This is a genomic window from Bradyrhizobium macuxiense, from assembly GCF_007993935.1.
Taxonomy (GTDB): Bacteria; Pseudomonadota; Alphaproteobacteria; order Rhizobiales; family Xanthobacteraceae; genus Bradyrhizobium; species Bradyrhizobium macuxiense_A.
In genome coordinates this window covers 170,004-224,371 of record NZ_VITY01000012.1, presented here as the reverse complement: position 1 = coordinate 224,371, position 54,368 = coordinate 170,004, and the positions used below count along the sequence as shown (strand labels likewise).

General features: G+C 65.3%; 53 protein-coding genes and 1 other RNA gene (2 of these 54 cut by a window edge). 31 read left to right on the top strand and 23 right to left on the bottom strand.

The genetic code is table 11. The features are described 5' to 3' along the window. Window positions 1-652, bottom strand: partial view of a response regulator gene (locus FBZ93_RS29130; protein ID WP_021079973.1) — the 5' portion only. Its footprint begins 86 nt before the window's first position; only the first 652 of its 738 coding nucleotides appear in the window; its start codon is at window positions 650-652; its stop codon lies beyond the left edge, outside the window. 287 nt (window positions 653-939) lie between these two features. Here FBZ93_RS29130 and FBZ93_RS29125 point away from each other — a divergent pair, with 287 nt between their 5' ends. Together FBZ93_RS29125 and FBZ93_RS29120 are read left to right on the top strand one after the other, a co-directional pair. After that, entirely contained in the window at window positions 940-1,317 is a 378-nt protein-coding gene (locus FBZ93_RS29125; RefSeq protein WP_146990728.1) for a PRC-barrel domain-containing protein, read from the top strand. A gap of 340 nt (window positions 1,318-1,657) precedes the next feature. Next, window positions 1,658-2,209 carry a PRC-barrel domain-containing protein gene (locus FBZ93_RS29120; RefSeq protein ID WP_146990726.1) on the top strand — a complete coding sequence of 184 codons (552 nt, stop codon included), beginning with the start codon at window positions 1,658-1,660 and terminating at the stop codon, window positions 2,207-2,209. Between the two features lie 90 nt (window positions 2,210-2,299). Here the strand turns inward: FBZ93_RS29120 and FBZ93_RS29115 are convergent, their stop codons facing one another. After that, entirely contained in the window at window positions 2,300-3,697 is a 1,398-nt protein-coding gene (locus FBZ93_RS29115) for a glycerophosphodiester phosphodiesterase family protein (RefSeq protein ID WP_246667693.1), read from the bottom strand. A 383-nt stretch (window positions 3,698-4,080) separates the two neighbouring features. Between FBZ93_RS29115 and FBZ93_RS29110 the strand changes: the two genes are divergently transcribed. Both FBZ93_RS29110 and FBZ93_RS40805 read left to right on the top strand, forming a co-directional pair. Beyond that, window positions 4,081-4,353 (top strand): hypothetical protein, encoded by a 273-nt coding sequence (locus tag FBZ93_RS29110; RefSeq protein ID WP_146990724.1) that lies wholly within the window; start codon window positions 4,081-4,083, stop codon window positions 4,351-4,353. 123 nt (window positions 4,354-4,476) lie between these two features. Next, window positions 4,477-4,629 (top strand): hypothetical protein, encoded by a 153-nt coding sequence (locus FBZ93_RS40805; RefSeq protein WP_167529258.1) that lies wholly within the window; start codon window positions 4,477-4,479, stop codon window positions 4,627-4,629. Window positions 4,630-4,767: 138 nt separating this feature from the next. On the opposite strand, the gene FBZ93_RS29105 is transcribed toward FBZ93_RS40805, so the two are convergent. The 3 genes from FBZ93_RS29105 to FBZ93_RS29095 form a co-directional block, all read right to left on the bottom strand. Beyond that, a complete protein-coding gene (locus tag FBZ93_RS29105; protein WP_050629935.1) occupies window positions 4,768-5,982 on the bottom strand; it encodes an ABC transporter substrate-binding protein in 1,215 nt (404 codons plus the stop codon). A gap of 124 nt (window positions 5,983-6,106) precedes the next feature. Continuing rightward, window positions 6,107-7,675, bottom strand: coding sequence for a DUF4403 family protein (locus FBZ93_RS29100; protein WP_167529257.1), 1,569 nt, complete (start codon window positions 7,673-7,675; stop codon window positions 6,107-6,109). 182 nt (window positions 7,676-7,857) lie between these two features. Then, the gene (locus tag FBZ93_RS29095; RefSeq protein WP_146990720.1) at window positions 7,858-8,547 is read right to left on the bottom strand and encodes a L,D-transpeptidase; all 690 of its coding nucleotides are present in this window, start codon (window positions 8,545-8,547) and stop codon (window positions 7,858-7,860) included. Between the two features lie 248 nt (window positions 8,548-8,795). Between FBZ93_RS29095 and FBZ93_RS29090 the strand changes: the two genes are divergently transcribed. Beyond that, on the top strand, window positions 8,796-10,016 hold the full coding sequence (locus FBZ93_RS29090) for an acyltransferase family protein (protein WP_246667692.1): 1,221 nt from the start codon (window positions 8,796-8,798) through the stop codon (window positions 10,014-10,016). A 25-nt stretch (window positions 10,017-10,041) separates the two neighbouring features. Here the strand turns inward: FBZ93_RS29090 and FBZ93_RS29085 are convergent, their stop codons facing one another. Next, a complete protein-coding gene (locus tag FBZ93_RS29085) occupies window positions 10,042-10,824 on the bottom strand; it encodes a sulfite exporter TauE/SafE family protein (protein ID WP_146990903.1) in 783 nt (260 codons plus the stop codon). Between the two features lie 113 nt (window positions 10,825-10,937). Then, complete coding sequence (locus tag FBZ93_RS29080; RefSeq protein ID WP_146990719.1) at window positions 10,938-12,320, bottom strand: TAXI family TRAP transporter solute-binding subunit; 1,383 nt, start codon at window positions 12,318-12,320, stop codon at window positions 10,938-10,940. Window positions 12,321-12,458: 138 nt separating this feature from the next. Here FBZ93_RS29080 and FBZ93_RS29075 point away from each other — a divergent pair, with 138 nt between their 5' ends. From FBZ93_RS29075 to FBZ93_RS29065, 3 genes are all read left to right on the top strand, one after another. After that, the gene (locus FBZ93_RS29075) at window positions 12,459-13,514 is read left to right on the top strand and encodes a glycosyltransferase family 4 protein (RefSeq protein WP_146990717.1); all 1,056 of its coding nucleotides are present in this window, start codon (window positions 12,459-12,461) and stop codon (window positions 13,512-13,514) included. Window positions 13,515-13,548: 34 nt separating this feature from the next. Next, complete coding sequence (locus FBZ93_RS29070; protein WP_146990715.1) at window positions 13,549-14,238, top strand: class I SAM-dependent methyltransferase; 690 nt, start codon at window positions 13,549-13,551, stop codon at window positions 14,236-14,238. A gap of 240 nt (window positions 14,239-14,478) precedes the next feature. After that, window positions 14,479-15,096 (top strand): hypothetical protein, encoded by a 618-nt coding sequence (locus FBZ93_RS29065; RefSeq protein WP_146990714.1) that lies wholly within the window; start codon window positions 14,479-14,481, stop codon window positions 15,094-15,096. A 329-nt stretch (window positions 15,097-15,425) separates the two neighbouring features. Here FBZ93_RS29065 and FBZ93_RS29060 read toward each other — a convergent pair whose 3' ends face one another. After that, a complete protein-coding gene (locus FBZ93_RS29060; protein WP_146990712.1) occupies window positions 15,426-17,090 on the bottom strand; it encodes an aminotransferase class III-fold pyridoxal phosphate-dependent enzyme in 1,665 nt (554 codons plus the stop codon). A 34-nt stretch (window positions 17,091-17,124) separates the two neighbouring features. Here FBZ93_RS29060 and asd point away from each other — a divergent pair, with 34 nt between their 5' ends. Next, on the top strand, window positions 17,125-17,994 hold the full coding sequence (gene asd, locus FBZ93_RS29055) for an archaetidylserine decarboxylase (RefSeq protein ID WP_146990901.1): 870 nt from the start codon (window positions 17,125-17,127) through the stop codon (window positions 17,992-17,994). Window positions 17,995-18,127: 133 nt separating this feature from the next. Beyond that, window positions 18,128-19,015 carry an NUDIX hydrolase gene (locus tag FBZ93_RS41995; protein WP_146990710.1) on the top strand — a complete coding sequence of 296 codons (888 nt, stop codon included), beginning with the start codon at window positions 18,128-18,130 and terminating at the stop codon, window positions 19,013-19,015. On the opposite strand, the gene FBZ93_RS29045 is transcribed toward FBZ93_RS41995, so the two are convergent. After that, entirely contained in the window at window positions 19,016-20,827 is a 1,812-nt protein-coding gene (locus FBZ93_RS29045) for a winged helix-turn-helix domain-containing protein (RefSeq protein ID WP_146990708.1), read from the bottom strand. It abuts the gene before it with no gap. A gap of 155 nt (window positions 20,828-20,982) precedes the next feature. On the opposite strand from FBZ93_RS29045, the gene FBZ93_RS29040 reads away from it, so the two are divergent. The 3 genes from FBZ93_RS29040 to FBZ93_RS29030 all read left to right on the top strand — a co-directional run bounded on the left by FBZ93_RS29040 (window position 20,983) and on the right by FBZ93_RS29030 (window position 22,699). Then, window positions 20,983-21,288: a nickel-binding protein gene (locus FBZ93_RS29040; protein WP_050424385.1), complete on the top strand. Its 306-nt coding sequence runs from the start codon at window positions 20,983-20,985 to the stop codon at window positions 21,286-21,288. After that, window positions 21,285-21,773: a hypothetical protein gene (locus tag FBZ93_RS29035; protein ID WP_146990706.1), complete on the top strand. Its 489-nt coding sequence runs from the start codon at window positions 21,285-21,287 to the stop codon at window positions 21,771-21,773. The genes FBZ93_RS29040 and FBZ93_RS29035 overlap by 4 nt, the downstream gene beginning before the upstream one ends. 98 nt (window positions 21,774-21,871) lie before the next feature. After that, the gene (locus FBZ93_RS29030) at window positions 21,872-22,699 is read left to right on the top strand and encodes a class I SAM-dependent methyltransferase (RefSeq protein WP_146990704.1); all 828 of its coding nucleotides are present in this window, start codon (window positions 21,872-21,874) and stop codon (window positions 22,697-22,699) included. Window positions 22,700-22,792: 93 nt separating this feature from the next. Here the strand turns inward: FBZ93_RS29030 and FBZ93_RS29025 are convergent, their stop codons facing one another. The 5 genes from FBZ93_RS29025 to FBZ93_RS29005 form a co-directional block, all read right to left on the bottom strand. Continuing rightward, window positions 22,793-24,358 (bottom strand): FecR domain-containing protein, encoded by a 1,566-nt coding sequence (locus FBZ93_RS29025; RefSeq protein WP_146990899.1) that lies wholly within the window; start codon window positions 24,356-24,358, stop codon window positions 22,793-22,795. Window positions 24,359-24,514: 156 nt separating this feature from the next. Continuing rightward, window positions 24,515-24,841, bottom strand: a complete 327-nt coding sequence (locus tag FBZ93_RS29020) for a hypothetical protein (RefSeq protein ID WP_246667691.1) — start codon at window positions 24,839-24,841, stop codon at window positions 24,515-24,517. Window positions 24,842-24,965: 124 nt separating this feature from the next. Next, a complete protein-coding gene (locus tag FBZ93_RS29015; protein WP_146990700.1) occupies window positions 24,966-25,613 on the bottom strand; it encodes an inner membrane-spanning protein YciB in 648 nt (215 codons plus the stop codon). Window positions 25,614-25,743: 130 nt separating this feature from the next. Next, window positions 25,744-26,844, bottom strand: a complete 1,101-nt coding sequence (locus FBZ93_RS29010) for an AraC family transcriptional regulator (protein ID WP_146990698.1) — start codon at window positions 26,842-26,844, stop codon at window positions 25,744-25,746. 185 nt (window positions 26,845-27,029) lie between these two features. Beyond that, window positions 27,030-27,788, bottom strand: coding sequence for a DUF2147 domain-containing protein (locus FBZ93_RS29005; protein ID WP_146990696.1), 759 nt, complete (start codon window positions 27,786-27,788; stop codon window positions 27,030-27,032). A 195-nt stretch (window positions 27,789-27,983) separates the two neighbouring features. Between FBZ93_RS29005 and FBZ93_RS29000 the strand changes: the two genes are divergently transcribed. The 5 genes from FBZ93_RS29000 to FBZ93_RS28980 all read left to right on the top strand — a co-directional run bounded on the left by FBZ93_RS29000 (window position 27,984) and on the right by FBZ93_RS28980 (window position 32,480). Then, window positions 27,984-28,790: a DUF2147 domain-containing protein gene (locus FBZ93_RS29000; RefSeq protein ID WP_146990694.1), complete on the top strand. Its 807-nt coding sequence runs from the start codon at window positions 27,984-27,986 to the stop codon at window positions 28,788-28,790. Between the two features lie 103 nt (window positions 28,791-28,893). After that, window positions 28,894-29,235, top strand: a complete 342-nt coding sequence (locus tag FBZ93_RS28995) for a hypothetical protein (protein WP_146990692.1) — start codon at window positions 28,894-28,896, stop codon at window positions 29,233-29,235. A gap of 811 nt (window positions 29,236-30,046) precedes the next feature. Beyond that, window positions 30,047-31,261, top strand: coding sequence for an extensin-like domain-containing protein (locus FBZ93_RS28990; protein WP_146990690.1), 1,215 nt, complete (start codon window positions 30,047-30,049; stop codon window positions 31,259-31,261). Window positions 31,262-31,376: 115 nt separating this feature from the next. Next, window positions 31,377-31,760: a response regulator gene (locus FBZ93_RS28985; RefSeq protein WP_146990688.1), complete on the top strand. Its 384-nt coding sequence runs from the start codon at window positions 31,377-31,379 to the stop codon at window positions 31,758-31,760. Window positions 31,761-31,781: 21 nt separating this feature from the next. Beyond that, window positions 31,782-32,480: an ABC transporter permease gene (locus tag FBZ93_RS28980; RefSeq protein ID WP_146990686.1), complete on the top strand. Its 699-nt coding sequence runs from the start codon at window positions 31,782-31,784 to the stop codon at window positions 32,478-32,480. Here the strand turns inward: FBZ93_RS28980 and FBZ93_RS28975 are convergent. Both FBZ93_RS28975 and FBZ93_RS28970 read right to left on the bottom strand, forming a co-directional pair. Next, window positions 32,454-33,272 carry an extracellular solute-binding protein gene (locus FBZ93_RS28975; protein ID WP_146990684.1) on the bottom strand — a complete coding sequence of 273 codons (819 nt, stop codon included), beginning with the start codon at window positions 33,270-33,272 and terminating at the stop codon, window positions 32,454-32,456. The genes FBZ93_RS28980 and FBZ93_RS28975 overlap by 27 nt on opposite strands. A 194-nt stretch (window positions 33,273-33,466) precedes the next feature. Beyond that, the gene (locus FBZ93_RS28970; protein WP_146990682.1) at window positions 33,467-34,057 is read right to left on the bottom strand and encodes a TetR/AcrR family transcriptional regulator; all 591 of its coding nucleotides are present in this window, start codon (window positions 34,055-34,057) and stop codon (window positions 33,467-33,469) included. A 120-nt stretch (window positions 34,058-34,177) separates the two neighbouring features. Here FBZ93_RS28970 and FBZ93_RS28965 point away from each other — a divergent pair, with 120 nt between their 5' ends. From FBZ93_RS28965 to FBZ93_RS28950, 4 genes are all read left to right on the top strand, one after another. Then, window positions 34,178-34,558, top strand: coding sequence for a DUF4267 domain-containing protein (locus tag FBZ93_RS28965; protein ID WP_146990680.1), 381 nt, complete (start codon window positions 34,178-34,180; stop codon window positions 34,556-34,558). 1 nt (window position 34,559) lies between these two features. After that, window positions 34,560-34,880 carry a DoxX family protein gene (locus FBZ93_RS28960; RefSeq protein WP_146990679.1) on the top strand — a complete coding sequence of 107 codons (321 nt, stop codon included), beginning with the start codon at window positions 34,560-34,562 and terminating at the stop codon, window positions 34,878-34,880. A gap of 141 nt (window positions 34,881-35,021) precedes the next feature. Then, window positions 35,022-35,726 (top strand): SDR family oxidoreductase, encoded by a 705-nt coding sequence (locus tag FBZ93_RS28955; protein WP_146990677.1) that lies wholly within the window; start codon window positions 35,022-35,024, stop codon window positions 35,724-35,726. 285 nt (window positions 35,727-36,011) lie between these two features. Continuing rightward, a complete protein-coding gene (locus tag FBZ93_RS28950) occupies window positions 36,012-38,684 on the top strand; it encodes a flavin-containing monooxygenase (protein ID WP_146990675.1) in 2,673 nt (890 codons plus the stop codon). 4 nt (window positions 38,685-38,688) lie between these two features. Here FBZ93_RS28950 and FBZ93_RS28945 read toward each other — a convergent pair whose 3' ends face one another. Both FBZ93_RS28945 and FBZ93_RS28940 read right to left on the bottom strand, forming a co-directional pair. Further along, window positions 38,689-39,531 carry a GNAT family N-acetyltransferase gene (locus FBZ93_RS28945; RefSeq protein WP_146990673.1) on the bottom strand — a complete coding sequence of 281 codons (843 nt, stop codon included), beginning with the start codon at window positions 39,529-39,531 and terminating at the stop codon, window positions 38,689-38,691. 186 nt (window positions 39,532-39,717) lie between these two features. Further along, window positions 39,718-40,362, bottom strand: a complete 645-nt coding sequence (locus FBZ93_RS28940) for a TetR/AcrR family transcriptional regulator (RefSeq protein WP_146990671.1) — start codon at window positions 40,360-40,362, stop codon at window positions 39,718-39,720. A 191-nt stretch (window positions 40,363-40,553) separates the two neighbouring features. On the opposite strand from FBZ93_RS28940, the gene FBZ93_RS28935 reads away from it, so the two are divergent. The 4 genes from FBZ93_RS28935 (at window position 40,554) to FBZ93_RS28920 (ending at window position 47,159) form a co-directional block, all read left to right on the top strand. Next, complete coding sequence (locus tag FBZ93_RS28935; RefSeq protein WP_167529256.1) at window positions 40,554-41,897, top strand: HlyD family secretion protein; 1,344 nt, start codon at window positions 40,554-40,556, stop codon at window positions 41,895-41,897. Between the two features lie 48 nt (window positions 41,898-41,945). After that, the gene (locus FBZ93_RS28930; RefSeq protein ID WP_146990669.1) at window positions 41,946-43,535 is read left to right on the top strand and encodes a DHA2 family efflux MFS transporter permease subunit; all 1,590 of its coding nucleotides are present in this window, start codon (window positions 41,946-41,948) and stop codon (window positions 43,533-43,535) included. Between the two features lie 351 nt (window positions 43,536-43,886). Further along, window positions 43,887-45,689: an ABC transporter ATP-binding protein gene (locus FBZ93_RS28925; RefSeq protein ID WP_146990667.1), complete on the top strand. Its 1,803-nt coding sequence runs from the start codon at window positions 43,887-43,889 to the stop codon at window positions 45,687-45,689. Between the two features lie 84 nt (window positions 45,690-45,773). Next, window positions 45,774-47,159 (top strand): MATE family efflux transporter, encoded by a 1,386-nt coding sequence (locus tag FBZ93_RS28920; RefSeq protein WP_146990666.1) that lies wholly within the window; start codon window positions 45,774-45,776, stop codon window positions 47,157-47,159. A gap of 30 nt (window positions 47,160-47,189) precedes the next feature. On the opposite strand, the gene FBZ93_RS28915 is transcribed toward FBZ93_RS28920, so the two are convergent. Next, entirely contained in the window at window positions 47,190-47,933 is a 744-nt protein-coding gene (locus tag FBZ93_RS28915; protein WP_146990664.1) for a sulfite exporter TauE/SafE family protein, read from the bottom strand. 109 nt (window positions 47,934-48,042) lie between these two features. Between FBZ93_RS28915 and FBZ93_RS28910 the strand changes: the two genes are divergently transcribed. Further along, complete coding sequence (locus tag FBZ93_RS28910) at window positions 48,043-48,756, top strand: alpha/beta fold hydrolase (protein WP_167529266.1); 714 nt, start codon at window positions 48,043-48,045, stop codon at window positions 48,754-48,756. A gap of 20 nt (window positions 48,757-48,776) precedes the next feature. Here the strand turns inward: FBZ93_RS28910 and FBZ93_RS28905 are convergent, their stop codons facing one another. Both FBZ93_RS28905 and rnpB read right to left on the bottom strand, forming a co-directional pair. Beyond that, window positions 48,777-48,956 (bottom strand): hypothetical protein, encoded by a 180-nt coding sequence (locus FBZ93_RS28905; RefSeq protein ID WP_146990660.1) that lies wholly within the window; start codon window positions 48,954-48,956, stop codon window positions 48,777-48,779. 103 nt (window positions 48,957-49,059) lie between these two features. Continuing rightward, window positions 49,060-49,472, bottom strand: an RNA gene (gene rnpB / locus FBZ93_RS28900) — RNase P RNA component class A. Window positions 49,473-49,619: 147 nt separating this feature from the next. Here rnpB and FBZ93_RS28895 point away from each other — a divergent pair. Both FBZ93_RS28895 and FBZ93_RS28890 read left to right on the top strand, forming a co-directional pair. Next, the gene (locus FBZ93_RS28895) at window positions 49,620-49,976 is read left to right on the top strand and encodes a YciI family protein (protein WP_146990658.1); all 357 of its coding nucleotides are present in this window, start codon (window positions 49,620-49,622) and stop codon (window positions 49,974-49,976) included. Window positions 49,977-50,043: 67 nt separating this feature from the next. Further along, a complete protein-coding gene (locus tag FBZ93_RS28890; RefSeq protein WP_146990656.1) occupies window positions 50,044-51,279 on the top strand; it encodes an RNA polymerase sigma factor in 1,236 nt (411 codons plus the stop codon). 86 nt (window positions 51,280-51,365) lie between these two features. Here FBZ93_RS28890 and FBZ93_RS28885 read toward each other — a convergent pair whose 3' ends face one another. Further along, window positions 51,366-51,587 carry a hypothetical protein gene (locus tag FBZ93_RS28885; RefSeq protein WP_146990654.1) on the bottom strand — a complete coding sequence of 74 codons (222 nt, stop codon included), beginning with the start codon at window positions 51,585-51,587 and terminating at the stop codon, window positions 51,366-51,368. A gap of 96 nt (window positions 51,588-51,683) precedes the next feature. After that, window positions 51,684-52,556 carry an N-acetylmuramoyl-L-alanine amidase gene (locus tag FBZ93_RS28880; RefSeq protein ID WP_167529255.1) on the bottom strand — a complete coding sequence of 291 codons (873 nt, stop codon included), beginning with the start codon at window positions 52,554-52,556 and terminating at the stop codon, window positions 51,684-51,686. A gap of 594 nt (window positions 52,557-53,150) precedes the next feature. On the opposite strand from FBZ93_RS28880, the gene rsmH reads away from it, so the two are divergent. Both rsmH and ftsL read left to right on the top strand, forming a co-directional pair. Continuing rightward, a complete protein-coding gene (gene rsmH / locus FBZ93_RS28870) occupies window positions 53,151-54,146 on the top strand; it encodes a 16S rRNA (cytosine(1402)-N(4))-methyltransferase RsmH (RefSeq protein ID WP_146990650.1) in 996 nt (331 codons plus the stop codon). A 2-nt stretch (window positions 54,147-54,148) separates the two neighbouring features. Beyond that, window positions 54,149-54,368, top strand: the start of a protein-coding gene (gene ftsL / locus FBZ93_RS28865) for a cell division protein FtsL (protein ID WP_074131547.1). 230 nt of this gene lie beyond the right edge of the window; the window shows 220 of its 450 coding nt (coding positions 1-220); its start codon is at window positions 54,149-54,151; its stop codon lies beyond the right edge, outside the window.

Here is a 54,368-nt window from a genome sequence, read left to right as displayed (position 1 = left end):
GCGGATCGGGCTCGATCTTGCGACGGATGCGGCTGACCAGCACGTCGATCGAACGCTCGAACGAGCCGGCGCTGCGACCCTGCGTCAGGTCGAGCAGGCTGTCGCGCGACAGCACCCGGCCGGGCCGCTCGCAGAAGGTGCGCAGCAGGTCGAACTCGGCGCTGGTCATGGCGACGCGCGCGCCTTCGGGGTTGCGCAGCTCGCGCAGGCGGATGTCGATGCGCCAGCCGAGGAAGGTCAGCGTGGTCGCCCCCTCGATCGCGCTGGCATTGCGCGCGGCGGCCTGCCGGCGCAGCACGGCGTTGATCCGGGCCAAGAGCTCGCGCGGGTTGAACGGCTTGGCGAGGTAGTCGTCGGCGCCCATCTCGAGGCCGAGGATGCGGTCGACGTCCTCGCCGCGCGCGGTCAGCATGATGATCGGCGTCTGCGACTCCGCGCGCACCTTGCGGCACAGGCTGAGGCCGTCCTCACCGGGCAGCATGACGTCGAGCACCAGGAGATCGACCCGGTGGTCGGTCATGGCCTTGGCCATTTCGCGACCGTCGGAGGCGGTCGTGACATGACAGGAATTGGTGCGGAGATACTTTGCGATGAGGGATCGCGTTTCGCGGTCGTCCTCGACGACGAGGATATTGGGCGCAGCCTGGGTCATACCGATCTTTTGTCCGTGATTCGGGGAAAGCGGCTCAGGAATTTTGTTTCAGTGTATGTCTGAAATCTTGCCCGGCAGAACGAGTTAACAGGTCGGCGGTGCGGAGAAAAGTTAGCGTTCTGTCATCAGGCCTAATGCGTTGAAATACGGTTGAAACTCTCCTGGGCCGGGCTCTGCCCCGGGTCGCGGTGCCAGCCCGGGAAAGGGAAGGGCGGCTGTCATATCGGGGGGCCGGAACCCGTTCCCCCAGCGACGCGTTGTTTCCCTTTCAGGTCAGGGAGGGTGAGATGACTGTCGAGGTCAGGACAAGGCCGCATCAACTCATTGCAAGCGATCGCGTCGAGGGGACGGCGGTGCGCCGGGCCAATGGCGACATGATCGGCCATATCGAGCGGCTGATGATCGACAAGATCTCCGGCAAGGTGTCGTACGCAGTGCTGAGCTTCGGGGGCTTCCTCGGGATCGGAACCAATCTGCTTCCGCTGCCGTGGGGCCGGCTGCACTACAACCCCAAGTTTGAAGCCTATGAGCTCGACATCGAGGATGACGAATTGAAGCGCGCGCCGTCGTTCCGCGCCGACAAGGATTTCGATTGGGGCGATCGCTCGCAGGAAGTCGAGCTGCATCGCTTCTACGGCGTGCCGCCTTACTGGGGCGGCTTCTGAGCGCGCGGTCAGATGTGCGCATGATCGACGCATGTCGATCAATGATGCGGCTGCCGGGGCGCGTGTGCGCTTGCGCAGCGCGGTTCGCCGGGACGACTTAGTGAGCCGAACATCGTCACTTCAGGGACTGCGCGTGCGGCGCAGTCGCGAGGCTCAACCGCGGCTTACTTGAGAGATCACGATCGCTTTCGTCAAGAACCCAACGTTCCAGACGTTGCCGCATCGCGCGCGTGGCGTTCCCTTGCATTGCAGCGGCCTTTCAGCGCAGGCGCGATAGGAACGGTCGCGGATATCACGGGTTTTCCTCACATCGATTTTGCGAACTGAGGAGAGCGCAACAATGTTGGTCAAATCCATCATCGCCGGCGTGGCCGGTTCCGCCCTGCTTGCAACCGTCGCGATTGCACAGACTCCCACCGACAAGAGCGACAAGACGTCTCCCGCGGCGTCGCCGGCTCCTGCGGCATCGACGTCTGCCACGTCGCCAACCGAGTTCAAAGGCAACTGGCGCGCGTCGAAGGTCGTCGGCCTGAGCGTGTACAACGACAAGAACGAGAGCGTCGGCTCGATCAATGATCTGCTGATGGAGAAGGGCGGCACCATCAAGGCCGTCGTGATCGGTGTCGGCGGCTTCCTTGGCGTCGGCGAGCATCTGGTCGCCGTGCCGCTCGACAAGGTGAAGTTCTCAAGCGAGCCGATCGCCTATACCGGCGCCTCGAACACCGGCGCCGGCGCCGGCAGCACCAGCAAGACGACGACCACGGGCGCGGCGCCCGCAGCGCCCGCGGCGACGGCGTCAAAGCCCAATCCCTGGTATCCGGATCACGCGGTGTTCAACGCGTCCAAGGATGAGCTGAAGGCGATGCCGGAGTTCAAGTACACGACCGATTAACGCGGGTCGCATCCTGTGAAAGACAAACGCGCCCGGTGATGCCGGGCGCGTTTGTTGTTGTGCAGCAAGCCTGCACTCGGTTGCCGGGCCTCACCAGCCGAGTTCGCGCAAGTAAGCCGCGCGGGCGGCAACGCCGGTGTGGGTGAAATCCGTGAACACCCCGTCGACGCCGAGGCGGAAGAACTTTAGATATTCGAGGCTTGGATCGCCCCGATAGTCGGCGGCCAGGTATTTCTTCTCGTTCCGGAACGTGAAGACATGCACGAACAGGCCGAGCTTATGCGCGTCGGCAATCACGCTGGTCGCGTCCTGCGTCGAGGCCTCCGCCGTCGATCCCTTGTAGGGTTTGCCGTCGGCGCCAGCGTCCTTCCAGGGCGAGATCTTGTACGGCACGATATAGGCCTTCCACGGACCGATGCCGTCGGCATAGGTTTTGATCTCCGCGAGGCCTTCCGGCGTCAGCATCGCATCGAAGGTGCGCGAGTCACCCGCAACCGTCCAGTCGTAGGGACGGGAATTGGCGATGTTGTTGAGCAGCACCTTGCCGGTCTTGAAGTCGACGCCGTTGCCGTCGATCAGCTGGACCTGCCGCGTCTCGATACCGTGACTGCGCATGTATTTCAGGCTGCCGGGCTCGAAGCTCTGCACGATGATCGGCGCGTCCTTCGAATTGAGGCCGTTGTCCTTGATGATCTTGATCAGGGCATCCTCGAGCGGATGGCTGCCGGGCGCGCCGCAACCATTGGCGATCGCCTGGGCGTTGTTCCAGGTCGGATTCTTGGTTTCCGGATAGACCGAGATCGGACGTCCCGTCGCCTTGCTCTTGGCCTTGGCGATGTCGATGATGTCCTGGAAGCTGATGATCGGGAATTTGCCGTTGAACAGTTTCGGCCGTTCGTTGGCCGCATCATAGGTCGTGCCGGCGATCCACTGCCTCAGCTCGGCCATGGTGAAATCGGTGATCGACCAGTCATTGGTGTGGTCGTCACCATCGACGATCAGCGCTTTCAGCACCGATTTGGGATCGGCCGGATCGATCAGATCGGTGGGGTATTCGGCCGGCCCGCTGGTCGGCGTCTGCGCCCACTTCACCTTGACGGGAACGCCCGGCGCCGTGCGCTTGCGGGCCGCAACTTCGGCGTTGGTCTTCGCCACCTCGGCGACGTCAGTGTTGTCGCCGAGCCATGGATTGTGCCGCGCCACCAGCACGCAATCCTTGGTCAGATGCAGGTCCTCCTCGAGCGAGTCCGTTCCGAGGTCGGCGGCGAGCTCATACGATGCTTCGGTCTCCTCGGGCACCAGGCCCGGCACGCCGCGATGTCCGATCACGAGCGGCTGCTTGCCGTCGACGGTGAGGAAGGGTTTGGCGCCTGATGGTGCCGAGCCGGTCTGCGCCGACGCCATCGCCGGCAGCAGCATCGCCAAAGCCGCCGCACCGAGCAGCATCGCTCCAATGTGTAGTTTCCGTCCTGAACGAATCTGCTTCACGGGCTCGCCTCCATCTCTTTCCGGCATCGGCCGATGCCACAGTGCCGAGCCGAACGCGGCCGACGCAGTCGTCTTCTTGTCTCAGTCTCCTGACAGTCGGATGACTGCCACGGTCGCGCACGCGTGTATCGCTCGAGCGTTTGTCGCCGGTCGGTCCTTCGCAGTCCAGCGGAAGCATTTCCGAAAGTGCGGGCGGCGTGAACCGGGCGAACAGACCGGCCTTGCCGGCTGCGCATAGCCCCGCCGATCACACGGATAGTTGAACCCCGCGCCCGAATAAATCGCATCCGATTAAATCGGGATACTTGAAGGCCGGCCGCGCCATGCCTTTATCAGGCGCAAGCGAATTAATCGTATGCGATGTAAATCGCGGGAGCGTTACCATGACCATCAGGATTTCGTTCAAGACCATCGCGCTGGCTGCGGCGCTGTCGGCCATTACGGCGACGGCGGCCTCGGCCCAGGCTGCGATTTCCGAGCCGGCTGCCTTCCAGGCGCTCTATCCGTACCGCGACGTGCTCAACAACGGCGCGCCGACGCCCGCGGCCAAACTCGTGCTGGAGCCGCCGGCGGTGCTGCAGAGGCTTCAGGCGGAGCAGAGCGGCATCGGCGTCGTTCGCCTGCCGCGCCACAGTTCGCATCGTGCCGGGCGCTGAAGCAGCCGCGCATCGGATGCGGATCGCGCGTCTGTGATTGAATGATATGCGTCATTCTATTGACGTTGGGTGCGCGCCGACTATGTCGAAATACAGGACTTTCCCTTATGACGGAGACGTTCCATGACCAAGCAGATCGACGACCTCTCAAGGTTCTATCGCTTTGAGCTCGTGCACGGCGACCATGCCGATTTCATCGCCTATCAACGCAATCTGGGCGATGGCGTCTGGCAGACCTATTCGACCTGGATGATCCCGGGCGTGAACGGCGACTAAGCGCGATCGCGGCCGACGAGGCGGTGATCGAAGCCTGTTGCGCAAAGAAAAACGCGCCCGGTGTGACCGGGCGCGTTTTCTTGTTCGCTGTCATCGGGCGCGGGCTCGGGCGAGTGGATCGCCCGCAGCGGCGCGTCGTCAGTTCGACTTCACCAGTGGGCAGCCGCCCTTGTCGAGCGGGCGGAAGGCTTCGTCGCCGGGCACGGTGGCGATCAGCTTGTAGAGGTCCCACTCGTTCTTGGATTCCTCGGGCTTCTTGGTCTCGAACAGGTACATGTCGTGCACCATGCGGCCGTCGATGCGGATATGGCCGTTCTTGGCGAAGAAGTCGTTGATCGGCGTCTTGCGCATCTGCTCCATCACCTTCGGCGCCTCGTCGGTGCCGATGGCCTCGATCGCCTTCAGGTAATGCATGGTCGCCGAGTAGAGGCCGGCCTGGATCATGGTCGGCATGTGGCCGACCTTCTCGTTGAAGCGCTTCGAGAAGGCGCGGGTCTCGTCGTTCATGTCCCAGTAGAAGGCGTCGGTGACGATCAGGCCCTGCGTCGCCTTCAGGCCCAGCGCATGGGTGTCGGTGATCTCCATCAGCAGCGCGATCAGCTTCTGGCCGCCCTGGGTCAGGCCGAACTCGGCGGCCTGCTTCAGCGCGGTGGTGGTGTCGCCGCCGGCATTGGCCAGCGCCACGACCTTGGCCTTGGACGCCTGCGCCTGCAGCAAAAACGACGAGAAGTCCGACGAGTTGAGCGGATGGCGCACGTCGCCCAGCACCTTGCCGCCGGTTTCCTTGACGACGTTGGCGGCGTCGCGCTCCAGCGCCATGCCGAAGGCGTAGTCGGCGGTGACGAAGAACCAGGTGTCCTCGCCGCGCTTGACCATCGCCTTGCCGGCGACGTTCGACAGCGCGTAGGTGTCGTAGGTCCAGTGCACGGTGTTGGGCGAGCAGGCGGTGCCGGTGATGTCGGAGGAGCCACCGCCGGAATTGATGTGGATCTTGTTCTTCTCGCGCGTCAGCGCCGAGATCGGCAGCGCGACCGACGAGGTCGGCACGTCGAGGATCGCATCGACCTTGTCGTTGTCGTACCAGTTGCGCGCGATGCTGACGCCGACGTCAGGTTTGTTCTGGTGGTCGGCCACGACGACCTGGATCGGCTTGCCCTTCACCTTGCCGCCGTAATCGGCGACCGCCATCTCGACCGCGGCGACCGAGCCCTTGCCGGTGGCATCCGCGTAGAGGCTCGACATGTCGGTGAGCACGCCGAGCTTGACGACGTCGTCGGAGATCTGGGCGTTGGCCGCGGTGCCGGAGGCCGCAAGCGCGAGGCTGGCCGCCGCTGCGGCCAAGAGCGATTTCATCGTGTTTCTCTCCCTGGTTTTTCGTCGCAGATTGCTTCTACGGGGCACCTTCTATCCGCTGCGGCAACCTGTCGCAAAGACGACTTTTTGGGCATGCGGTGGATGGAACGGGGGATCTGCGTCCCTACAGCGCCGGTAGCGCGGTGACGGCGGCCTTGATGGTGCCGTCGGTTTCCACGACCACCCGGAGCGTCTTCGAATCGAACGCGATGCCGGCAAGGCGGATGCTGTTGACGTCGGCGTCGACCCGGATGCCTTCCTCGTTCTTCTGCAGATCGGCGATGGCGGCGGCGATCTTGCGCTGCGCGTTGCTCGCGAATGGCTTTAGGTCGACCACCAGGCGGTCGGCGAGCGCCTGCTGCATGTGCGGGATCGCCGCGCGCGCGGCGGCGCCGAGCAGGCCGAACGCGGCCTCCGACTCGACCGCCAGCTCGACGTCGGCGAGCCGCAGCGTCTGCGCTGCCTGGTCGAGCCGCGGCCGGCCCCAGATGTGCACGGTCGCCTCGGCGCCGAAGCCGAAGAAGCTCTTCTTCTCCTTGGCGTGCACCAGCAGCGAGATCAGAAGCCGGTCGCCGGAGGCGGCGATGCTCGCGCTCTTGACGGTGACGTCGACCGGGCCGGAGCCGTCCTCGGGGAAGGTCTTGCCCTTCAGTTGCGCCTCGACGAGTTGCGTCAGCGTGGTGAAGGACATGTCGACCGGCAGGCCGACCGAGACCTGGCTCGGCATCGGCGGCACGATCGAGAGCTTGTCGGGGAACGGGCAGTTCGGCGTGGTCTGCGTCTCTGTGATCCGGGTCTCGGCCTCGATCCCCATGGTCAGGATCAGCGAGGACGCATCGACCTTCGGCTGCGCGGCGATCGCGCGGGTCGGCCGCAGTTCGAGCCACATCGGCGGCATCGACGCGGTGCCGCCGGTGCCCTGCAGCGGGATCGAGCGGCACGCCTTGGCCCATTGCGTGCGCGCGGTGTTCTGGAACAGCGGGTCGTTGTGCAACCGCGCCTCGACCACGGAGATCTGGTCGGCGACCGCCTTGTCGATAACAGGCTTGACCTGAGCCGGTACGCTGATGCGGACGCCGGCGGCCGACAGGCCGGTATCGCCGAGATTGACCTGCGCCTGCAGGTTCGGCTCGATCCGCCAGGACGCGCCGAGCTTTGGCCGCGCGGTCAGCGTGACGCTGCCCTTGATGTCGGCATTGGCGTTGACGTTCTTGATGTTCACGGCGCCGATCTGCTTGGCGACATTGCCGCCGAGCAGGTTGCCGAGCGCGTTGGTGACGGCGCCTGTCGCCTTGTCCGACAGCGAGCCGGTGACCTTGAGCGTGCCGTTGATCGGGGTCGTCAGCGTCAGCACGTCCTGCGCGCCGGTGGCGGCGATCGGCCCGCGCGACGCGGTCCAGCCGATGTCGGCATTTTGCAGGATTTGCTGGACCGGGTTGTCGGCCTTGCCGCCGAAGGTCTTCGGCGCGCCGCGTTCGGCGGCATCGCGGATCGCCGACAGCGCGACCGAGACCTGCGCCACGACCGTCGAGGAGCGCGGCGCCTGCGGCAGCGGCGGCAGTTGCACCAGCGGCGGCGTCTGCACGGTGACGCTAGGCGCGAGCCAGTCCATGGCCTTGAGGCTGATCGCGAACGAGACCAGTACCACCGTGAGCCCGAGCGCTATTGTCCTTGGATGCATCGGTAGACGCATCGTCCCCCCGGATGAAAATCAACTTGACGGGTTGTACAGGCCCCCCGACGAGGGCGCCAGTGTGGCGGGATCAAGCTGCTTCAGGGGCGGAAGCAGCGATCACCTGGACGTTAACGATTATGAACGCGACGACGGCCCCGGCATGATGCCGGAGCCGTTGTCGATGTCTGAATATGTCGGGTTTAGCGGACGGCCGAGCCGAGATCGGCGCGGCGGTCGGTCATCGGCAGCACGATTACCTTGGTGCCGACGCTGACCCGCGAATACAGGTCGGTGACGTCCTCATTGGTGAGGCGCAGGCAGCCGGACGAGACGTGGGTGCCGATCGTCTCCGGCGCGTTGGTGCCGTGGATGCGGTACACGGTGCCGCCGAGATACATGGCGCGGGCGCCGAGCGGGTTGCCGGGGCCGCCGGCCATGTGGCGCGGCAGATAGGGCTGGCGGGCGATCATTTCCGGCGGCGGGGTCCAATCCGGCCATTCCGCCTTCTTGGTGATGGTCTGGGTGCCGGACCAGGTGAAGCCGTCGCGGCCGACGCCGATGCCGTAGCGCATCGCCTGGCCGCCTCCGAGCACCAGATAGAGATAGGTGTGCGGGGTGTCGATGATGATGGTGCCGGGCGCCTCGCGGGTCGGATAGGCGACGACCTGGCGGCGCAGGCGGGCGGGCAATTCGACGGAACGGTCTTCTTCCTGCGCCTGCGGCATCGACTGCACCGGAGGCTGCACGGCCTCGGTCGGCGGCGTCAGGATGAAGGGGAAGATCGGCAGCGGAGCGGCCGCAGCGGAATTCGAGAAGGCAACGGTGCCAATCGCCAGCGCACCGAAGGCGGCGGCAGCGAGACGTGCGTTCAGCTTGATGGAATTGAACATTGTCGACCCCTGTTGTTTGCGCCCTGCGCGCCAGTTCCGGCGCGTCGTTGGGTCAAACCAGTACAGGTGAGGCGTTTCAGGACGTTTGCACGAAATCGCCAAAATGGTTTCGTGCCGTTAGGGGTTTGTTTCGTCCGTGTTTCGTCGAACGGTTAAGGGCGGGTTGCCGGGAGGTGTCCCGTCCCAAGACATTTTTCCTGGCACGACCCTTGCTGTCCGAAGGCGTGGTTCGGAATGGAGTGGAAATCATGCCAGCGCCTTCGATCGGGAGCATGCTGGATCGGCAGAAAGGTTTTGGTCCCGGGTTCGATTTTCTCCGCGTTGCGCTCGCGATCTCGGTGGTCGCAGGGCATACGCCCTATGTTGCCACCGGTCGCGGCGATTCCGATCCGACGTGGATCCTCTGGTTTCCGCAATTTGCGATCCTCGTGATGTTCTTCGCACTGAGCGGATTTCTGATCGCCGCAAGCGGGCTGCGGCTCAGCGTTAAGGAATTCCTGATCAATCGCGGCCTGCGGATCATTCCGGCGCTTGCGGTCGAGATCGTGCTGTCGGCGTTGATCCTCGGACCGATCTTCACGACGCTGCCGCTCTGGGACTATTTCACCAGCGCCGCCACCTGGAAATATTTTACGAACGTCGTCGGCCTGGTGAATTACACGCTGCCGGGCGTGTTCAGCAGCAATCCCGCGCCGGAGGTCAACAGTTCGCTGTGGACCGTGCCGTTCGAATACGGCTGCTATGCGGTGATGGCATTCATCATGGCCCTGGGGCTGCTGCGCAAGCCGGTACTGATCGTGCTTGGCGTTGTCGTTCTGGTCGGCATCGGCTTTGCCGTGCAGATCACGGGGCATACCGCCAATCCGTCGCAACTCCCTCCCGGCGTTGCGGGCACGCTGTACGACAAGATCTTCAGCACGGCGCTGTTTCTCGGACGCGGTGCGAAATTGCCGGTCGCCTGTCTGCTCGCAATCGTGGTCTACCTCTACCGCGACCGCATTCCCTATGACGGGCGCATTCTCTCCGCCTGCTGCGCGCTCTGCCTCGGCGCCGCGCTGCTTGGGCCGGCGGCCTGGATGACCCAGCCCGTCCTCAATGCCGTCATCGCGCCGGCGCTGGTCTATATCACCGTGTTCCTCGGCGTCTCCAATCTGCCGCGGCTGCCGCTGTTCTCGAAGGGCGACTACTCCTACGGCATCTATCTCTATGGCTTTCCGATGCAGCAGGTGGTGAAAGTGTGGCTGCCGAATGCGTCGCTGATTGTCCAGTTCGGCGTCGCGCTGGTGCTGATCACGGCGTTCGCGGCGTTCTCCTGGCACTGCATCGAGAAGCCGGTCCTGAAGCTGCGCCGGCATTTCTCCTTCGTGGCGCGCCAGCGGCTCGAGCCGGACGAGAAGGTCAAACCGCTCGAGGGGATCGGACCGCTTGCGGTCAGCGTGAGTGGCAGCCGGAGCGCGCGATCTTCCTGACGGGAAGCGACAATGCCGGTGGCACTCAGAGGTGAATGTATCCGGCCAGTCCGTCCCACAGCAGCTTGGCCGCGGTGACGACGAGAATGGCGTAGCAGGCGCGGTACAGCGCGCGCTGGTCGAGGCGTTCGTGCAGCCGCCAGCCGGCCCAGACGCCGACCGGAACGGCCGGCACGCACAGCGCCATCAGCATCCACAGGCTGCGCGACGGCGTGGCGAGCACCAGCCAGGGACCTGCCTTCAGCAGGTTGCCGACCGTGAAGAACAGGCTGGTGGTGCCGGCGTAAAGCGCCTTCGACATGCCGAGCGGCAGCAGGTAGATCGCAAGCGGCGGTCCGCCGGAATGCGCGACCATCGTGGTGACGCCGGAGGAGAGTCCGGCGAAAGTGGCCTTGATCGTCGAGCGCGGACGCGGCTTGATCTCGCCGCCGCCGATGAACCACAGCGCGGCGAACACCAGCGTCACCATGCCCATCACGATCTCGACGGCATGCCGGTCGAGATCGCGCAGCACGAAATAACCAAGGCCGATGCCGACGACGAGCGCGGGCAGCAGCATCGTGAGGTCGACCCGCGACCATGTATTGGGACGCCAGAAACGCAGTGCCGTGATGTCCATCACGACGAACAGCGGCGCGAGCAGCGCGCCGGCCGCGATCGGATCCATCGCCAGCGAGAGCAGCGGAATGCCGACGATGGCAAAGCCGCCGCCGAACGCACCTTTCATGAACGCGATCAGGAAGACGCCGGCCAGCGCCACCGCGAGCACGAACGGCGCGGGCAGGTCAGCGATGATGGACGTGATCATGGTGTCGTGCGGAGCGTTGTGGCCGTGCTCATACATGGCCACGCGCGCATCCACGCGCAATCCAAACATTGCTCTCGGAGCACATTGCTCTCGGTGCAATCGGCGTGTGCGCGCTAGCCGGTGCGCATCCTCGGCACGCCCGGCCTGTCGCCGTTGATCACGGCACGGCGGTCGGAGACCGCATGATGGAATTGCTCGAGCGTCAGCCCGATCACCGACAGGTCGCCTTCCTCGATTGCGCCGTCGTCGTAGCAATCGAGCGCCTCGCGCAGCAATGCGTCGGCATCGCCCTGCATCGCCGCGAGCTGCTCCGGCGTCTCGGCGCTGCGTACCCGAGCGATCAGCGTCAGCAGATTGTCGCGATGGGTGATGTATTGCTCACGCTCGTCGCGCTTCACGTGGTGGCGCAGCCAGGCGCCAGCCGAGCCGAGGCCGGAGATCAGCAGGATGCCGCCCCAGATGTAGTCGGAGTATTTTTCGAGGAAGGTGCGCTCGGTGCCGTCGATATAGGCGGCAGCGCCCTGATGCGCCGGCAATGCCGCGTCCTTGTCGGTGTCCGGCTTCTCGATCTTGGCCGCCCCCGGCAGGTCGCGCGCGACCTGGACGCGCTGCGTAAACAATTGCCGGTCCAGCGCGCCGACGGTCGACTCGTGCAGGCTGTGCTGGGCGATGATCAGGTGATTGACGCTGACGGTCTCGACCTTGTCCACGGGGCGTGCCGGCGACGAAGAGAAGATGCTGCCGGCGATCTCTTCCGATTCGTAAAGCGGATGCTTCTGCGCGATCGCCTCCGAGACCTCGATGGGAATGAATTTCGGCTCGCCGCGCGCCGCAGCCGTCGCCGCGATCGCTTCCGCCGTCACCTTGCTGTCGAGCGGGCCGACGGCCATGTAGGCGTCGAGCGAAGGATCGCGCGCGAGGTCGGCGACCTTGTTGACGGCGAACTGGCTGATCGCGACCTTGTCGGGATTGACGCCGGACTCGGTCAGGATCACGCGCAGCAGCGTGACATTGGCCTGGGTGCTGCCGATCACGCCGACCTTGTGACCGGCAAGATCGTCGATGCTCTTGATCTTCGCAGACCGCTGCTTGCCCTTGCCGCCCGACGGTGCCCACAGCACGACGACATTCTTGCGCAGGATCGCAACCGACTCGGCGCTTGCCGGCAGGCTGAGATCGCCGCGCACCACCGCGAGATCGACCTTGTTGGCCGTGAACAGCGCGATGCTCTCGGCGGCGCCCTGCGTCGGGACCGGCTTCAATCGCACCGAACTTCCGTCGTGCGCAAACGCCTGCGCGAAGCCCTGGATGAGCCTGACGTCGTCGCTGCCGGTCGGGCCGACGGCGATCGTCAGCGTCACCGGACGCAGCGCATAGAACAGCGTGCCGGCGGCGGCGCCAAACACAAAGATGCCGACCGCAAGTATCAGGAGCGACGAGTTTCGCCGTCTGAGTCTGCGGCGTGTGGTGCCGGGATGTTCGCTCTGCTCTGACATCTCTCTGTCATGTTACACGAAAAACCGGCCGTTTGCCGTGAAAATCAACCTAACATTTCGATGACGTCATACGTTTGAAACATCCATGTCAGAACGTCGTGCGAGCAGAATCAAGATTAACGATTTGGGTCTCCTGCGATGCGCATACTCGTTGCGACCGATGCCTGGCATCCGCAAGTCAACGGCGTGGTCCGGACGCTGACGTCGCTCGCGCGCAGCGCCGAGACGCTTGGCGCCGAGATCGAATTCCTCACCCCCGACGGTTTCCGTTCGGTCGGCGTGCCGACCTATCCGGGGCTGCGGATGGCGCTGCCGAACCGCCGCGAGATCGCGCGCCGGATCGAGGAGGCCGCGCCCGAGGCGATCCACATCGCGACCGAAGGACCGATCGGTTGGGCGGTGCGCGGCTATTGCCAGCGCAACAAGCTCGCCTTCACCACGTCCTATACAACACGCTTCCCGGAATATGTTTCGGTGCGTACCGGAATTCCCGACAGCGTCGGCTACGCCGTGCTGCGCCACTTCCATGCCGCAGGCTCGATGACGATGGTCGCGACCGACTCGCTGCGGTCGGAGCTTGCCGAGCGCGGTTTCCGCAGGCTCGGCTTCTGGACCCGCGGCGTCGACACCAGGATCTTCAATCCGGATCAGCCGGCGGTGCTCGACCTGCCGCGGCCGATCTTCATGACGATGGGCCGCGTCGCGGTTGAGAAGAACCTCGATGCCTTCCTGTCGCTCGACCTGCCGGGCTCCAAGGTGGTGGTCGGCGACGGCCCGCAACGGGCCGCGCTGGAACAGAAATATCCCGACGCGATTTTCCTTGGCGAGAAGAAGGGCCAGGATTTGACCTCGCACCTCGCCGCCGCCGACGTCTTCGTGTTCCCGAGCCTGACCGACACATTCGGCGTCGTGCAACTCGAGGCGCTGGCCTGCGGCACGCCGGTCGCGGCGTTCCCGGTCACCGGCCCGAAGGACGTCATCGCGGATCATCCGATCGGCGCGATCGACAACGATTTGCGCGCCGCCTGCCTGCGCGCGCTGAACATGTCGCGCGCCGACTGCCGCAATTTCGCGTTGGAGCGTTCCTGGGAAAACAGTGCGCGTCAGTTCATCGGCAATCTGGCCACGTTGCAGCCGAGCCGCGCGCCGCGGCCCGCCCGTCGCGTCGCCGGCCGCAGTGCGGTTCCGAATTAACAGCTCAAATCGAACGAAAGACGAGAGACTATCTATGGCTGAAATCATCAAGCTGGGCGCTGACCGTTCCATGGACTTCGACCGCGAAACGGTCGAGCAGGCCTATGACCGCTGGGCGCCGATCTACGACCTCGTATTCGGCGGCGTGTTCAGCAAGGGCCGGCAGGCTGCGATCCAGGCCACCAACAAGATCGGCGGCCGCGTGCTCGAGGTCGGCGTCGGCACCGGCATCTCGCTGCCGCTCTATAGCCAGAACGTGCGCATCTTCGGCACCGACATTTCCGAGGCGATGCTCGAAAAGGCCAAGAAGCGGGTCACCGAGCAGGGCCTGAAGAATGTCGAGGGCCTCGCGGTGATGGACGCCGAGAAGCTCGAATTCCCCGACAATTCGTTCGACGTGGTGATGGCGCAGTACGTGCTCTCGGCGGTGCCGAACCCGGAAGCAGCCCTCGATGAATTCGCCCGCGTGGTGCGTCCGGGCGGCGAACTGATCATCCTGACCCGGGTCAGCGCCGATGCCGGCGTCCGCCGCTTTATCGAGCAGAAGCTGCAGCCGGTGGTGCGCCCGCTCGGGTTCCGCACCGCCGAATTCGCCTGGTCGCGCTACACCAAGTGGCTCTCCGGCGCGCGCGGCATGGAGCTCGCCGAGCGCCGCCTGATCCCGCCGCTGGGCCATTTCTCGCTGGTCCGCTTCCGCAAGGCGGATGTCGCCAAGGCTGCCTGAAGAGGCGGCCTGAGGCGGCCCAGCCCGCCGGTCCTCCCGGGTGAGGTGGCGCACAGCGCGCCGCGAACCGGGAGGCTACGATCTCCTCTGCCTCATCCCCGCAAATCTCCGGGATGAGGCGAGACCCTTCTCCAGTCGCGTCAAGGTGTCGCTCCGCATTGTCATATGTCATTATGATGATGTCACACGCGATACATCGAATCCCTGTAGATCCTGTCCCGAAAGATGTTGGGGGAACCAATGATCAAGAATTTTCTGCAAGAGCTGCGTACCCAGCGCTGGGATGACCATCGCTTCTACCATCACAGCCGGATCAACCAGAGCCTGCACTTCGTCAGCGCGCTGAGCTTTCTGTTTGCCTATGTGATGCTGTTCTTCGATCCGGTCGTGTCGGCGCTGGTCGGCTGGCTGGTCTCGATGACCTCGCGCCAGGCCGGTCACTTCTTCTTCGAGCCGAAGGGGTACGACCACGTCAACCAGGCGACTCACGAGCACAAGGAAGACATCAAGGTCGGCTACAATCTGCAGCGCAAGGTCGTGCTGATGGCGATCTGGGCGCTGTCGCCGATGGTGCTGTACTTCGACCCGACCCTGTTCGGCCTGTTCAAGCCCTGGGTCACGATGGGCGACTTCACCCGCCAGGTGGCCAAGATCTGGCTCGTGGTCGGCATCGGCGGCCTCTTGTTCCGCACCATCCATCTGTTCTTCATCCGCGACGTCGAAACCGGCCTCGTCTGGATGACCAAGATCGTCACCGATCCGTTCCACGACCTGAAGCTCTATCACAAGGCGCCGCTGTTCCTGATGAAGGGCGAGCTGATCGATCCGGGTCTCGAGAAGCACGTCAAGCACGCCTGATCGTTGCTCCCAGCGTCTTCCAACTGCGTGATGCCCGGGCTTGTCCCGGGCATCACCGTTCTTAGGCTACGGTGGATCATCAATTGTTGAGCGCTTCTGACCGCGCGCACACTTCACCTCGCCCCGCCTGCGGGGAGAGGCATAGGCCGCCTTTGGCGGCTGTCCGAAGTGACGCCGAAGCGAAGCTTCGGCTACGTCGCATCGCAGATGCGATCCGGGTGAGGGGGACTCTCCGCGAGTCCGTCTGTCAGCGAGATCGTGGAGAGTCTCCCTCACCCCGACCGTCTCCCCGCAAGCGGGGCGAGGGGGGGCGAGAGCTGTCCCGAATGTCAGCGCCCAAGCCTCACGGCGAGCATCTCTTTCAGGATCTGCCGCTTGATGTTCTTGTTGGTGAGACCTTCCTTGTGCCACCACCAGCCGTCGCGCTTCATGTTGTCGGACGCGGCGACGAAACGATCGGCCACCTCGGCGAAGTCGGCGTCGGTGTAGTTCAGCGTGAAGATCAGCCGGCCGGTGCCGACCCAGCTCAGCGCCAGCCCCTCGGCCCGCAGGTAGTATTGCAGCATCCAATTGTAGCGGGACGGCTCGGTGTAATAGACCGTCCAGATCGACGAGATGTTGCCGACACGAACCGGCAGGCCTGCGGCCATGAGCCGGTCGTTGAGCGCCTTGGCGCGGCCGTTCCAGGTCTCGTCCAGCCCGTTGTAGATCGAGCGGAAGTTCGGGCTGGCGAGCCGGCTCAGGAACTCGTCCATCGCCGTCATCACGTAAGGGTGCGAGTTGAACGTGCCGCGGGCGAAGCAGATGTCGGCGGGCCGGTCGTCGCGGAAGCGGCGCATCAGGTCCTTGCGGCCGCACACCACGCCGACCGGAAGCCCGCCGGCAAGGCTCTTGCCGTAGGTCGCCATATCGGCCTTGACGCCGAAATATTCCTGCGCGCCGCCGGCGGCGAGGCGGAAGCCGACGAATACCTCGTCGAAGATCAAGACGATGCCGCGCTCGGTGCAGACCTCGCGCAGCTTCTTCAGCCATTCGGTGTAGGCGGCGCGGTCGTACCGGGAGGAGCGCGAGGAATCGACCAGCGCGGAATCGCCGGGTGCGTTGCCGTTCGGATGCAGCGCCTGCAGCGGATTGACCAGCACGCAGGCGACGTCCTTGCGGGTGCGCAGCACGTGCAGGGTCTTCTCCGACATGTCGGCGAGCGTGTAGGTCTCGTGCGGCGACACCGGATTGCCGACACCCGGCTGCACCTCGCCCCACCAGCCGTGATAGGCGCCGGCGAAGCGGACGAGGTGCGTGCGCTTGGTGTGGTAGCGCGCGAGCCGCACCGCCTGCATCACCGCCTCGGTGCCGGACATGTGGAACGAGACCTCGTCGAGACCGGAGATCTCGCAGAGCCGCTTCACATTGTCGGCAATGATCGGGTGGTAGGGGCCGAGCACGGGGCCGAGCGCGTGCGCCCGCTTCTCACCCTCGGCGATGCACTCCTTGTAGAAGTCGTTGCCGAAGATGTTGACGCCGTAGGAGCCGGTCAGGTCGTAGGACACATTGCCGTCGAGGTCGGTGACGGTGACGCCGCGGGAGGCCTCGACGAAGGCCGAGGTGCCGAGATGCTCGCGCACCAGGCGGCTGTACTGGAACGGCACGCGGTAGCTTTCGGTGAACCGCAGATCAGAGATTCGCTCCGTCACCTCGGCGGTCAGCGCGCGGCCCTTGGGGTAGCGGTCCTGGTAGAGGCCGGCGAGGCGGAAGAAGCCGTCCTGGCGCTGCATCGCGATGTCCTTCGGCGCTCCGTCGGAGCAGAAGAACTGGTCGATGTCGAATTCGTAGTGCGGCACCATGCGCGCCACCATCTTGGACATCTTGGAATGTCCGGTCAGCGAGCGGTGCTTGGCGCGCGACAGCGCGATGCGGGCCTGAATTTTGGGGAAAGCTGCGGCGGCGCCGGCAAGCGCGGCGGCGGACAGCGAGAGAATCGGAAGGGATGTTTCCATGACAGAAGCGCTAGCCTCAGCACCTAACAAATTCATGACAGTCAAGGGCCTGATCTCGGCATTCACTCAGCAGGAAGACCTCAATTTCCTGCTAACCAACCGGATTCCGCGGGCCGCGCTGACCCGCTTCATGGGCTGGTTCTCCAAGGTCGAGAACCCCTTGGTGCGCGATGCCTCGATCGCCTGCTGGAAGCTGTTCTCCGACCTCGATCTGTCGGAAGCAAAGAAGACCGAGTTCAAGAGCTTGCACGATTGCTTTACCCGTGAGCTGAAGCCGGGTCTGCGCCCGGCGGCGGCCGATCCCGCCATCATCGCGAGCCCGTCGGATGCGATCATCGGCGCGCACGGCCGGATCGAGGACGGGCAATTGTTCCAGGTCAAGGGCGCGCCCTATTCGCTGCTCGATCTGGTCGGCGATCCCGCGCTGGTCGAGCAGCACCGCAACGGCCGCTTCGTCACGCTGCGGCTGACCTCGAGCATGTATCACCGCTTCCACGCGCCGTATGATCTTGCCATCGACAAGGTCACGTTCATTCATGGCGACGTCTGGAACGTCAATCCGATCGCGCTGAAGCGGATCGAGCGGTTGTTCTGCAAGAACGAGCGCGCGGTGCTGCGCGCCAAACTCCCGACCGGCGAGGCGCTGACGCTGGTTCCGGTCGCCGCGATCCTGGTCGCCAGCCTTCGCCTGCATTTCCTCGACATCACGCTGAACGCGCAGTCGCGGGGCCCGGTGGATTTCCCGTGTGACGCGCATGTGAAGAAGGGCGATGAACTCGGCTGGTTCGAGCACGGCTCGACCATTATCGTGCTCGCGCCCGACAATTTCGAGTTCTGCGACAATGTCGCCGAGGGAACGCGGATCAAATGCGGCGAACCCCTGTTGAAAAAGCCTGTGATTTGATCGCGCTTTTTCCGCGTGTCATTGTTTGAGCATGTTCTGCTTGGAAAAGCGGTTTCCACTTTTCCGGATCATGCTTTAGAATGGCTGCGATCGTCGTGCGACGATCCTAAATCGCAAACCTTTGGGATATGAGATGGCGCGGACGCCTGTTCTGGCGGCGGGAGGTATTGTGCTGCGGCGGGAGGCGCCGCCGCGCTTTGCCGTCGTGCGCCTGCGCAAGCGCAATGAATGGGTGCTGCCGAAGGGCAAGCTCGACGACGGTGAGACGGCGCGCGCCGCGGCCGAGCGCGAGGTGCTGGAAGAAACCGGGCACGACGTCGACGTGCACGAGTTCCTGGGCACGCTGGTCTATGATTCAGGCGGGCGCTCGAAGGTGGTGCATTACTGGCGCATGGATGCCGGCGGCAAGCCGGTGCGTGAATTGATGAGCGACGTCAGGGAAGTCGACTGGCTGCCGCTTGATGCGGCGTTGGAGCGGCTGTCACGCGGCTATGAACGCGCGTTCCTGGAGAATGTCGGCCCGATCGCGTTGCAGGCCGCGGCGAATGCCGAGCGCGAGCGGCGCGCGCGCTTGCGCGTTGCGGCCGCAGAGCGCCGGCGTGCGCGGCTTGCCGCGGAGGAGTTGGTCGCTGAAACGCCCGTCGACGCCGATATGGCTGCGGCCGCTGAAATGTCCGTGGTCGCTGAAGAGCACATAGTCACCGAAGTGCCCGCGGAGGCCGAGACGCCAATCGTCGTTGACGCACGGTCCCCGGTCGAGTCGCCGGTCATGGCGGAGGCGTCCGAACTCGCGGAGATGCCGGCGGTGGATGCCGGGCCGGACCGGCGCACCATCGCGCCGGAGCATAGCGCTGTGGATGGTCGCGAAGCGGCCGCAACCGAGCCTGTCGTGGAAGCGGCGGCATCCGACGCGTCGCGATCGGATGCGCGCGAGATCGAACCCGTTGCCGCGGCCGTTCAGCCGATCCCGCGCAAGAACCTGATCGAGCGCGTGCGCGACTGGCTGCGCCGCGCGGCGTGATCAACGGGACACTGCCTGCCGTCGCTCCGCCCGGGGCATGGCTGGCCGGGAAGCCTCGATTTGCTGCTGCAGGGCAACGCACTCGGCAACGCGCTTTGGCGAACCCAGCTCAGTTGCCAGCAGCCGTGCGGCATGAACTTCGGCCGTGGCGCCGCAAACGTCGCCGCGCTCGAGCTGGAGCCTGGAAATCTGCAGCCTCAAGCGCACGACCTGGACCCGCCCTTCGATGCTCGACCACAATTGGCGGGCGAGATGGAGATGCCGCATGGCTGCTTCATGATCCTGCCGCGCGAGGGCGAGGATCGCCTGCGCTTCGTTGGTGAGCGCGCGGATCGAGGGCATCGGCCAGCGAACCGGATTTCCCGAGAGTTCGCAGATCAATGCCTTTGCTTGGCCGCTCCGGCGCGTGTGTGCCGCAACCAGCGCCAGATGTGCGAGCAGGATTCCCCGCCGTTGCAATGTCCACCAGGTCTTGCCGATCAAGCTCCGTTCCAGGCCTGCATAGGCGGCTTCCGCTTCGCCTCTTGCGAGCAACAGCATGGCGCGGCCCGGCTCCGGGCACCAGCCCAGCGTGTAGGCCTTGTCGTAGGCGTCGAGCGCGGCGTCGTCATTGCCGGTCGCAGCCAGGATGTCGCCCAGCACCCGATTGGCATCGCCCATCGACCATGGTGCATCGCTCGTCAGCCGCGCCAGCGCGTCCTGGATGCGAGCCAGCGCTTCATCGAGCGAGCCCCTGATGCCGAGCACCTCCGAGCGATGCAGCTGGCATGAACCGGTCAATTCCATGCCGCTGCTCGAACAGAAATTCTGGTAGCTCCGTGTCCACTGGTCGGCCCGTGCCCAATCTCCGAACATCCGGGCGGCCCAGAGAATGTTGCAATAGAGGCTGCCGCCCATGATCGGGTCCAGATTGTTGCTGGACAGCGCGACCGCGGCGGCATGGTCCTGATCGGCCAGCCCGCCATGCGTATCGCCGAGGCACAGCCGATAGAAGCCGCGATAGGCCAGGCTCAGCGCTTCGACGTTGAGCGCATCCTTGTATCTGACGGACATGTAGGCGGCGTCGGCCAACGCGAGTGCCTGTTCGGGTTCGCCGTCGAACGCCGCCAGCTTCGACTTCATCCACAACAACAGGGCGGTCGTCGGAGGATCGTCGAGCTTTGAGGCCCAATCTTCCGCGCGCGCGAGCCAGCCCTTTCCGATCGCGGCCTGTCCGCTCTCGAAATGCAGACCCGAGAGCGCGATCGCATCGACCGCGGCTCCGGCGGCATCACCGGCCTCGCTGCGCACGGCGACCGCGCGAACCAGAATCGGAATCGCTGCCGCAGCTTTGCCCAGGCATTGCAGGGCGAGCGCCCAATCGTGCAGATCTCCGGCGCTCAGCTGACGGTCGTCCTTGGCACTCTCGAACAGGGTTGCGGCCTGCAGCCACAATTGCGCGGCCGCCGCGCGGCGGGCGAGTCCGAGGGTGGCGTCGGCCTGCTTTTCGGCGATCCGTTCCGGCTGCCTGATCTCGGAATCGACAAAGAAGCGATATCCCTTGCCCGGCAGGTTTCGAACCGCGCCGTCCATGCCGCCCTGGCGAAGCGCGGCGCGCAACGAACTCACCGCCCGCTGCAGCGAGTTGTCGGTGACCATGACGTCAGGCCAGACGGCTTCGAGGAGTTCTTCCTTGGAGATGACGCGCTCGCGGTGGCGGACGAGATAGACCAGCAAATCGAACACGCGCGGCTGCAATGGGATCTCTTGGCGCGCGCACAGCAGCACGCGTCCAGCTTCATCAAGCTCGAACAGTCCAAATGAGAATGCCATGTGTATAGGTCCGGGGTCGCCGGAAAAGGTTCAGGCAAAGATCAGACAATGATCAGCCCGCGGTAAGGACAGTTGGCGTCGACGGCGTCTATAGCTGACCATGGCCGCGATCACCGCAGCCCTGCGGTTCAACCGTCGCAACTCAGGAGATTTCGATGGAACTCTATGTCATTCGCCGTCCAAGCGCTTGGGCGAACATGGGCGAACTGGAACTCGCCGGCGCAACGTCCGCGCGGATCGGCGACGAGCAGATGCCCGACCGCGTCCGCTGGATCCGCAGCTATGTGGTGCATGAGGCGGATGGTCGCATTGGCACGTTCTGCATATACGAGGCGCGTGACGGTGACTCGATCCGCGAGCACGCGCGCTGCGTCGGCATGCCGGGCGAGGAATTCTACAAGGTCGCGGCAACCGTGGTGGTGCGCGGTGATCCCGTCGAACCGCCCATTGCAGCCGAATGACGCCTGGCGAGGCGTCGCATGGCGCATCCCGGCCAAACCAAGATCCGGGCCGCCATTTCTATTCGATCAAGGAAACGATTATGCCGATTTCATTCATGGAGTCCGTGTCAAGTTCGGTGCGAAGGCATTTTTCAATCCTGCTTTTGCGCATCCGCAGACTAGTCGATCAATCGGTCGCAGGCATGCTCGCGCACCGCGAGCGGCAAGCCAGTGGCTTGATGCCGCGCGGTGGGCGGCGGTCGAAGGCCGCCGGCATCCGTTGCTCCCGACCGATCATTCGAAGCGCAGTGCTCGGGCTGATGATCGCAGGGTTGTCCTCGCCCGTGTTCACGAGAGCGGAGGAGCCTGTCGTTCGCGAGCATCGCGCAGCCCTGGTCAAGCAAGCGGTCCGGACCCAGCATAGCGGGCATGGCTGCAGGCATCGCACCGATTGGAGCATCGTTGCCGCATCCACCATCCCGGCGCTTCTCGGCTATCGCACGTAGCACGCAGCACATTGAAGTCACTGCACCGCACGGTGCGGATTTCCGGCGAAGCCAGCCGCCTCGCCGCGAGCCGCGCTACTTTTTCAAAGGAGAAGCATATGAACGTTCAGACCGAAATCCCTGTCGTCGATCTCGCCGCCGTCAAGGCACGCCAGCAAGCCACCTGGAGTTCGGGTGACTACGCGATCGTCGGCACCACGCTTCAGATCGTCGGCGAAACGCTCTGCGAGGCCGTCGACCTGCGCAGCAATCAAATGGTGCTTGACGTCGCCGCCGGCAACGGCAATGCGACGCTCGCCGCCGCGCGGCGCTTTGCCGACGTGGTCTCGACCGATTACGTCGCGGCGTTGCTCGAACGTGGCCGCGAGCGGGCGGCCGCGGAGCATCTCGCCGTCACCTTCCAGGAAGCGGACGCGGAGAAGCTGCCGTTTGCCGATGCGAGCTTCGATGTGGTGCTGTCGACCTTCGGGGTCATGTTCACCGCCGATCAGCAGCAGGCGGCGAACGAACTGCGCCGCGTCTGCCGCATCGGCGGCAAGATCGGCTTGGCGAGCTGGACGCCGGAGGGCTTCATCGGCCAGCTGTTCAAGACCATCGGGAAATATGTGCCGCCGGCGCCGGGAGTGAAATCTCCCGCGCTGTGGGGCACCGAGGCGCATCTCGGCGCCTTGTTTGGCCCGCCGACGACGGTTGATGCCAAGCGCAGGCATTTCAATTTCCGCTACCGGTCGCGCGAGCATTTCCTCGAGATCTTCCGCACCTATTACGGTCCGGTGCTGAAGGCGTTCGGCTCGATCGATCCCGTCAAGCAGCAATTGCTCGCGACCGACATGCTGGGCCTGATGGACCAGTTCAATGTCGCCAAGGACGGCACGCTGGTCATCCCCAGCGAATATTTGGAGGCTGTGATCACCAGGCGGGGCTGAGCTCGCGCGGGCTATTCGTCGATCTCAGCGTGGCGCCGGCGTTCTCGCCGGCGCCATATTCGTTGGTTCAATCGCAGGAGCCCATGCGATCGCTCAGTTATGGCGCTTGTCCTTGGGCTGCGGCCTCGCCGCACGCGGCGGCGGTGCGCGCCGTTGCTGGAAGGCTGGGCGCGCCTGCTCGGCGGGCCGTTGCATGCCGGGGCGCACGCCTGGTACAGCCTGCTGAATGCCGGGCCGCGCCTGGCCGGGTGCCAGCGGTGCAGGCTGCGTCGCGCCTTGTCGCGGCACACCGGGTTGATGAGCCGGGTGAGTCGCTGGCTGTCCTGGCTGGCGCACGCCGCCCGGCGGCTGTGTGCGTCCGGGCTGCAGCCCGCCCTGACGTGCAGGCGGCTGTTGTCCGCCGGGCTGCGTCGCGCCGCCCTGACGTGCGGGCTGTTGTCCCGCAGGCTGCTGCTGTCCGGCCGGCGTCTGGACGCCGGGCGCGTGCGGCAGCGTGGTGCCGCCGGGCTGGCCGGGCAGCGCGTGCTGTGCGCCGCCTTGTTGCTGCGTGCCCGGCTGCTGCGAGCCTTGCCGTCCGGGTGTGCCGGGTTGCTGCGGCTGGCCGGGACGATTTTGCTGACCGGGCTGCTGCAACTGGCCCGGACGATTCTGCTGACCCGGCTGCTGCGGAGCGTTGCGGTTCTGGCCCGGCAGGCCGTTCTGACGCTGCGGGTTCGGCTGCACCGGCTGGCCGCGGTTCGGATAGGGCGCGGCAGGATTGGTCCGGCGGAAGTCCGGATTGGCTCTGCGGAAGTCGCGCTGCTCGGTCACGACCTGGCGGCCCAGCGTCTGCGCGGAATGCACCGCGCGCACGAAACCCTGGTCGCGCGTCATCTGCTGCGGCGAGATCGTCAGTGGCACGGCGGCAAAGCGGGTGCCGCCGCTGCCGGGACGAATCGCAAAGCCGCTCGCGCCGCGCGTCAGCACGCCGAGCGAGGCGCCTGCGCGGTCGTTGACCTCGATGCGGCCGACATGCCCATCGGCGTCGGGATAGAGCTTGATGCCGACATTGTTGCTGGTCGCGGTGGCGCCTTCGGGCACTTCGACAAGGCCGGTGGTGCCGCGGATGCCGAGGGTTGCGGTCGGCGTCGAGATCTTCATGTCGCCGGTCTTGGCGACGGCGGCGGCGACGAAGGCCGCCGTTCCCTTGGCGACGTTGAACAGCGCGGCGTTCTGCTGGCCGCCGTCCTCGTAGACGTAGTTGTCGATCGTGATCCTGGCATTGGCGCGCAGGTTGAAGGTGGTGCCGTCGTTGAAGGTGATGCCGAGCGAGGAGGTCGCCGATGTGGCGACGTCGTCATTGGCAAAGATGTCGTCGCGGATCTGCAGCGGCGTCGTGGTGTTGTTGCGCGTGACGGTCGCCGTTCCGGTTAGCGTCGCGACGTTGCCGATCGGCTCGGGCGCAGCGGGTTGCGCACTCGCAGCTGGCGGAGCTGCGGGCGCAGGTGTTGCGGGAGCAGGAGTAGCCGGCGTTGCGGTCGGCGCCGGGGTGGCCGAAGGCGCGGGCTGCGCTTGTGCGAGCTGCGTCAGGTCGGGCGCGGCATTGGCCGTTGCATGCCAACCCATGGCGACGCCGGCACCAAGCAGAAGCGCAAAGAGAAAGGTGCGGCGCATCACCATCGATTCCCGGGGAGGCATTGGGGATCGGCAATTGAGCCGCGTCAGGCTGAATGCCGAATGAACGGTCCTGCCTTGTTGTCATGGCGGACCGGAACGATCAAGCACCGCGCTCCCTGCGGGAGGCGGTGCTCATTCGTTGGTCGGGAAGGGGTTGGATCAGCCGCGCTTGTGCGGGGTGATGTTGAGCGGCTTCGCCGGCTTGGCTGCGGGCAAATAGCTTGCGGGCTGGGCGGCGGTGGCGGGCGGCACGTAGTGGAATACGGCCTTGCATCCGTCGCTGAGCAGCGCGCGCTGGCGGACCATGCAGGCGGTGACGCGATCGACATCGGGGATTTCCGAGCTGCACAGCCGCATCGCGTCGCCGGTGCACATCTGCTGCTGCTCGTCGGTGTAGGCATAGGACGCCGAGGTCAACAGACCGAGCGTGAACGCTGTTGCCGCCAGCAGTTTGCCGTGACGAAGCGCGGAAGCGGTGAAAGCCATGGTGTCCCCCTTGTGGTGATCGCGCCGATGCAGCGCGTCGTCGAGCGCATCACTAGGGAGGCTTGGTTTCAGCTTTTCTTCGTGCGCCCGGCAAAATGGTTTCGTCGCGCGCCGGTTTGTTTCGTTAACCGCTCGCGGACGGCGTGAGATCCGCCGTTACGGCACCGCGGGCCGCCGGGGCCCCCTCGAGCGCGAGCACGGCTTCGCGCTCGGCTTCGGGCATGGCGCGGATGCGGCGCCGGGCGGTGAGGCGGAGCGCGGCAAAGCCACCGAGGAACACCACGATCTTGCTGACGATGCCGAAGATCGGCATCACGACGGCCCATGTCGTGATCTCGCAGGTCAGCGCGACGAAGGCGTTCACCGCGGCCGAGACGAACATCAGCCCCGACCAGACGTAGCCGACCTTGACGGCGACATCGGGCACCACTTTCTGCGCGATCGCGGGCAGATAGCGGTTGAGCCAGCCGGGCTTCAGCATCACGACGCCGACGATGGCGTAGATCACGCTCGGCTTGAACAGCACAAAGCGCGGGTCATTGGTGAGGAGCGTCGCGGTGCCCGCGGTGACCACCAGGAACAGGCTCAGCCATTCCATGGTGTCGATCCGCTTGCCGCGCATGATCTGGAGGCCGATCTGCAAGACGCCGAACCCGATGCCGAGGCCGACCGAGAGCGCGGTGTTGTGCGTCAGCAGGAACAGAACAAGAAAGACGAGGGTCGAGGCCAGGTCGAGGGCCAGCAGCCTTGCCGCGGTGAGGAAATGCTTCATGGGCCGTTGCGCTCCGCTTGCCTTTGTCACGCCTGATCACGCCTTGCCGCGACGCGGCGTCTGCGTCGGCGCAGCTAGGCAGATTGTGGGGCTGCAAGCCTATCGATTTCTGAAATCGAGGAGCGAATTCTCACTCCGACCGAACGATTTCCGCCGCATCCGCGGTTTGCCCGGCGATCGCCTGGCGGCGAAACTCGGTCGGCGTCAGCCCGGTGTCAGCCTTGAAGGCGCGGTTGAACGGCGCCAGCGACTGGAACCCGGCATCGAGCGCAATCGTCAGTACCGGCACCTCCGCCTGGCTGGCATCGGCGAGCGCCGCCTTGGCCTCGTCGAGCCGGTAGCGGTTGAGGAAGGCATTGAAGTTCCGGTGGCCGAGCCCGTCATTGATCAGGCTGCGCAACCGGTATTCCGGCATGCCGAGCTTGACCGCGAGCACGCCGATGGTCAGTCCCTCCTGCCGATAGGTCCGCTCGGTCGCCATCAGGTGTCTGAGGTGATTGAGCGCGGCCTGGCTCGACGCCGGCGGGCCGGCATGCGCAAGCGCGCGTGCGCCCCGCGCGGCCTGGCCGTTGCCGCCGGCGACGGCCGGCTGGCTCTCGGGCGGATCGAACAGCATCATCCAGATCGAGATCAGCGCGAACGCGCCAAGGGCGAGCGCGGCGCTGAGGCTGATGGACCGGGTCGGAATTGCGGCGAGGCCAGCCGACGCGGCGAACATCATCTGCAGGCCGATGCCGATCACCAGTGTGATCAGGATCCGGCCGCGCGCCGTCGCCGCGACGGTGCGCCATCCCTTCGGAATTTGCGCGATCCCGAGCGCGGCGAAGGCGATCGTCGCCAGCGCCAGGGCGCGGCCGCACGGCCCGGCGAGATCGGGCCAGATCGTCCAGCAATTATGGCTGATAACGCCAAGACCGGCGAGCAGCGTCCACACCGCCGCGTGCCACGGCCGCAGCGCAAATCGCTCGTCGAACATCGCGCGCGCCCACAGCCAAAAGATCACCGGCGAGCCCATCGCGAAGGCGATGAACGGGGAGCTCCAGCCGAATGACGATGCGGGAAAGAACGGCGCGGTGGAAATCGCGTAGGCCGCGCCGGCTGCGCCCATCGCGGCACCCAAATGCGCGGCGCGATGCACCGCCGCGTAGCGCAGCAGCAGCACCGCGCAAACCACCAGGAACAGCGCGACCACCGCGCCCCGCAGCCCGAGTTCAAGAGCCGTCATCGCCATCGCAAGCCGCCCGCAGGTTCAAATCAACCTCGACACGGCGACGCTTATAGCGCGTCCGGCGATCGACATGAAGCGATCGCCGGGCCGGTACCAACCGTGATCTGAGGTGGCGAGGGGCAAACAACTGATGTCCGCTGGCCGTTTGCACGGCAGCGGACATCAGGGCGATCCGGAAATGCGACGTGCTAGCTGACCCGCTTCCAGGTCTGGCCGCCGCAGAACATGCCGCCGAAGGCGCAGCCCTGCACGCGCATCGCATTCGGGCCCTTCATCGCGATCGTCGAGTCGTAGTTGCGGCCGGAATCGGGATCGTGGATGCGGCCGCTCCACTTGCTGCCGTCGGGCTTCATGTTGATCAGGATGCGTTCGTTGGTCTTCTCGGAATAGCCGCAGAGATTGGCGCCGCAGGCCTCGACACGGACGTTGCCCTTGTTCTCTTCGGTGGCCCAGACGCCGATCGGTCCGGTCGGCGCTGCGGCAACTGTCGCGGCCTGCGGCTGCGGCGGAAGCCGTGTGGCGGCCGGAGCCGCTGCAGGCGCAGCGGGTGCGGCGTCGACCGGCGCGGGGGCCACCGTCGCAACATTCGCCGGTGGCGCAGGGGGCGGAGGCGGCGGCGGGACAGCGGTGGCGACCGGCGCGGCCGGCTGCGGCGCGGCGGCCTGAACCGGCGCGGGGGCGGGCGCCGGCGGCGGCGCGAGCGGCGGCGAGCTCGTCGCGGCGACATCGTCATCATCGTACGACTTCGAGCCGAGAGTCTTGCTGATGCCGCCGATCGTGCCGTTATAGCCCGGCGCCGAGATGCGGATGCAGGACAGTGCGCTGCAGTTGCGCGGCGCCTCGACATGGACGCGCTGGCCGTCGATCTCAAAGGTGATGCCGGTGCCGCCGGCATGCGCTGACGTGGTGGCCATCAGCAGCGCAGCGATCGCAACGAGCTTCTTCATCTGGGTCTCCGTGGCGTTGGGCGGGAGTGGATCGGTCGGTCCGGACGCTACGCGGCCGCGGGGCCAGCCTCTGTGATCTGCATCACGCCGGCGGGCGCAGTCGAGGGATCGTCACGAGCGATCGTCACGGTGACGCAGGTCACTGCGCCGTGAGCACCGCACCCTTAAGCGTCATCGGATGTTCTGGAGGCTTCGATGAAGCGCACCTGCCTGCTCGTCGCGCTGATGCTGCTCGCACCGTTCGCCCATGCCGGCGAGGGCATCTCGTTTTCGATCGGCGGTCATCGCGTCCATCTCGATTCGACGCGGTGCCGCTCGCTCTCCTGCGTCTCGGTGTCGGACAGAGCGAGGCGCGACGATGACAATGGCCGCACGCTGAAGCCGGTGCTCGCACCCGTCACGCCGGCCGCAAGCCCGCCGCCGCCACCGGCTGCGCCACCCGCGCCGCCGCCGGTCATTGTGTACAAGCCCGCTCCGGCCTCGCCGCCGCCGGCTGCTGCGCCATCACCTCCACCGCCGCCGCGCGTGACGACGCCCCAGCCCCCGCCCGTTGTCGCAGCTCCGCCTCCGCCGCCGGCCGCGGTGCCTGCAGCGCCCGTGCGTCCAGCGTTGCCGGTGATCCGCGTCTCGCGCGAGACGGACGAGCCGGACGAGGGCCCGGTCGGCGACTGGCAGACCGAAGCCAACAACCTGGTGCGCGTTCGTCGCTGCGGCAACGCGCTGTGCGGCTATGCGCTCGACAGGACCACGCGCGATCTCGGTGAAGCGGTGCTGATCAACATGAAGCCGAAGCAGGACGCGCGCTGGACCGGCGGCGTCTACAGCCGGGACAGCGGCAACATCCGTTACGGCACGATCGCGTTGACGGGCGCGGACAAATTGCGCGTCGAATCCTGCGTGCTCGGCCGCTTCTATTGCACCGGCGCCGACTGGCTCCGCGTGTCACATTCGCGCGCACGGGTGATCACGCAGGGGCAGCTCCGCCCCGAGCCGCGCTCCTGACTGCGCAAATGTCCAATTTGTAACCGGACGCCTTCGAACCTTCCGTCCCGTCGCGCGCGACCGATAGAGATCAACACTGTCTTCGCAAGCGATGGAGGCAAGCATGAAACGCCTGCGCCTGGCCGCGCTGCTGCTCGCCGGCAGCGTAGCCGCCGCCCATGCCGACAACGACATCTACACCAACATGCTGAAGCAGCGGCACGGCGACGACGCGCTGCATGTCGATGCCGCGGTCTGCGATGCGCAGCTCGGCGCGCCGCAGAACGGCACGCCGACGTCGCGGCAATACAAGAGCTGCATGCGCGCCCGCGGCTGGCGCTTCAGTCACACCATCCGCGAACCGCGCCGCCGCGATGACGGCTATCCCGATCCGGACAATCCCGGGCTCGTCTGCCACGATTTCACGATCGGCGGCATCACCGGATCGAGCTGCTCGAATTTTTGAAATGATGGTGAGGCGCTCTCTGATCCGTCAACCTGAGGAGGCGCGTAGCGCCGTCTCGAAGGATCGACCGCCCGACTGTGGCCGTGCATCCTTCGAGGCTCGCTCCGCTTGCACCTCAGGATGACGGGTGAGTTAGCATCGGCAAAACAGCAAAGCGCCCGGCGGGGGCGGCCGCCGGGTGCTGAACTCACTGCCTGTCGAATGTTCTAGAACACGCCGAGAATGATGGCGCCGACGAAGGCTAACGCGATGTACGCGGCCACAATGCTCAGCTTGCTCAGCAGAGGACTCGCGAAATCCATTGGGAAACTCCCTCGGTTCACACAACGCTGCCCGCACTAACGCAAAAGCTAGCAACTGGTTCCCGGCCGATAAAGTCAGCGGTGCTGTCCGGCCCGGTGTTCCCGCGCAATGCCGCATTGCGGCGCGTGGCTCAAACAGACGCCGAATCAAGGCGTTGAAGCGGTCGCAAATATATTCCAGGGCGTCGCGAAGGAGCTATGCGCCACCAGTACGGGATACCGTCCGTCCGTTCCCGACTTCGGTTGTGATGTTAGAAACAACTATCTCCAGCTGAATTTGCGCCGGACACGGATGTCGAATGCCGATGCGATCTCCGTCACGACACGAGCGGCGATCTCCTCGCATCTCTGTTGCGTGACGCGGCGCCTTCGTCAGTTGCCGACGCAACAAGCACTGGGCAAGGTGCGCGTTGCGTGTCGGGTTCCAGCGCATGGTTAAGAACGCCTGAAATCATTCCATCGAATTGCGTTGAAGAGTCTTTTAATCAAATTCGCAGAACCTCCGCGCCATGACGCGTGGAGTTCGTTTGTATCTCGTCGGCTCCCTTGTCCTTGTGTCGCTTGCTGGTTGCGGCCGCGGTCTGTTCCAGACTGCCGAGCGCGAACCGTGGCGGGCCGAGGCCGAGGCCGCTTGCCTGAAATCAGGCGCGGTCAAAGAAGGACCCGACCTCGTCCGCATCGATCCGATTTCCGGCCCCGGTGTCTGCGGCGCCGAGTTCCCGCTCAAGGTCGCCGCGCTCGGCGAAGCCAGCTCGGCTTACGGATTTGCCGACGACAGCCTGCGTCCACCGGCGTCGGTCGGCAACCAGCCGCGTTGGCCGATCAATCGTCAGCCCAGCCCGCCGCCCGCGCAGGCGCCGTATTCCGATCAGGCCGTCAGCCAGCCGAACTATGGCCGCCAGCCGAACGGACCGGTGTCGCTGTCGGCCCCCGGCGTGCCGCCGCAGCAGGGCGAGATCGACCTGCCGCCGGAAGGCTCGCCCGATGCAAGCGGTGAGCGACCCTATTATCCGGGCCTGCCGCGCAATCCGCAGCGCGAGGGCGCGGCCGCGCCTTATTCACCTGCGCCCTATTCCCAGCAGCCTCAGGACGCGCCGCCGCCGCGGCTCGGTCCGTCGAACGGCAACCCGGTGGGGACGGTCGGCCCGGTCGCGGTGAAGCCGGCGGCGACGCTGGCGTGCCCGATCGTCTCGGTGCTCGAGCGCTGGCTCGCGGATTCCGTGCAGCCGGCGGCACAGCGCTGGTTCGGCGCGCGCGTCGTCGAGATCAAGCAGATCTCGGCCTACTCGTGCCGCGGCATGAACGGCAATTCGCACGCGCATATTTCCGAGCACGCGTTCGGCAATGCGCTCGATATCGCGGCCTTCACGCTGTCTGACGGCCGCCGCATCTCGGTGAAGGATGGCTGGAAGGGTCTGCCGGAAGAGCAGGGCTTCCTGCGCGATGTCCAGGCCGCCGCCTGCCAGCAATTCACCACGGTGCTGGCGCCGGGTTCCAACGTCTATCACTACGACCACATCCATGTGGACCTGATGCGCCGAGCCAGCCGGCGCCTGATCTGCCAGCCCGCCGCCGTCTCCGGCGAAGAGGTCGCGGCGCGCGCCGGCGGCCGTAACCCCTATGCAACGCGCGAACCTTATGTCACAGGATCGCTTGGCGGCAGAAAGCCGGCCCCGCGGGGTAAGGCGGGGGTCAACGAAGAAGACGAATTCGCCGACGAATAGGGACGCGTCTGATACCCGTATTATTACTGGGTGACACCGTGCAAACGGTGGCCACTTTTATTCTGCATATGCTTCGGAGCCGGGAGCGCACCCGGCTGATTTCTGGGGGATAGCTTTGCAAGACGCTCCGATCATTCTCGTCATCGAAGACGATCGTGATCTTCAGATGATGGTGGAGGACGCCCTGAGGGATGGCGGCTACGAGCCGGCGATCGCAGGCTCGGGCGAGGAAGCCCTGACGCTGCTGAAGGCGTTCCGCACCAAATACAGTGCACTGGTCACCGACATCCGCCTGCTGGGCCGGCTCGATGGCTGGCGTGTGGCGCGCGGCGCCCGTGAGATCGATCCGTCGTTCCCGGTACTCTACATCACCGGCGGTGGCGGCGATGAGTGGCCGACGAGGGGCGTGCCCGACAGCGTGCTGCTGAACAAGCCGTTCTCGCCCGACGAGCTGGTTGCGGCGATCGCCAAACTGCTGAAGAACGGCGCGCCGGCCTGAGCGAACGATCGCTTCCGCAAGATGAATGACTTCGCACAGTCGATCACGGCGGCGGTCTCACTGATCGCCGGCCGCGATCCGGAGTTGCTCGGGATTGTGGCACTGTCGTTGCGCGTCAGCCTGTTGGCGAGCCTGCTCGCGCTGCTGATCGGGGCGCCGATCGGCGGCTGGCTCGCGATCTCCAGATTTCGCGGCCGGCAGGCGGTGATCGTGCTGGCCAATGCCTGTCTCGGCCTGCCGCCGGTCGTGGTCGGCCTTGGGCTCTATCTCTTGCTGTCGCGATCGGGGCCGCTGGGCTCCGCCGGTCTGTTGTTCACGCCGACGGCGATGGTGGTGGCGCAGGTCATCCTGGCCACGCCGATCGTGGTGGCGCTGGTGCATCGTCCCATCGCGCTGCTGTGGGCGGAATATGCCGACCTGATCCGGACCGATGGCCTGTCGCGCCTGCGCAGCCTTGCGCTGGTGTTCTCGCTGGGGCGCGCCTCGCTGCTCACCGCGTTCCTCGCCGCCTTCGGCCGCGCCATTGCGGAGGTCGGCGCCATCATCATCGTGGGCGGCAATATCAGCGGCTACACGCGAACGATGACGACCGCGATTGCGCTCGAGACCAGCAAGGGTGAACTGGCGCTTGGTCTCGGTCTTGGTGTGATCCTGCTTGCGCTGAGCGTCAGCGTCAGCACGGTCGCGTTTGTGCTAGTGCGCGGCGTTGGGGAAAAATAGCTGCTCGCCGCCGACCTTGTAGCCGGCGATGATCGACTGCCCGGCCGGCGAGATCAGCCAGTCGATGAAGGCCTGTCCGTCCGCCGCCTTCACCGTCGGATGCTTCGCCGGATTGACCAGCATCACGCCGTACTGATTGAACAGCCGCCGGTCGCCTTCGGTCAGCACGGCGAGCTCGCCGCGGTTCTTGAACGACAGCCAGGTGCCGCGGTCGGACAGCACATAGGCATTCGTCGCCGCCGCCATGTTGAGCGCCGGACCCATGCCCTGGCCGATCTCGCGGTACCATTGCCCCTTTGCGGAAGCGAGATCGACGCCGGCATCCTTCCAGAGCCGCAGCTCGGCCTCGTGTGTTCCGGAACGGTCGCCGCGCGAGACGAAGGGCGATTTGGTCGCGGCAATCTTGCGCAGGGCGTCCGCGACATCCTTGTCGCCGGCGATGTGCGCCGGATCGGCCTTCGGGCCGACGATCACGAAATCATTGTACATCACGTCGTATCGCCTGGTCGCAAAACCCTCGGCCAGGAATTTGTCCTCGGCCACGCGATCGTGCACGAACACGACATCTGCATCGCCGCGCCGTCCGATGTCGAGTGCCTGTCCGGTGCCGACCGCGACCACCTTCACTGCAATGCCCGAGGTCTCCGAAAAGCGCGGCAGGAGATAGCCGAACAGGCCGGACTGCTCGGTCGATGTCGTCGAGGCGACGATGATGGACCGGGTCTGGGCGACGGCGGGACCGGCGAACAGCAGCACGGCCGCGATGACGAGGTGTCGGAGGAGGGAGGTCATGTGGTCCGGATATGGTGAAAGGACAATGCTCACCATGCCTCAATTGATCCGGCGAGGCAAAGCGCACGATTTCCGCGCGACGTGACGGCACTTATTCTGCGTCTACATCACGCTGCGGTATCCCCCTCGAATTCATAGGCCCACCGGCTCATTTTTCCGCGCGAGCAAGTTCGCCAGCAAGCGTCCGAACTGTCTCAGCCACCAGCACGCGGCCTCTTTCCTGAAACGACGATCGCCCGCACAACAAGCGCGATGCGCTCGTTGCGCGCGCTGGGCCGAATTCTGCCTGAACGTTCGAGTGTGGCGACCCCATGAAGGGCTGCCCAAAACGTCTCGGTCACGTCGGCGACCTCGACGCAAAACGGCGCGACGACCGCCGCAAGTGCTTCGAAACCGGCCCGCAGTTCGGGTCTGGTGCCAGCTTCGGCGAACCGCAAATCCGTTGGCAGGACAAACATGGCGTCGTAAAGCGCGGGACGATCCAGCGCAAAGGCGAGATAGGCCAGAGCGACGTTCTTGAGTGCGTTTCGTCCCGTCGATCCGCTCGCCGCGTCGCGAAGTGCGGCCGTGAGTTCCTTGAAACCCTCGACTGCAACTGCCGCAACGATCGCATCCCGGTTCGTGAAATGGGAGTAGAGGACAGGCTGGCTGTATTCGATCTCGTCGGCGAGGCGGCGGACCGTAACGGCATCCCATCCTTCGCGCTCCGCGATCGCCCGCGCGGCCGCGACAATGCGCTGCTCGCGCGCAGCCCGGTCTCTGCCTTTTCGCTCAGCGGTACCCAATCCTCGATCTCCCGAATCTGGAAGGTTCAACCATTTCAAAATCATACCGATGCTTGACAATCTAGCAATGCTATTTATCTAGCAATGCTAGATATCCTTTACTAGAAGGAGAACAGAGTGATGCAATGGCTTGCGCTCGGCACGGGACTGCTCGTCGCCCTCGGAATTATCGCGATCGGCATCGGCTACGTCGCGAGCCCGAGGACCATGACGCGCAGTTTCGGTCTGCCGCTTCCCGAAAGCGGCACCAACATCGCCTGGTGGCTTCGCCTCAAAGGGGTGCGTGACGTTGTCGCGGGATTGGTCGTGCTGGCGTTCATGGCGTTCGGCACTCCGAGAGATGTCGGCCTCATCCTGCTTGTTGAAGCCATCATCCCGGTCGGCGACATGCTGCTCATTCTCGCCGCGAAAGGCTCCCCAAAGAGTGCCTTCGGGATGCACGGTCTCACGGCGGTGATCATGATCCTTGCCGCTATCCCCTTGATCATGGGAGCAGCCTGAGATGATGCATGCCATTTCAATCTGGCTCCTCGCTGCCGGCTTCTTTGGCGCAGTCGTCTTCAACGCGATCAGCACGTCCGCGACGCAAAGCGATTTCGCCCGGTGGGGTTACCCGATCTGGTGGGGGATTCTTACCGGTGGACTGGAAATCATCAGCGCCGTTCTGATTGCGCTTCCCGTCAGCCGCATTGTCGGCATCGCCCTCGGGGCGGCTATCATTGTGGCCGCGGTTTTCACTGTTCTACGCCACCGCGACTTCTCGCACCTCGTACCGCTTGGCGTCTTCGTCGTCTTGATTGCGCTTGCCGCGACCTCGTCGTGAGCGCCGACATCACCCTGGGTGTCGCGCGGCGCGATCCTTGATGATAGACCTGAGCATGATCCGGAAAAGTGCGAAGCGGTTTTCCGAAAAGATCATGCTCAAATATCAGCATCGGCCTCGTCACCAACAGGGATATCAGTCATGGCAGCAGGGAAAGTCGCACTCGTCACCGCGGGCGGCAGCGGCATGGGCGCTGCTGCGGCGCGGCGGTTGGCCGCAGATGGATTTCGCGTTGCGATCCTGTCGTCGTCGGGCAAGGGCGAAGCGCTGGCCAGCGAGCTCGGCGGCCTCGGCTTCACCGGCTCGAACCGTTCCAACGATGATCTGAAGCGCGCCGTCGACGGCGTGATGGTGCGCTGGGGCCGCATCGACGCGCTGGTCAACAGCGCCGGCCACGGCCCGCGTGCGGGCGTGCTCGAATTGACCGATGAGCAGTGGCACGTCGGTCTCGACGTCTATCTGATGAACGTGATCCGTCCGACGCGCCTCGTCGCACCTCACATGCAGGCGCAGAAATCGGGCGCGATCGTCAATATCTCCACCGCCTGGGCCTTCGAGCCGAGCGCGATGTTTCCGACCTCGGCGGTGTTCCGCGCCGGGCTCGCCGCGTTCACCAAGCTGTTCACCGACAGCTACGCCGCCAGCAATGTCCGCATGAACAATGTGCTGCCGGGCTGGATCGACAGCCTGCCGGCAACCGACGAGCGCCGCGACAGCGTGCCGATGAAGCGCTACGGCAAGGCGGAGGAGATCGCCGCGACCATCGCCTTCCTGGTCTCCGACGGCGCGGGCTACATCACCGGCCAGAACATCCGCGTCGATGGCGGATTGATGCGGTCGATTTGAGGCGTGTGCCAAACCCGTCATCCTGAGGAGCCGCGAAGCGGCGTCTCGAAGGATGTACGGCCCCGCTGGTGGCCGTCGACCCTTCGAGACGCGCGCAAGGGCGCGCTCCTCAGGGTGACGGATCAGAGTTTGCAACCGCGTCGACACTTGCGTCCACACGCTGCGCATCCTGCTCCAGGCCGCGCACGTCACAATTGCGGCGACCTCAGATTGCGTTTGTCGTGATGACAAACTGAAAGCACAAGGCTAGCCTTCCGCAAAATCAAAACATACGGGAGGAATGGCATGCCAGACGCAGCAGTTGCAGCACGCGCTTCGGACTCCACGCACAGCGGAACCACGCAGCAAGTCGACGTCGCGGTCGTCGGCGCCGGTTTCGCGGGTCTCTATCTGCTGCATCGGCTGCGCAAGGCGGGCTTCTCGGCAGTCGCGCTCGAAGAGGGCGCCGATGTCGGCGGCACCTGGTACTGGAACAGGTATCCCGGCGCGCGTTGCGACATCCAGACCATCGATTACAGCTACACGTTCGATCCGGAGCTCGATCAGGCGTGGACCTGGTCGGAGAAATACGCGACCCAGCCGGAGATCCTGCGCTATCTCGGCTTCGTTGCCGACCGCTACGATCTGCGCCGCGATATCAGGTTCGGCACCAAGGTCACGCAGGCGACCTGGGATGACGCGACCGCGCGCTGGCAGATCTCGACCAACAACGGCGCCAATGTCTCCTGCCGCTACTACATCATGGCGACCGGCTGCCTGTCGTCGCCGAAGCCGCCGGAGATCGACGGCGTCAAGGACTTCAAGGGCGAAATCTATTTCACCGGCCGCTGGCCGCATCAGGGCGTCGATCTCAAGGGCAAGCGCGTCGCCGTGATCGGCACCGGATCGTCGGGCATCCAGTCGATCCCGTTGATCGCCGAGCAGGCCGCGCAACTCACCGTGTTCCAGCGCACGCCGAATTTCGCATTGCCCGCCGGCAACGGCCCGTCGCCGGAGGATCGCAAGACCTATTTCGAAACCGACCGCGCCGCCTATCGCGAGCAGGCGCGCTGGTCGATGGCCGGCGTGCCCTATCCGCAGCAGACCGTTGTGAGCTGGCAATTGAGCGATGCCGAACGCCGCGAGCGGTTCGAGAAGGCGTGGGCGGCGGGTGACCTCGTGCACATCCTGACCCAGCTGTGGGCCGACCAGGCGGTCGATGTCGACGGCAACAAGCTCGTCGCTGACCTGATCCGCGAGAAGATCGGCGCCGTGGTCAAGGATCCGGAGACCGCCGCGGCGCTGGCCCCGCACGATCATCCGTTCGGCGCCAAGCGTCCCTGCCTCGATACCAATTACTATGCGACCTACAACCGCCCGAACGTCACGCTGGTAAACCTGCGGCAGGAGCCGATCAAGGCGATCACCGCCAGCGGCATCTCGACCAACGGGCGCAGCTTCGATGTCGACGTCATCGTGTTCGCCACCGGCTTCGACGCGATGACCGGCGCGATCATGGCTGTGCATCCGATCTCCGGCCGCGGCGGCAAGTCGCTGTCGGATGTCTGGGCGCACGGACCGCAGACCTATCTCGGCGTCACCGTCGCGGGCTTCCCCAATTTGTTCATGATCACCGGCCCGGGCAGCCCGTCGGTGCTGTCGAACATGGCGGTCTCGATCGAGCAGCATGTCGACTGGGTGGTCGAGCGGATCGCCGCGCTGCGCGATGCCGGCTTCACCACGATGGAGGCAACCGAGGCCGCGCAGGCCGGCTGGGAACGCCACATGGCCGATTGCGCGACGCTGACGCTGCACCGGCTCGCCAACACCTGGTACACGGGCGCCAACGTGCCCGGCAAGCCGCAGGGCGTGATGCCTTACACGGGTGGCGTCGGTCCGTATCGCAGCATCTGCAACGAGGTGGTCGGCCGCGGCATGCTGGGCTTTAGGCTCTCGGGCCCCGGCGTTGCCGAGCAGTGCAATGACGGCGAGATCGTGCGGCTGCAGCCGGACGTGCGGCTGGTGCTGAACCTGCTCGGCGAGATGAACCTGCCGCCGCTCGAGACGATGGGCGCGCAGGGCGCGCGCGACTTCCTCACCGAGTTCAACAAGGGCCGTCCCGCGGGACGACCGGTCGGCGAGGTCGGCACCGGCCTGCTGCAGGGCGCGGACGGCCCGCTGCCTTACAAGCTGTATCGGCCATCGACGCCGGGGCCGCATCCGGTCGTGGTGTATTTCCACGGCGGCGGCTGGGTGCTCGGCGACGAGCTGTCGGACGACCCGTTCTGCCGCGATCTATGCCGGCGCACCGGCATGATCATCGTCAGCGTCGGCTATCGCCACGCGCCCGAGCATCGCTTCCCGGCCGCGGCCGAGGACGGCTATGCGGCGACGCGCTGGATCGCGGCCCACACCGCCGAGCTCGGCGGCAGGGCCGGTCCGGTGCTGGTCGCGGGCTGGAGCGCCGGCGGCAACATCGCGGCCGTCACCTGCCAGTTGGCGCGCGATCGCGGCGGGCCGGAGATCGCAGGCCAGCTCCTGATCTGCCCGGTCACCGACTCGACCTTCGACCGGCCATCCTATGTCGACAACGCGGCCGGCTATTTCCTGACCCGCGGGCTGATGTTCTGGTTCTGGGATCTGTACTGCTCGCCGGCCGACCGCACCGATCCACGCGTCGCGCCGCTGCGCGGCAAGCTCGAAGGCCTGCCGCCGGCGTTCATCGCGACCAGCGAGTTCGATCCGCTGCGCGACGAGGGCATTGCCTATGGCGACGCGCTGATCAAGGCCGGCGTCAAGGTCGAGCAGCTCAAGGCGCAAGGTCACTTCCACTCGTCGTTCGTGATGGTCGACGTCATCATCACCGGCGTTAGCGGCCGCGTGAAGATGGCGAAGGCGCTGAGGCGCTTCGCCGGATTGCCCGAGGAGTTGGAGCAGGACAACGTCGCCGCGCCGAAGGTCAACGCGGCCGCGAACTAGAGCGCTAGCCGAGCTCGAATGTCGTGACGCCGAACACGCGATCGATCCGCAATGGCTTGATCGCACCGGTGTACATCCGCGCCGTCTCGAACACCGGCGAAAGTCCGAGGCCTTGCGCCAGCGCGACGGCGTCGCGGTTGATGGCGGGGACATCGAGGAAGATGTCGCCGCCGCCTGCGCTCGCCAGCAACGCCGCCACGATGGCCTCGGCGCCAGTGCGGTCATCGGCAATGAGCGGACCGATCTTGCGGCCGGTGCGGCACGGACGGATCACGGCCCAGCCGGCCAGCCTGCCGTCGCGCAGCAGCGCGCGTCCGATATGCCCTGGTGTGTTGATCCAGGCGCGCAGGAATGCCGGGCGGGGAGCCGGAAACACCGTCGCGTCATCGGCCTCGATCAACGCCATGGGTACATCGGTCAGCGCGACGACGTCAGTGCCCAGCGCCGGAGGCGCTGCGACCGTGCCGCCATAGCGCACATTGGCGTAAGCGAGCGCGAACCCGGACTTCCGGTAGTTTGCCTGCTGCGCCACCACGCCATCGAGGCCGATCACGCGCGGGCGCGCATGCGCGATGGCCGCATTCCAGATCTTCAGACCGTAGCCGCGGCCGCGCAGATCCGGGCGCACGATGTAGAATCCCAGGAAGGAAAACTGCGTGCCGTAGTTGACGCAGGAGATCACCGCGGCGGGCTCGCCATCGAGCTCGCCGATAAAGAAGCCCTGCGGGTCCTCGGCGGCGAAGCAGGGCGCATCGGCGAGACCGGGATTCCAGCCCTCTGCCGCCGCCCAATCCACCGCGAGCGGAATCTCGTCGGATCGCATATGCCGGATGGTGAGGTCGTTCATGGCGGATGTTCACCTCGGATTGGCGTCGCACTCGCCATGGTAGCGCGCCAATGCGTCCCCGTCATTGCGAGGAGCGCAGCGACGAAGCAATCCATCTCTGCGCGTAGTGAAGCATGGATTGCTTTGCGGAGCCTGTCATCGGGCGCGCGTTTGCGCGACCCGTTGGCTCGCAGTGTCGGTAAGAGATCAGTTCGTCTGCTTCGGCCGGTACGCCGCAAAGAACACGCGCGTCGCGCTGTCGACGACGGTCGCGATCCGCTCCGGCGAGGGCGACGGGTTGGCCTGGAAGATGAACGCCTGGAACAGCGTCGCCTGACACATCTGCATGAACTGCCAGGCCGCCAGCTGGGTATCGTCCATCGCGAGTTCACCGAGCGCGGCGCGCGCTTCGAGATAAGCGGCGAAGCGGTCGACGGTGTGCGCGATCACATGCGTGTAGAACCGGCTGCCGAGCTCGGGCATCCGCTCGGCGATCGCCATCACGGTGCGGATCGCCGAGCCGCCGCCGGGCCGGCACAGCAAGGCGACATAGGCGCGGCCGAATTCGGGGAGGGTGGTGTCGACGTCGCGCGCCGGGTCGAAATTGAAGGCGACCTTGCCCTGCTCGAGCTTCTCCTCCTCGACGATCGCCGCGAACAGCCCGGCCTTGTCGGGGAAATACACGTAGAGCGTGCCCTTGGAGACGGCAGCGGCGCGAGCGATCTCGCCCATGCTGGCACCGTCGAAGCCGAGTTCCAGGAACACCTTGCGGGCGCCGTCCAGGATCTGGCGGCGTTTCGAGGATTCTTCCTCGCCGACGGCCTGGAGCGAGGTTCGGGGGGCTGCAACCATTGATTTAGCTTCTCGCGAAAGAACTCAACCTGGAATGAACCAACGGGAGAATCGAACCATTACAATCCGCTAGGTGGGAATATAGATTGACCGAACCGTTCGGTCAATGGTATTGGAGGGAGTGACGATGCGCCGCACGGCCCTTATTCCGCCATTGCGGGCGTCAAGATTTTTGGTGGGGAGCCTCGGCTATGGCCGCAGCACGGGATCAGGCTGCACGCATTGTTCGTTCCGGGCCTGAGGTGGCCGGGGACGCGATTGCGCGCGACGCATCGGCCAATCTCGACGATCAGGCGCGGGTTGACGAAGCCAAGGGACTTGAAGCCAAGAGTCCTGAAGCCAAGGGTCCTGAAGCCAGGGGCCCCGCCGACAAGCGCCCCGCTGAAGCGCCGCCCGCTTCTGCGCCCGAGCAGCCGGCGGCTTCGCCCGCCGCCGCTGCGCCGAAATCCGGCAAGCGCAGATTTGTGTTGATGGGCATTGTCGGCCTGCTCGCGATCGCCGCCGCAAGCTATGCCGCCTATTACCTGATGGTCGGGCGCTTCTATGTCTCGACCGACGACGCCTATGTCCGCGCCAACAACACCATGCTCGGCGCGCGCGTCGCGGGCCATATCGCGGCGATCCTGCCCGGCGATAACGCGCTGGTGCGCGCCGGCGAAGTGATCTTCCGGATCGATGACGGCGACTATCGCATTGCGGTCGACGCCGCCCGCACCAGGATCGGGACGCAGCAGGCGACCATCGAGCGGATCGGCCGCCAGGTTGCGGCCGCGGTCAGCTCGGTCGAGCAGGCGCAGGCGCAGCTGGTGTCCGCGCAGGCCGGCCTGAAGCGCGCCGATCTCGATTACGATCGCCAGCAGGCGTTGAGCACCAAGGGCTTTGCCTCGCGCGCCACCTTCGAAGTGTCCGAAGCCGGCCGCGACCAGGGTGCGGCAGCGGTGCGCTCGGCGCAGGCGGCGTATGATGCCGCCAAGGACAATGTCGAGGTGACCAAGGCGCAGCAGGCCGAGGCCCGCGCCCAGCTCGCCGAATTGCAGACCCAGCTCGCCAAGGCCGAGCGCGATCTCGATTTCACCCAGGTGCGCGCGCCGGTCGACGGCACCTTCTCCAACCGCCTGGTCAACACCGGCGATTACATCAATGTCGGCCAGCGGCTCGGCAACGTGGTGCCGCTCGACGGCGTCTTCATCGACGCCAACTATAAAGAGACCCAGCTCAAGCGCATCCGCACCGGGCAGCGGGTGACGATCAAGGTCGACGCCTACGGCTTCCGCAAGTTCACCGGCATCGTCGACAGCATTTCGCCGGCGGCGGGCTCGGTGTTCACGCTGCTGCCGCCCGACAACGCCACCGGCAACTTCACCAAGATCGTGCAGCGCCTGCCGGTGCGCATCCGCGTGCCGAACAGCGTCGCCAAGCAGGGCATGCTGCGCGCCGGGATGTCGGTCTACACCACGGTCGACACCCGCGAAGGCGCGGCCGACGCTGACGCCGATACCGACCTCGACGCGCCGATGATGATCCATCCGCAGTGATGTCTTGCAGCCTCGGACGCAGTCCGAGGCTCGGAGCCTGATGAGCCCATGGCCGACGCGACCACTGCTTCGCCCTCGATGATGACCGGCGCTTCGGAGTCCGAGCGCATCCAGCCGAAGCGGCTGTTTGCCTTCATCATCATGGTGTTCGGCATGTTCATGGCGATCCTGGACATCCAGGTCGTCTCGGCCTCGCTCACCGAGATCCAGGCCGGCCTGTCGGCGTCCTCGACCGAAGTGTCGTGGGTGCAGACCGCCTATCTGATCGCCGAGGTGATCGCGATCCCGCTGTCCGGCTTCCTGTCGCGCGCGCTCGGCACAAGGCTGTTGTTTGCGATCTCGGCGTTCGGCTTCACGGCGTCCAGCCTGTTTTGCGGCTTCGCCTCCACGATCGAGCAGATGATCCTGTGGCGCGCGCTGCAAGGTTTCCTCGGCGCCGGCATGATCCCGACGGTGTTCGCCTCGGCCTACACCATCTTCCCGCGCTCCAAGTTCTATATCGTGGCGCCGGTCATCGGGCTGGTCGCGACGCTGGCACCGACCGTCGGGCCGACGGTCGGCGGCTACATCACCGATCTGATGTCGTGGCACTGGCTGTTCTTCATCAACATCGTGCCCGGCGTCATCATCACGATCGGTGTGCTGTGGCTGATCGATTTCGACCAGCCGAACTTCGCGCTGCTCGACCGGTTCGACTGGTGGGGCCTGATCTTCATGGGCGGCTTCCTCGGCTCGCTCGAATATGTGCTCGAGGAAGGCCCGCAATACGAGTGGCTGCAGGACACCTCGGTGGCGATCTGCGCCGCGATCGGCTTCGTCTCGGCGGTCGCCTTCTTCTGGCGGGTGCTGACCGCGGAGGAGCCGATCGTCGATCTCTATGCCTTCTCCAACCGCAACTTCGCGGTCGGCTGCGTGCTGCAATTCTGCATCGGCATCGGGCTCTATGGCCTGACCTACGTCTATCCGCGCTATCTCGCCGAGATCCGCGGCTACAGCGCGCTGATGATCGGCGAGACCATGTTCATCTCAGGCATGACGATGTTCTTCATGGCGCCGGTGGTCGGCCGGCTGATGCAGAAGGTCGATCTGCGCTACATCATCGCCTTCGGCCTCGTCACCTTCGCGCTCGGCTCCTGGCAGATGACTTGGATCACCCGCGAGTACGATTTCTACGAGCTGCTCGTGCCGCAGATCCTGCGCGGCATCGGCATGATGTGCGCGATGGTGCCGACCAACAACATCGCACTCGCGACGCTACCGCAGGACCGCGTCAAGAACGCCTCCGGCCTGTTCAACCTGATGCGCAATCTCGGCGGCGCGGTCGGGCTCGCCTTGATCAACGAGGCGCTCAACGACCGCACCGATCTGCACATCTCGCGGCTGCAGGATCGCGTCACCTGGGGCAATACGACCGCGGTCGAGACCCTCAACAATTTCGCCCAGCGCCTGCAGGGCATGGGCGATGCCACCACCATGGCGATGAAGCAGCTGTCGCAGCTCGTGCACCGCCAGGCGCAGGTGATGAGCTACGGCGACGCCTTCTTCATGCTGTCGCTGTTCTATGTCGGCCTCAGCCTGCTGGTGCTGTTCGTCAACAAGCCGCCGTCGATGACCGCAGGCGGCGGCGACGCGCATTGAGCGCATCTGCTTCGCCCGTTCGCGTGCAGAACGTTGCATCTCCGACACATTGCCACACTCACGCGCTTGTCGTCTTGCCAATCGCGCGTGATGCATTTATAAGCAGCTCCATCCTTTCACGAACCGGGGAGATGCACATGATGTCGTTTGTTTCGCAGACCGTGCGCCCGCGTTCGATTCTGCTGGGCGCTCTCGCGCAATAGGTCCCAGCGCTGATCGGGCTTGATGCCCGATCATCCAAACTTCCCAACACCTTACCGATTGTTTTCAGCGACGTCTGCGGCCGGATTCCGTCCGCGCGTTGCCTCAGATGGAGCCGGCCGGCGCAGCGGTGCGTGGCCGGGATGTGCCATGAGCTCTCTACCGACCAAGCGTCCGGCCGCGATCCGGATCGTGCTTCCCTTCGTGTTTCGCCACTGGCTGGAACAGCCGTTCCGCGCGTCCATCGTGACGGCGGGCTTCCTCGGCGCGACCGCGGCCGACCTGTTCATGCCGGTATTTTCAGGCCATCTGGTCGACGCGCTGACCGCGGGCGCCACTGACGCCGCCGCGCGCCATGCGGCGATGCTGGCGTTCGGCGCCATCGTCGGCCTCGGCGCGCTGTCGGTGCTGCTGCGGCTGATCGGTATCGAGACCATCGTGCCGTTCACGCTGAAGATGATGTCCGATATCGGGCAGCAAGCCTTCATGCGCGTGCAGCGCTTCTCGACCGACTGGCACGCCAATTCGTTCGCCGGCTCCACCGTGCGCAAGATCACGCGCGGGATGTGGGCGCTCGATTTGTTGAACGACACCATCCTGATGGCGCTGTTGCCGTCGCTCGTCGTGCTGGTCGGCTCGATGATCCTGCTCGGGCTGCACTGGCCGCAGCTCGGCGCGGTGATTGCCGTCGGCTCGGTGATCTATGTCGCGATGACCATGGTGTTCCAGGTGCGCTACGTCGCGCCGGCCGCGCGCGTCTCCAATGCGTGGGACACCAAGGTCGGCGGCACGCTGGCCGACGCCTTGACCTGCAACGCGGTGGTGAAGTCGTTCGGTGCGGAAACGCGCGAGGACATGCGGCTGGACGGCGTCATCAGCCGCTGGGGCCGGCGGGTGCGGCGGACCTGGCTCCGCTACAACCGCACCTCGACGGCGCAGCTGCTGGTGCTGTTGTGCTTCCGCGCCTCGGTGGTCGGCGGCGCGATCCTGCTGTGGGCGCAGGGCGCCGCCACGCCGGGCGACGTCACCTATGTGCTGACCAGCTACTACATCATCCACGCGTATTTGCGGGATGTCGGCATGCACATCAACAACCTGCAGCGTTCGGTGAACGACATGGAGGAGCTGGTGCAGATCCATGGCGAGCCGCTCGGCATCATCGATGCCGATGATGCCGGGACGATCGACATCCAGGGCGGCCGCATCGTGTTCGACGACGTCACGTTCCACTATGGCGGCCATCGCCGGCCGCTGTATGACGGGTTGTCGGTCGACATCGATGCCGGCGAGCGCGTCGGCCTCGTCGGGCGCTCCGGCTCCGGCAAGACGACCTTCGTCAAGCTGGTGCAGCGGCTCTACGATGTCTCCGGTGGCAAGATCCTGGTCGACGGTCAGGATATCGCCAAGGCGACGCAGCAATCGCTGCGCAGCCAGATCGCGATCGTGCAGCAGGAGCCGATCCTGTTTCACCGCACGCTGGCGGAGAACATCGCCTATGGCCGGCCCGGCGCCAGCATGGCGGCGATCGAGCAGGCGGCGCGGCTTGCCAATGCGCACGACTTCATCATGCGGCTGCCGAAGGATTACGGCACGCTGGTGGGCGAGCGCGGCGTCAAGCTGTCGGGCGGCGAGCGGCAGCGCGTCGCGCTGGCGCGCGCCTTCCTGGCGGATGCGCCGATCCTGATCCTGGACGAGGCGACCTCGAGCCTGGATTCGGAATCCGAGGCGCTGATCCAGCAGGCGATGGAACGGCTGATGAAGGGCCGTACCTCGATCGTGATCGCACACCGGCTGTCGACCGTGCGCAGCATGGATCGCATCCTGGTGTTCGACCGCGGCGAGATCGTCGAGCAGGGCACGCACGAGGTGCTTGCCGCGCGTCCGGGCGGCATCTACCGCGGCCTGTTCGAGCGTCAGGCCACCGAGTTCGGCCAGGAAGCGGCGGCGGAGTAGAGCGATGGCGCGTGGCTGATGGGCGGTGTCCGCCAGCCACGCGCCAAAATCGATACGACAATCGATTTTGAGAATGGAATTGATATGAAAGATCTTACGCGCGGCTCCATCGTGAGTCACATATCGACCATGGCTCCCCCGATCGTGGTCGGCATGATCACGATCATGATCTGCCAGCTGGTCGACTTGTATTTTGTCGCCGGCCTCGGCGAGGCCGCCGTCGCCGGAGTGGCTGCCGCCGGCAATGCCGGTTTTCTCGTCAACGCGCTGATGCAGGTGCTGGGCGTCGGCACCGTCGCGCTGATCGCACACGCGGTGGGGCGCGCCGATCGCGCCGATGCCAACCTTGTGTTCAACCAGTCGATCGTGCTGGCGGTGCTGTGCGGGCTGTTGACATTGGGTGCAGGGGCCGTGCTGTCGCGCCCTTACATGCGCGCGGTTGCGGCCGACCAGGCCACCGTTGACGCGGGCACCACCTATCTGTTGTGGTTCATGCCGGCGCTGGCGCTGCAATTCCTCATTCAGGTGATGGCGTCAGCGCTGCGGGCGACCGGCATCGTGCGGCCCAGCATGCTGGTGCAGGCGGTCGCGGTCATCATCAACATCGCACTGGCGCCGGTACTGATCGCGGGCTGGGGCACCGGTCATGCATTCGGCGTTGCCGGGGCGGGTCTGGCAAGCTCGATCGCCGTCTTCATCGGCGTGCTGATGTTGTTCGTGTATTTCCGCAAGCTGGAGCGCTATGTCGGGTTCGATCCCGCGCAGTGGCGCCCGCAACTGCGCCAGTGGACGCGCATCTTCAATGTCGGACTGCCTGCCGGCGGCGAGTTCGCACTGATCTTTGCGTGGATGGGCGTGATCTATTACGTGCTCCGTGATTTCGGTCCGGCGGCCCAGGCCGGCTTCGGCATCGGGACGCGCGTGCTCGGCCTGATCCAGATGCCGGCATTGGCGGTCGCGCTCGCCGCCGGCCCGATCGCCGGTCAGAATTTCGGTGCCGGCAATGCTGGGCGCGTGCGGGAGACTTTCATCAAGGCGGTGTCGATTGGCACCATCGTCATGATCGCGATCACGATCCTCGCGCAGTGGAAGCCGGGGCTGTTGCTCGACGGCTTCTCGAACGATCGCGAGACCATGGCGGTGGCCGCCCAGTTCCTGCACTTCGTGTCCATGAATCTGGTGGCGCAGGGGCTGGTCTTTACCAGCAACAGCATGTTCCAGGGCCTCGGCAACACCCGGCCGGTGCTGTTGAGCTCGTTCGTGCGCCTCTTCGCCTATGCGGTGCCGGTGATCTGGCTCTCGACGCGGCCCGGCTTCCGGATCGAGCACGTGTGGTACCTGTCGATCGTGTCGACGTGGCTGCAAGCTGGTCTGAGCTTGTGGTTGCTGCGTCGCGAATTCAGCAGGCGTCTCGCGCCGCCGGCGCGGGAAGCCACTCCGGAGCGCGTTGGTCTCGAGCCGGTCGGATGACCGGCTCAGCCAATGTGCGACGGCGGCTGATCATCGCGGCGCCAGCCCATTCCACACCAGCGCCGCGCCGGACAGGAACAGCAGCGCCAGCACGACGTCGGAGAAATTGCGGTCGCTGAGCGCGTGATAGAGCCGGGCGCCGAGCCAGGCGCCGAGCAGCGTTCCCGGAAACGCGCAGGCGACGAGCCAGATCAGTTCGGGTTTCACCAGGCCGCTTGCGATCTGGACCAGGAGCGCCGCCGCCAGAATGGTGAAGTTGAAGATCTGGAACACGCCGCGGCGCTGCTGCTTGCCCCAGCCGCGCACGCTCGCCCACAGGATCGGCAGCGGGCCGGACAGTCCGGCGAGGCCGCCGAGAATGCCGCCGGCAAATCCGATCGCACCGTCAGCCCATTTGCCGCCGAAGGCGATCGACATCGGCCTACGTTGCAGGAACAGCAGGGTCGGAAACACCAGCAGGAAAACGCCGACCGTCAGTTTGAAGACTGCGGGGTCGGCCCGCGCGATCAGCAGGATCCCGATCGGCACGCCCAATAGGCCGCAGATGACGAATGGCCAGACCAGGCGGAAATCGATCGTCTTCCAGATCGACGGCAGCGTCGACACCTGCGCGATGACGGAGCAGACCAGCACCAACGGCACCGCAAGCGTCGGCGGCAGCACATAGAGCCAGATGCCGAGCGCCATCAGCGCGGTGCCGAAGCCGGCGAGGCCGGAGACGAAACCGCCGGCAAGCGCGCCGAAGAACAGGATGGCGTAGCTCGCCGGGTTCATCCTCATCTCGTTCTTATGATCGTTGCCGCGACGTTTACACGACGCCGGCCGTGGGTACACTTCAAAATCTTGCCCCATCAACGATAATCGGAATGGAAGCATCCTCATGATTGCTGGTTCGTCGAAAACCTTTCTGGTCTGTCACGGCGCCTGGTCGGCAGGATGGGCGTGGAAGAAGATGCATCCCTTGATGCAGGCCGCCGGGCACCGGCTCGTGACGCCGAGCTACACCGGGCTCGGCGAGCGCGCGCACCTCGCGCATCGAGGGCTCGACCTCGAAGCGCATATCCAGGACATGCTTAACGTCATTTCCTATGAAGACCTCCGCGACATCGTGCTGGTCGGCCATTCCTATGGCGGCATGGTCGCGACCGGCGTCGCCGACCGGGTGCGCGAGCGCATCGCGCAGATGATCTATATCGACGCCTTCGTGCCGCGTGACGGCCAGTCGCTGTTCGATCTCAACGAGTCGGCCATCGAGACCATGCGCGAGCTCGCGAGCGATGGCGACGGCTGGCGTATTCCGCCGATGCCGACGCCGCCGGACACATCTCCGGCAGACCTCGAATGGCTGACCGCGCGCCGCGTCGACATGCCGATCAAATGTTTCGAGCAGAAGCTGAGGCTGCAACACGGCGAGACCAGCCTGCCGCGCAGCTACATCTACGCCACTCGCGCCACGCAGGCCGACACGTTCGGCCAGTTTGCAAAACGCACGAAGAATAAAGCCGGCTGGCGTTACTTCGAGATCGATGCCAGCCACTCGCCGAACGTCACCGCGCCCGAGGCGCTGATGGCAATGCTGCAGGACATCGTGGCCTGACGTCCGGGCAATCGCGGCTCTTATTTTTCTGCGTCATCGTCCTTGAGCCGAATGCCTTCGGCGCGCAGAGCCGCAAAGAGAGCCGCGATGTCATCGGACTCCATACTGTTCGGGCACAAGCCGTTGAGCTGCTCGGTGGTGATCGTGCCGCTGCTCTTGGCGACGTCTCGCGCCTTTGCCATGATCTTCTGAAGGTCCATCTGCGATTCTCCGCGACGCGGGCATTCTAGCAAATGCGATGCATTCGTGGTGTCCGATATGGCGAGGGGCCCGGCGTGTTGCGCCGAGCCCCTCATACTCCAAAATATCAGCCGGCCTGTAAGCCGGGTTCTGTAGGGCACCATTCTCGCGAACGGTACGCGACGGCCATTCCTCTGGGACAAGGTTTGCACCTTGCCTCGAGCAACCTACCCGGACAGCGGGCCTGACATCGCCCTGCGGTGTTATCGCGCATGCGCGAACTAACCGCGTTGCCGTCCCTATTCGGTTTTGCTCCCGGTGTGGTTTGCCATGCCGTCTCCGTTGCCGGAAACGCGGTGCGCTCTTACCGCACCTTTTCACCCTTACCTCGCCGAAGCGGGGCGGTTCATTCTCTGTGGCACTTTCCCTGGGGTCGCCCCCGCCGGACGTTATCCGGCACCGCATGTCGATGGAGCCCGGACTTTCCTCTCCCGCGGCCTTTCGGCACCAGCGGGAGCGGCCGTCCGGCCGACTGACGCCCATGGCATGGGCGTTTCGGGCGGTCCCGTCAAGCGGATTAGCCCCGCCAAGGCCGCCAAAATAATTTATCCTGAAGATGTCGTCCCGCCCGCCGCCCGTTCGACTGGGTGTCGGCGATCCAGCCGATCAAGAGGAGAGATGAGATGCAATATTTGCTGCTGATCTACCGGAGCGACGCGGAATATGGCCGTATGAATGCCGACGACCGCAAGGCGGTGACGGCGGAATACGGTGCCTACACCCAGTCGATTATCCAGAGCGGGCACTTCAAGGCCGGCGACGGGCTGCAGCCGGTGTCGACGGCCACCACCGTGCGGGTCCGCGACGGCAAGACGCTGACCACCGATGGGCCGTTCGCGGAAACCCGCGAGCAGCTCGGCGGCTACTATCTGGTCGAGGCCAAGGATCTCGACACCGCGCTCGGCCTTGCGGCGCGGATTCCCGGCGCCAAGACCGGATCGATCGAAGTCAGGCCGGTCATGATCTACGATAATCCGTGATGGCGCCGTCAACCTGATGGACCCAGCGGCTGCGCCGGTTGCGCAGCCGCAAACGCGATCGATCGCCATGACCCCGAGCCAGATCGAAAAGGTGTTTCGCGACGAGGCGGGCCGGGCGCTTGCCACGCTGATCCGCCTCGTCGGCGATTTCGATCTGGCCGAGGATGCGCTTCAGGATGCCTTTGCGATCGCGCTGCAACGCTGGCCGATCGGTGAATTCCCCGCCAATCCGCGCGCCTGGCTGGTCAATGTCGGGCGCAACAAGGCGATCGACCGCGTTCGCCGCGCGGTTGCGTTTCGCGGCAAGCAGCAGGAGCTGACGCACCAATTGTCGCTGGATGCGGAGGCGCCGTCCGAGCCCGCCGATGCGACGCTCGACGACGATATGCTGCGGCTGATCTTCACCTGCTGCCATCCGTCTTTTGCCGCCGAGGTACAGGTTGCGCTGACCTTGCGCACGGTGTGCGGACTGACGACGGCAGAGGTCGCGCGCGCTTTCCTGGTGAGCGAGGACACGATGGCGCAGCGCCTCTTGCGCGCCAAGCAGAAGATCAAGCTCGCCGGCATTCCCTACGAGGTGCCGGAGCGCGAGGCGCTGGAGCCGCGCCTCACCGGCGTGCTCGCGGTGATCTATCTCGTCTTCACCGAAGGCTATGCGGCGACCGCCGGCGAGGATTTGATGCGGCCCGATCTTGCGCGCGAGGCGATCCGGCTGGCGCGGCTGCTCGATGGGCTGATTCCGGCGCGCGGCGAGATCAAGGGCCTGCTCGCGCTGATGTTGCTGCACGACGCGCGCCGCGCCGGCCGCCAGACCGCCGGCGGCGACATTGTGCTGCTCGAGGAGCAGGACCGTTCGCTGTGGGATGTCAAGCAGATCGCCGAAGGTGTGAAGCTGGTCGAGGAGGCGCTGCAGATGCCGGGCCGGCCGCAATCCTATGCCGTGCAGGCCGCGATCGCCGCGCTGCATGCGCGGGCACCGAGCTATGAAGATACCGACTGGCCGCAGATCGCCGGTCTTTATGAAGTGTTGCTGCGCATCAGCCCGTCGCCGGTGATCGAGCTCAACCACGCGGCTGCGGTGTCGATGGTCGACGGTCCGGCGCGGGCCCTCGATCTGATCGATGCGCTGGATGCGCGCGGCACCCTGAAGGGATACGATCAGCTGCCCGCGGTGCGCGCCGATCTGCTACGCCGCCTCGGCCGCAAGGACGAAGCACGACAGGCCTATCTCGCCGCAACCGCCGCGACGCAACTCGAGCCGCTGCGGCGGCTCTACGCGCGCAGGATCGCCGAGATGGGGTGAGCAACTCACCTCATCTCGTACGCGGCCAGCGAGGGCACGCCTCTCCAATCAGCGATCGTCAGCGTGCCGTTCGGCGTTGAACGTGCTCAGTACCCGGTCTTCGCCTTGGTGTCGCCGGTCGACTTGTCGGTCGTCGTCTTTCCAGTCGACATGCCGGTCGTGGTGCCAGGTGCCATCTTCTTCTGCGCATGATGGACTTTGTGGGTCTTGTGCATAGTCGACGTGGACTTGCCTTGGGTCGTCATAGCGGCTGCCGGAGCGGCGATCAGGCCAACGGCGACAGCTCCCGCGATCAGTGCTTTGAACATGGACGAATCTCCACTCAGACCGCCCCAGCTAAAAAAGGCGGCACGTGGTCAAAAGTTCCATTTGCGCACGCGCATTTGGCAGGAAAAAAAGCGGCGCTACTTGGCCTTCGCCACAACCGCCGTCGCCGCATCCGGCGGCAGGCTCTCGAGCAGCGCGTACAGCGTCGCCATGGTGGAGCGGTCGGCGATCCCGTCGACGCGCTCGGGGCGGAAGTGACGCTGGAAGGCGGTGACGACTTCCATGGTCGGGCCGTCGAACTTGCCGTTGGTCGGAATGTTGTAGCCGTAACGGCGGAACGCGGCCTGCATGTTGGAGACGGCATCGCTGATCGCACCGAGCTGCAGCGCGTCGCCGCGCACGATCGGCGCCGGCTGCACCCAGTGCCCGACGCCGGAATTGGCCAGCGAGTGCCACGGGAATTTCTCGCCGGGATCCTTCTTGCGTCCCGGCGCCACGTCGGAATGGCCGAGCACGCGATGCGAGACCACCTTGCGGCGAAGCATGATGCCGCGACACAGCGCGATGACGGCCGCGATCTGGCGCAGCGGGAAGTCGGGATAACCCCAATCGTGGCCGCGATTGACGATCTCGACGCCGATCGAGCAGGAATTGATGTCGTCCTCGCCGGCCCAGGCGGCGACGCCGGCGTGCCAGGCGCGCTTGCTCTCCGGCACGCATTGCACGATGCGGCCGTCCTCGAGCGCGATGTAATGCGCCGAGACCTCGGTGCCGGCGGTGCAGAGCTGGGCGATCGCGCCCTCGACATCGGGCATGCCGGTATAGTGCAGCACGATCATGTCGGGCTGCCGGTCGCCCGCGCGGTCGCCGAAATTGACCGACGGGATCACGTCGGAGGCGATCGAGGAATCCGGCGTGAACGTCTTCACGTCGGCCACGCCCTTCGGAACAGGAAGGACGCGCTGACGCTTCGGATCAGCATTGCCGGACGAGGACGAACCAGAAGCCATACGAATCACTCAAACCCAAACCAGGAGTACGCATTTTGACATATGGATAAACAAATAGGCGTTTACTATTCCTTTACCGTGCAGGGCCGCGCAATCGGCCTCTCGGGTTCCATGGGTGGCAAGATGCCCAGTGCGATATGCCCGGAGCGAACACCGAGGCTATCATTCGAAAGCGGATCAAAGTCGCGCGATTCTGCTAACCGATCATCAACGTTTTCTTAACGTTAAGTGCCGTTACTGAGAGGTGAAGTGCCGAACCGGTTTCGGGGGACGGCCACAGGACGCTGAGCCCCGCTGTTTGCGCGAAATCCCATGGAAACCCTCCCAATTCCGGTCGGATATCAGGATTTGCGGCCGAGGAGGGGAGTGGGCGCTGGCATCACGCGGCGGCATTTTCGCCGGAACGGTCGGGCAAGAGCGTTTTCGAGCGAAGTGGATACCGGTTCGCGTGAAGAAAACGCGCCAAGACAAGAATCTGGAGCCCCGTTCCGATCCGGTCGGAACGGAAAGGGCTCCCGCGAGGATTCGAGACGCAATGGATCGGCGCGCAACCAGCTTGCATGCCAGTTACGAGACCCTGTCCGGGGACCGCGCATGAGCGAGCGTGCGTCGCGTCACATTTCGGTGCTGGGCCGCGAGGCGGTCGCCTATCTCGAACCGCGCGCCGGCGGCATCTATGTCGACGCGACCTTCGGCGCCGGCGGCTACAGCCGCATGATTCTCGACGTCACTGATACGCGCGTGATCGGCATCGACCGCGACCGCAATGCGATCACAGGCGGCTTCGATCTGGTCGACGGCGCGGGCGGCCGGCTGACGCTGGTCGAGGATCGCTTCTCTGAACTCGCCGAGGTCTGCGCCGCGCAGGGCGTGGATGCGGTCGACGGCGTCGTGATGGATGTCGGCGTCTCCTCGATGCAACTCGACCAGGCCGAGCGCGGATTTTCCTTCCGCCTGAGCGGCCCGCTCGACATGCGGATGGCCCAGAGCGGCCCGACCGCGGCCGACGTGGTCGCCACCGCGACCGAAAAGCAGCTCGCCGACATCATCTACATCTTCGGCGAAGAGCGCCATTCGCGCGGTGTTGCGCGTGCCATCGTCGCCGCGCGCAAGGAAGCGCCGATCACGACGACCGAAGCGCTTGCCAATATCGTCGCGAAAGTGGTGCGCGCCAAGCCGAACGAAATCCATCCGGCGACGCGGACGTTTCAGGCGCTGCGCATCTTCGTCAATGAAGAGCTCGACGAGCTGCACCAGGCGCTCGCGGCGGCCGAGCGGGTGCTGAAGCCCGGCGGCCGGCTCGCCGTGGTCTCGTTCCATTCGCTGGAAGACCGCATCGTCAAGAATTTCCTCAGCGAGCGCGGCAAGGTCTCCGCCGGCTCGCGGCATCTGCCCGAGGTCGCGCAATCAGCGCCGAGCTTTCAGATCCTGACCAAGCGGCCGGTTGTGCCATCCGATGCGGAGATCGCGGCGAATCCGCGCGCGCGTTCCGCAAAACTGCGCGCGGCCGAACGCACCGCCGCGCCCGCGCATGCGGACGATGACCTGCCGTCATGGCCGCGGCTGTCCGACCTGAAGCGGGGAGGGTGACGATGCGCCTTCTCCACCTCCTCGTCATCGGCATGCTGATCTTCGCGGCGTCCTATGTCTACCGCATCAAGATGGAATCGACCGCGCGCGTCGAACGCGTGCTGCAGCTCAATGCCGAGATCCGCGAGCAACGCAATGCGATCGCCGCCTTGCGCGCCGAATGGGCCAAACTCGATGCGCCGCTGCGGCTGCAGGGGCTTGCCGAACGCCATCTGCCGTTGA

Excerpts from the sequence above, each read along its gene's own strand:
- FBZ93_RS29125 (WP_146990728.1), top strand. The coding sequence starts at position 940 with ATGACTGTCGAGGTCAGGACAAGGCCGCATCAACTCATTGCAAGCGAT.
- FBZ93_RS29120 (WP_146990726.1), top strand. The coding sequence starts at position 1,658 with ATGTTGGTCAAATCCATCATCGCCGGCGTGGCCGGTTCCGCCCTGCTT.
- FBZ93_RS29110 (WP_146990724.1), top strand. The coding sequence starts at position 4,081 with ATGACCATCAGGATTTCGTTCAAGACCATCGCGCTGGCTGCGGCGCTG.
- FBZ93_RS40805 (WP_167529258.1), top strand. The coding sequence starts at position 4,477 with ATGACCAAGCAGATCGACGACCTCTCAAGGTTCTATCGCTTTGAGCTC.
- FBZ93_RS29105 (WP_050629935.1), bottom strand. The coding sequence starts at position 5,982 with ATGAAATCGCTCTTGGCCGCAGCGGCGGCCAGCCTCGCGCTTGCGGCC.
- FBZ93_RS29100 (WP_167529257.1), bottom strand. The coding sequence starts at position 7,675 with ATGCGTCTACCGATGCATCCAAGGACAATAGCGCTCGGGCTCACGGTG.
- FBZ93_RS29095 (WP_146990720.1), bottom strand. The coding sequence starts at position 8,547 with ATGTTCAATTCCATCAAGCTGAACGCACGTCTCGCTGCCGCCGCCTTC.
- FBZ93_RS29090 (WP_246667692.1), top strand. The coding sequence starts at position 8,796 with ATGCCAGCGCCTTCGATCGGGAGCATGCTGGATCGGCAGAAAGGTTTT.
- FBZ93_RS29085 (WP_146990903.1), bottom strand. The coding sequence starts at position 10,824 with ATGATCACGTCCATCATCGCTGACCTGCCCGCGCCGTTCGTGCTCGCG.
- FBZ93_RS29080 (WP_146990719.1), bottom strand. The coding sequence starts at position 12,320 with ATGTCAGAGCAGAGCGAACATCCCGGCACCACACGCCGCAGACTCAGA.
- FBZ93_RS29075 (WP_146990717.1), top strand. The coding sequence starts at position 12,459 with ATGCGCATACTCGTTGCGACCGATGCCTGGCATCCGCAAGTCAACGGC.
- FBZ93_RS29070 (WP_146990715.1), top strand. The coding sequence starts at position 13,549 with ATGGCTGAAATCATCAAGCTGGGCGCTGACCGTTCCATGGACTTCGAC.
- FBZ93_RS29065 (WP_146990714.1), top strand. The coding sequence starts at position 14,479 with ATGATCAAGAATTTTCTGCAAGAGCTGCGTACCCAGCGCTGGGATGAC.
- FBZ93_RS29060 (WP_146990712.1), bottom strand. The coding sequence starts at position 17,090 with ATGGAAACATCCCTTCCGATTCTCTCGCTGTCCGCCGCCGCGCTTGCC.
- asd (WP_146990901.1), top strand. The coding sequence starts at position 17,125 with ATGACAGTCAAGGGCCTGATCTCGGCATTCACTCAGCAGGAAGACCTC.
- FBZ93_RS41995 (WP_146990710.1), top strand. The coding sequence starts at position 18,128 with ATGGCGCGGACGCCTGTTCTGGCGGCGGGAGGTATTGTGCTGCGGCGG.
- FBZ93_RS29045 (WP_146990708.1), bottom strand. The coding sequence starts at position 20,827 with ATGGCATTCTCATTTGGACTGTTCGAGCTTGATGAAGCTGGACGCGTG.
- FBZ93_RS29040 (WP_050424385.1), top strand. The coding sequence starts at position 20,983 with ATGGAACTCTATGTCATTCGCCGTCCAAGCGCTTGGGCGAACATGGGC.
- FBZ93_RS29035 (WP_146990706.1), top strand. The coding sequence starts at position 21,285 with ATGACGCCTGGCGAGGCGTCGCATGGCGCATCCCGGCCAAACCAAGAT.
- FBZ93_RS29030 (WP_146990704.1), top strand. The coding sequence starts at position 21,872 with ATGAACGTTCAGACCGAAATCCCTGTCGTCGATCTCGCCGCCGTCAAG.
- FBZ93_RS29025 (WP_146990899.1), bottom strand. The coding sequence starts at position 24,358 with ATGGTGATGCGCCGCACCTTTCTCTTTGCGCTTCTGCTTGGTGCCGGC.
- FBZ93_RS29020 (WP_246667691.1), bottom strand. The coding sequence starts at position 24,841 with ATGGCTTTCACCGCTTCCGCGCTTCGTCACGGCAAACTGCTGGCGGCA.
- FBZ93_RS29015 (WP_146990700.1), bottom strand. The coding sequence starts at position 25,613 with ATGAAGCATTTCCTCACCGCGGCAAGGCTGCTGGCCCTCGACCTGGCC.
- FBZ93_RS29010 (WP_146990698.1), bottom strand. The coding sequence starts at position 26,844 with ATGGCGATGACGGCTCTTGAACTCGGGCTGCGGGGCGCGGTGGTCGCG.
- FBZ93_RS29005 (WP_146990696.1), bottom strand. The coding sequence starts at position 27,788 with ATGAAGAAGCTCGTTGCGATCGCTGCGCTGCTGATGGCCACCACGTCA.
- FBZ93_RS29000 (WP_146990694.1), top strand. The coding sequence starts at position 27,984 with ATGAAGCGCACCTGCCTGCTCGTCGCGCTGATGCTGCTCGCACCGTTC.
- FBZ93_RS28995 (WP_146990692.1), top strand. The coding sequence starts at position 28,894 with ATGAAACGCCTGCGCCTGGCCGCGCTGCTGCTCGCCGGCAGCGTAGCC.
- FBZ93_RS28990 (WP_146990690.1), top strand. The coding sequence starts at position 30,047 with ATGACGCGTGGAGTTCGTTTGTATCTCGTCGGCTCCCTTGTCCTTGTG.
- FBZ93_RS28980 (WP_146990686.1), top strand. The coding sequence starts at position 31,782 with ATGAATGACTTCGCACAGTCGATCACGGCGGCGGTCTCACTGATCGCC.
- FBZ93_RS28975 (WP_146990684.1), bottom strand. The coding sequence starts at position 33,272 with ATGACCTCCCTCCTCCGACACCTCGTCATCGCGGCCGTGCTGCTGTTC.
- FBZ93_RS28965 (WP_146990680.1), top strand. The coding sequence starts at position 34,178 with ATGCAATGGCTTGCGCTCGGCACGGGACTGCTCGTCGCCCTCGGAATT.
- FBZ93_RS28960 (WP_146990679.1), top strand. The coding sequence starts at position 34,560 with ATGATGCATGCCATTTCAATCTGGCTCCTCGCTGCCGGCTTCTTTGGC.
- FBZ93_RS28955 (WP_146990677.1), top strand. The coding sequence starts at position 35,022 with ATGGCAGCAGGGAAAGTCGCACTCGTCACCGCGGGCGGCAGCGGCATG.
- FBZ93_RS28950 (WP_146990675.1), top strand. The coding sequence starts at position 36,012 with ATGCCAGACGCAGCAGTTGCAGCACGCGCTTCGGACTCCACGCACAGC.
- FBZ93_RS28945 (WP_146990673.1), bottom strand. The coding sequence starts at position 39,531 with ATGAACGACCTCACCATCCGGCATATGCGATCCGACGAGATTCCGCTC.
- FBZ93_RS28940 (WP_146990671.1), bottom strand. The coding sequence starts at position 40,362 with ATGGTTGCAGCCCCCCGAACCTCGCTCCAGGCCGTCGGCGAGGAAGAA.
- FBZ93_RS28935 (WP_167529256.1), top strand. The coding sequence starts at position 40,554 with ATGGCCGCAGCACGGGATCAGGCTGCACGCATTGTTCGTTCCGGGCCT.
- FBZ93_RS28930 (WP_146990669.1), top strand. The coding sequence starts at position 41,946 with ATGGCCGACGCGACCACTGCTTCGCCCTCGATGATGACCGGCGCTTCG.
- FBZ93_RS28925 (WP_146990667.1), top strand. The coding sequence starts at position 43,887 with ATGAGCTCTCTACCGACCAAGCGTCCGGCCGCGATCCGGATCGTGCTT.
- FBZ93_RS28920 (WP_146990666.1), top strand. The coding sequence starts at position 45,774 with ATGAAAGATCTTACGCGCGGCTCCATCGTGAGTCACATATCGACCATG.
- FBZ93_RS28915 (WP_146990664.1), bottom strand. The coding sequence starts at position 47,933 with ATGAACCCGGCGAGCTACGCCATCCTGTTCTTCGGCGCGCTTGCCGGC.
- FBZ93_RS28905 (WP_146990660.1), bottom strand. The coding sequence starts at position 48,956 with ATGGACCTTCAGAAGATCATGGCAAAGGCGCGAGACGTCGCCAAGAGC.
- FBZ93_RS28895 (WP_146990658.1), top strand. The coding sequence starts at position 49,620 with ATGCAATATTTGCTGCTGATCTACCGGAGCGACGCGGAATATGGCCGT.
- FBZ93_RS28890 (WP_146990656.1), top strand. The coding sequence starts at position 50,044 with ATGACCCCGAGCCAGATCGAAAAGGTGTTTCGCGACGAGGCGGGCCGG.
- FBZ93_RS28885 (WP_146990654.1), bottom strand. The coding sequence starts at position 51,587 with ATGTTCAAAGCACTGATCGCGGGAGCTGTCGCCGTTGGCCTGATCGCC.
- FBZ93_RS28880 (WP_167529255.1), bottom strand. The coding sequence starts at position 52,556 with ATGGCTTCTGGTTCGTCCTCGTCCGGCAATGCTGATCCGAAGCGTCAG.
- rsmH (WP_146990650.1), top strand. The coding sequence starts at position 53,151 with ATGAGCGAGCGTGCGTCGCGTCACATTTCGGTGCTGGGCCGCGAGGCG.